Below are 57,671 nucleotides of genomic sequence, written 5' to 3'. Positions count from 1 at the left end.
AAATGCCTTCGTGCTTGTTCAACTCGAAAACGAGCTCGTCTTTTAACAGTTTTTGTTGTGTTGCTGAAAGTAGTTCTTCTGTATTCCGGTTAATAAAAACCACAAAATACCTTAGCTTCTTCCCTTTTCCACCCAGGCCGGTTGAAATAAAAAACTGTTGTTCGTCGAGCAACGAACTTTGCAGCAACATTCTACTTTCCTGCAAAGCCAGTATCGCCCATTGTTTTAACTCGCCCTCCGATTCTGCCACAAATTTCTCAAGTGTACGATAAGCTTTCACGTCATCGTAAACGGCAATCGAAGTAAGTATTTCCTTTTTCCGGTCCTCCCCTGTATTTTCTTCAAAAAGCTCCTCGCGCTGTTCAAAACATCCCTTGGCATCCATTTTCTCCCGGTTCGATTTTGCGTATTCAAAGTATTTCATCTGAACCTCAATATCGATGCGCTCCTCCAGAATACTGTAGTTCTCAGGCAAATCCTCGAGTGCTTTCTGAATGTTTTGATAAAATTTATCTTCCTCCATGTCCTGTCTCTCCTTGAACAAAAGTAACTACTTGAACTTACTATGTGAAGAACATTGTTATTTTATTTTAAATGATAACAAATTGAATATCTTTGTTCGCTTATTTTTATTTAATTTAAATCAAGAATAGGAAGGCGAGGGAAACGTGAAGCTGAGTGATGTAAAACATAACGAACCGGTAATAATCACCAAAATATTAGGCCATGGATCTTTCAGGAAACGAATCTCTGAAATGGGATTTATTCGCGGGAAAGAAGTCAGAGTGATTAAGGACTCACCCTTCAATGGCCCGATTGAATTTAAAATACTAAATTACAATGTATCGCTCCGGAAATCGGAAGCGGAACTGATCGAAGTTGTCCCCCTTCAGGAATTTAACCTGGAGGCAGAAGACAACTTTGAAGGTACGATTGATCGCAACATTGAGCTGATCAATCAATCGGAGCGTACCCGCACCATCAATATTGCGCTGGTTGGCAACCCCAACTGTGGCAAAACAACGCTTTTCAATTTTATTTCCGGATCAAAAGAAAAAGTAGGTAACTACAGCGGAGTTACCGTTGGTATCCACAAAGCAACGTTCAAAGCCAAAGGATACACCTTTAATTTTTATGATCTTCCGGGAACATACAGTTTAACTGCCTATTCGACCGAGGAAATTTTTGTTCGAAAGTTTATCTACGAACAAACACCCGATATTGTTATCAATGTACTGGACTCAACCAACCTCGAACGGAGTCTGTTCCTTACCACCCAATTGATCGACATGGACTTGCGTACCATTATTGCGCTAAACATGTTTGATGAAATGGAGAAAAATAAACTGGAGTTGGACCAGGAGCGCCTGGCTCGTTTGGTAGGAATCCCCATCATTCCAACGATCAGCTCGAAAGGAAAAGGAATTGATGCCATTGTAGACAAGGTAATCGATGTTTTTGAGGGCAAAGACAAAACTTCGCGTCACGTACACATCAATTACGGAAAAGAACTGGAGAAATCCATTCAGAAGATAAGGTTGAAGGTAAAGGAAACGAAACCGATTACCGACAAAATCTCTTCCCGCTTTATTGCCATTAAGCTAATCGAAAAAGACAAGCAAATTTTGGAATTGCTGTCGGACTATGCGAATTACAAGGAAATACGCGAGATTACCGACAAGGAAATAGCCAAAATAGAATTGCTCGAAAACGACGACAGTGAAACCGTTATTACCAATGCCAAGTACAGTTTTATTACCGGGGCACTAAAAGAAACCTACAGCAACCCGATTGAAGGAGAAAAAACACGCTCGGAAAAAATCGATGGTTTACTGACACATCGCTACCTGGGATTTCCGATTTTCACGGCCCTGTTGTTTCTGATGTTCTGGACAACTTTTACAGTGGGCGCTTACCCAATGGACTGGATTGATTTAGGAGTATCAAAACTGGGCACTTTTGCCTCCAATATTATCCCCGACGGAATGCTGAAAGATCTTTTGGTCGACGGCATTATTAGTGGAACCGGAAGCGTTTTGGTGTTCTTGCCCAATATTCTCATCCTGTTCTTCTTTATTTCACTGCTTGAAGGATCAGGATACATGTCCCGCGCCGCCTTTATTATGGACAATATTATGCACCGTTTCGGGCTGCACGGACGATCGTTTATCCCCATGATAATGGGATTTGGCTGCAATGTACCGGCTATTCTGGCCACCCGCTCGATGCGTAACCGGGGCGACCGCATTTTAACAATGCTGATCATTCCGTTTATGTCGTGCAGTGCGCGTTTACCCGTTTATATCTTAGTTATCTCTGCGTTCTTCTCGAAATACCAGGCTTTGATACTGATTGGAATTTATGCGGTGGGAATTGTGTTTGCTTTTTTGACAGCACAGATACTAAACAAAACGGTTTTCAAAAACAAAGAGACACCTTTTGTAATGGAACTCCCCACCTACCGGATGCCAACACTTCGGAATGTAATTTATCACATGTGGGACAAGACCCAGCATTACCTGCGAAAAATCGGAACAATTATCCTGCTGGGTGTAATCATTATCTGGGCGCTGGAATACTTCCCCCGTGAATCAAAGAATACAGCTCTTTTTGCAGAAAAAATCAGTCACATCGAACAAAACGACCAGCTAAGCGAATCGTCAAAAGAAGAACAAATTTTGCTCGTTGAACAAGAACAGGAAACCGACCGGCTGATCAATTCTTACCTGGGCAGAGTTGGGAAAGTTATTGAGCCGGTAATGAGTCCGCTGGGATTCGACTGGAAAATGAGTATATCTCTGCTCGCCGGACTTCCCGCCAAAGAAATCGTGGTAAGTACCATGGGTGTTTTGTACCAGACTTCAGGCGATGAAACCACCGTAAGCCTTCAGAAAAAACTTCAGGACGAAGTACACATGACCAGCAAACACAAAGGAGAAAAAACCTTTACGGGCCCTGTTGCGCTTGCTTTCCTCATATTTATCCTGATCTATTTCCCTTGCATCGGCGTGGTTGCCGCCATCAAAAATGAGTCCGGTTCCTGGAAATGGGCTGCATTTTCTGTTATATATACTACAACCCTTGCATGGGTTGCTGCGTTTATAGTGTATAATGTCGGAAACATGATTGTTTAAACCATGCTACAGGAAGTTATTACATACATGATTATTGGTTCGGCAGTTACCATTGCCACTCTGAAAATGGCTAAGAAACTGGGCATCAAAAAGAAAAAAGCCAAGGCTCAACCTCAAAAGGGCCCCGTTAATCCGACCAGCATTCACACCCACAACTGCGGAGAATGTTCGGCAGATTGCCAGTTACGCGATCTGCCCAAATACATTATTCAGAAAAACATTGATGAATGTGTTCAGGTGGAGCAAAAATCAAAGTTGCTTCAATCCTGAAATTATCTCTGCCGGATTTTCAGCACCAAAAACAAAGCTTCCGGCTACCAGAACATTGGCACCTGCTTCGAACAGCCTGGCTCCTGTTTCAAAATTAACTCCGCCATCCACTTCAATCAGGCAATCCGGGTTTACCGAATCAATCAGCTCTCTTAACTGTCTTACCTTTTTATAGGTATTTTCGATAAATTTTTGCCCTCCAAAGCCGGGATTTACCGACATCAGCAACACCATGTCCAGGTCCTGAATGATGTCTTCCAAAACAGCCACCGGAGTATGCGGATTTAAGCAAACACTGGCTCTTGCTCCAAACGACTTGATAAGCTGAACCGTGCGGTGCAAATGCTTGCAGGCTTCGTAATGAACGGTAACAATCGATGCTCCGGCCTTTACAAAAGGCTCGATAAAATGATCCGGATTAACGATCATCAAATGAACATCGAGAGGTTTTTCTGCAATACGGTTTACCTGTTCAATAACTGGAATTCCAAAAGAAATATTGGGAACAAAAACGCCGTCCATTACATCAAAGTGAATATAGTCAGCTTCACTTTGGTTAATCATTTCAATGTCTTTTCCCAAATGGTTAAAATCTGCGGATAGGATGGAGGGTGCGACCAGTCGCTTCATTAAATACGGTTTATTTGCCCAGATAAGATTTTAATAATCTGTTCCGGTATTGGTTTTTTAACTTCTTAATTGCTTTTTCCTTGATTTGCCTTACTCTTTCGCGCGTTAGTCCAAATTCGTCACCGATTTCTTCCAAGGTATGTTGCTGGTAGCCTTTCAATCCAAAATAATACCGAAGTATCTCGGCTTCGCGCTCCCCCAGCGTTGCCAGCGAGCGTTCAATTTCCTGACGTAACGACAGATCCATCAGCTTTTCATCCGGATCGGGAGAATCTTCGTTCATCATCACATCGTACATATTGTTGGCTTCCTCTTCGCGCAACGGAGCATCCATCGAAACATGAACATTGGAAAAATTCATGGAATCTTCCACCAGATCAGGCTTCATCTCCATTAACTCTGCCAGTTCTTCAACGGTGGGTTCCCGTTGAAATTCCTGCTCGAGTTTATTAAAGGCCTTGTTGATTTTATTGATTGACCCAATCTTATTCAAGGGCAACCTTACGATGCGTGCCTGTTCAGCCAAAGCCTGCAAGATCGACTGGCGAATCCACCACACGGCATAGGAAATAAATTTAAAGCCGCGGGTTTCGTCAAATCGTTCCGCTGCTTTTATTAACCCCAGGTTGCCTTCATTAATAAGGTCAGGTAGGCTTAAACCTTGATTTTGGTATTGTTTGGAGACCGAAACAACAAAGCGCAGGTTTGCTTTGATCAATATTTCCAAAGCTGCGCGATCTCCCTTTTTTATGCGTTTGGCCAGTTCAACTTCCTTTTCTGCAGACAACAACTCTACCTTCCCGATCTCATGCAAGTACTTATCGAGCGAGAGGGTATCGCGATTAGTGACCTGCTTGGTAATTTTAAGCTGCCTCATAATTTGATTTCGTTAACATTTACTAAAAGAAACATAGTCCTTTTGGTTCTTTCAACTACAAATGTAGTATTCTAATTCAATTAATGTACTGTAGGTTTAGCAATAACACTAATTTTAAACAGAGCTCACCTTAATTTGTTCACTTATCATTTCAGAAACACATACCTAATAAATATACTCTAAATTGCTCGTATTCAGCCGGTAAACTTTTCACCTCGCGAGTACCTCTCATAAATGCAGCCAATTTCTCGGGCAATTCTACTTTGCCGCTTCCAATTACCGCTTCTACCGTTTCTGTAAACTTCGCAGGATGAGCCGTTTCCAGAAAAACCCCCACCTGCTGGCCGGAGAGAAATTCTTTTAATGCCTGAAATCCGCAGGCACCGTGCGGATCGCACAAATATCCTGTTTCAGAGTAAACCCGGTCAATAACTTCCCTGATTTCACCGTCAGAATAGCGAAATCCTTTTATTTTTTCATTTATCAGTTTATGCGAATGCTGGTACAAATCCAGAATACGGGCAAAATTACTGGGTGCACCCACATCCATAGCGTTGGCAATGGTCTCAACCGATGGCCGCGGCTGATACTTTCCGGTTTTGAGGTATTCGAAAACCACATCGTTTTCATTATTCGCTGCAATAAACTGCTGAATGGGCAGCCCCATTTCAGCTGCAATCAAACCGGCGGTAAGATTTCCAAAATTACCGCTCGGAACAGCCACCACTAACTCCCTGTTTTCCAAAATACCAGCCTCTTTCAAACGGGCATATGCATTAAAATAGTAAAATGCCTGTGGCAGGAAACGCGCCACATTGATCGAATTTGCTGAGGTAAGAACCAGTTTCTCGTTCAATTCCTTGTCAAGAAACGCTGTTTTCACCAAATGCTGACAATCATCAAAAGTGCCATCGATTTCCAGCGCAGTAATATTTTGTCCCAGCGTTGTAAACTGGGCTTCCTGAATACGGCTTACCTTTCCCTTGGGATAAAGCACGTGCACGTGAATCCCTTCAACCCCCAGAAATCCGTTGGCAACAGCACTTCCGGTATCGCCCGAAGTGGCTACCAAAACGTTTACCTGCTTTTCTTTTTTCCCTAGAAAGTAGTTGAGTAAACGTGCCATAAATCTTGCCCCCACATCTTTAAAGGCAAGTGTTGGGCCGTGAAATAATTCAAGCGAATAAATATTTCCATCTACTTTTACAAGCGGACAATCAAACGAAAGCGTATCAAAAACAATTTCATGCAGTTTTTGCGCTTCAATGTCTTCTCCAAAAAACTTCAAAGCCACTTCGTAGGCAATTTCCTGAAAACTCAGGTTTTGAATGTTTTCAAAAAAAGAAGGATCGAACGCTTCAATTCTTTCGGGCATAAAAAGTCCGTTATCGGCAGCCAGGCCTTTTACAACTGCTTCTTTTAACGAAACTTCGGGTGTATTTTTATTGGTACTGTAATACTTCATAACTAAGTTCAAAAGTAAAATTTTAGCTGTACACAGCTACACGAACCGGCCATTAAATATGACTTATGTCATAAATTTAATAAACCGTTGATTCATTGTGTCAGTCCTAACGAGGCTACATATTTATGATTTACCAAGGAATGTCCGGATAAATTCATCCCCTTTCAACCACCCCAAAACTCCGTTGCGCGGATCAAATTCATCGTAAACCTCTACTGAATCCGGGGCCATTCCGGGTTTGTAAATGCTAAACGGTACCGAATCGCGCGTATGTGTTTTTAAAGCACAGGGAGTTGGATGATCGGGCAAAATTGCAATTGCTACTTCCTCCTCCATTTTTGCGGTTTCCTCCAGAATGTATTTCACCACACGCTGATCGAGGTATTCAATCGTTTTGGTTTTCAATTCCACATCTCCTTCATGGCCGGCTTCATCGCTTGCCTCAATGTGCAGGTAAACCAAATCATTTTCCTTTAGCGCATCCATGGCGGCTTTGGCTTTTCCTTCGTAATTGGTGTCATACAAACCAGTTGCACCTTCCACATGAATCACTTTCATACCGGCATACACCCCAATTCCATGAATCAGGTCAACCGCAGAGATCACCGCAGAACTTCCGATTCCAAACATTTCCTGCAGGGTTGGCATGGCCGGTTTGTAACCTGGCGACCACGGCCAAATACTGTTGGCTGCATCTTTCCCGGTGGCCTTTCTTTTCTGATTAACCGGATGATCGGCTAACAACGCCTGTGATTTCAGGATCAATTCGTTCAATAGTTCGGTAGTTCCTTCAGCCGCTTCTGTTTTGGCTACCGGCAAAACATCGCGAAAAGGTGTTCCGGGAACATCGTGCGGAGGCGTCGTTTTCACGTCTTTGATACCTCCTTTTATCACCAGCAAATGACGATAGGAAACACCGGCATAAAATTTCACCCGGTCGTTGCCCAGCTTTTCGTCCAGAAAATGAATCAGTTCCGCCGCTTCATCATTGGAAATATGTCCGGCAGAATGATTTTTAACCTGTTCATTTTCAATACAAATCAGGTTGCAACGCAAGCCAAGGTCGCCAGGTTTCAGTTCAACCCCCATGCTGGCAGCTTCGAGCACTCCCCTGCCCTCAAAAACCTTCTCCACATCGTAGCCCAGAACCGCCATATTGGCAATTTCACTTCCCGGATGCATCGAATCGGGAACCGTCTTCAGCATTCCCGATTGTCCGTTTTTCGCCAGCCAGTCGATGTGCGGTTTGTTGGCCATCTGCAAAGGAGTTTTGTTATCATAAGCTTGTAAAGGCTCGTCCGACATACCGTCGCCGAGTATAATCAGGTACTTCATTTTTCCAGATTTTTTGTTGTACAATATCCGGCTACCTTGTTTTATTGAACAAAAAACGAAGGTCTGCCGGGATAGTAACAATTAATTTTTGAAAATTCCGATCAATAAAAAAATTAAATATTCGATACCTTGATCAGATCGGCAAAAACACCAGCCGCAGTTACAGAGGCCCCGGCACCGTATCCTTTAATCAGCATCGGAAATTCGTGGTAGCGCTCGGTGGTATACATCACCAGGTTATTGCTTCCTTCCAGGTCGTAAAAAGGATGACTGGCATCCACCACTTCCAGGCCAGCTTCAGCTTTGCCATTTTCGAAACGGGCCACAAAACGCCATTTCTTATTTTCGGCAACCAGTTTTTTCCGTTCTGTTTCAAAAGCTGCATCCAGCCCGGGCACACCTTCCCAAAATTCATCCAGTGTTCCGTTAAACAGGCTGTCAGGCACAAAACGCTTGATGGAGATGTCCTCCATTTCAATCCGGTATCCCGACTCGCGCGCCAGGATCAGGATCTTGCGCGCTACGTCTACCCCGCTCAAATCAATACGCGGATCAGGTTCTGAATAGCCTTCTTCCTTGGCCATCAGAATGGTTTTGCTTAACGGAATATCTTCTGAAATGGTGTTAAAAATATAATTCAGCGTTCCCGACAAAACGGCTTCAATCTTTAAAATACGGTCGCCCGAATTTACCAGGTCATTCAACGTATTAATAATCGGCAATCCCGCGCCAACGTTGGTTTCGAAAAGAAATTTCACTCCTTTCCGTTTGGCTATTCTTTTGAGTTCGGCATAATTCTCATAATCCGAAGATGCCGCTACTTTATTTGCTGTAACAATGGCAATGTTGGCATTCAGAATCTCTTTGTACACAGACGCCACGTTATCGGAAGCCGTACAATCCACAAAAACAGAATTATAAATATTCATGTCTTTCATCTCGTCGACAAAACCTTGCAGCGACGATGTTTTCTCGGCCTGCGCCAGCTTATCACGAAATTCGGAAATATCAATCCCTTCGCGTTCAAAAAGCATTTTCTTCGAGTTGGCAACTCCCGTCAACTTTACGCGAAGATGTTTCTCTTTCAGCAATTTTTCCTGTTGTTGTTTTAGCTGCTGCAATAAATTTCCACCAACGGTTCCGATTCCCATCAAAAAGATGTTCAATTCTACAAACTCGGAAAGGAAGAACGATTCGTGCACCACATTCAGGGTTTTACGGAGATCTTCGTTTTTAACCACCCACGAAATGTTAAGCTCCGAAGCGCCCTGTGCAATGGCAATAATGTTTACCCCATTGCGGCCAATGGTTGAAAACAACTTTCCGGCAACGCCTGTTGTTTTTTTCATGTTCTCTCCGACAATGGCAACCACCGAAACTTCTTTCTCGATATCAATCTTATTTACCTGTCCACTGGCAATCTCTTTCTCAAATTCCTCGCAAATGGCTTGCTCCGCCTTGCTGAGCATTTTTTCTTCGATGGCCACACTGATGGAGTTCTCTGACGAAGCCTGCGAAATCAGGATCACATTTACGTTTACCCTTGCCAGGGCGGTAAACAATCGCATCGAAATTCCGGTAACTCCCACCATACCAATCCCCTGCATGGTAAGCAGTGTAATTCCGGAAATCGATGATATTCCTTTGATCGGACGGTCGAAGCCATTCCTCACATCTTTTACGATCCGTGTCCCGGGATTTTCGGGTTCAAAAGTATTTTTGATCAGGATCGGGATTCCTTTTTGATAAACCGGCAAAATGGTTGGTGGGTAAATCACTTTCGCGCCAAAATGCGACAATTCCATTGCTTCGGAATAGGTAAGTTCCGGAATGGTATAGGCTTTTCGGATCACACGCGGATCAGCAGTCATAAAACCATTCACATCAGTCCATATTTCCAGTACCTCCACATCAAGTGCTGCGGCAATAATAGCGGCGGTAAAATCTGAACCACCACGGCCCAGCGTAGTAAATTCGCCTTTGCTGTTTTTCGAAATAAAACCCGGAGCTACCGCAATTCCTCTAAAACCGGCAAATTCCTCCTTTATATTTTTAATGGTAACCTGAAAATCAACCGAAGCCTTTCCAAAGTTACTATCGGTTTGAATCAGCAACGAAGAGTCTTTTCGTTCGGCGCCTATAAAAGCGGCAATTATTTGCGACGACATCCGCTCGCCAATACCCGCAATGCGGTCGAGTGTTTTGGCGGTGAGTTCTCCCACCAGCGTAATACCGGTCAGAATTTGCTCCAGTTCATCCAGCAGTTTTTCCACCACCTCCCTGATCGGTTCATTTCCGTTAAAGAGTTCGTGCATTGTATCGTGGTGACGCTGCCGGATTTCCGTAAGTTCCGTATGAAAGTCGCTGGTACCCGTGGCAGCGTTGTTCGCTGCCGTCAGTATTTTATCGGTTATGCCGCCCAATGCGGACACTACAACAATTACATCATCGTTCTGCGAAAGAACGATCTCTTTTACTTTTTTGATGTTGGTGGCAGAACCTACGGATGTCCCGCCAAATTTTAAGACTTTCATACTTAATTTTAGCTTATAAAAAAAACCGGGTGAATCGACAGAAACAATTCACCCGGCAAATTCTGTCTATGTATACTATTATTATTCCATCGTAAGGGTTCCGGTTATCGCTTCAACTATTTTGGTTTCCAATTCCTGAGCTAATTCAGGATTGTCCATAACAAGGTTACGCACGGTTTCGCGCCCCTGACCCAATTTTGTTTCCCCGTAACTGAACCACGAACCACTTTTTTTGATCAAATTGTACTGAACACCCAAATCGATGATCTCGCCCGATTTGGAAATTCCTTCGCCGTACATAATATCAAATTCGGCTTTGCGGAATGGTGGTGCCACTTTGTTTTTCACCACTTTCACGCGCACATGGTTTCCGTTTACTTCTTCCCCGTCTTTGATCTGGCCAATACGGCGGATATCCAAACGTACCGAAGCATAGAATTTAAGCGCGTTACCACCGGTAGTTGTTTCGGGGTTACCGAACATTACACCAATTTTTTCACGCAGCTGGTTGATAAATACACAGCAGGTTTTGGTTTTGTTGATGTTGGCCGTGAGTTTACGCAGGGCCTGCGACATAAGACGAGCCTGCAAGCCCATTTTCGAGTCGCCCATCTCGCCTTCCAACTCTGCTTTTGGCGTTAACGCAGCCACCGAGTCGATCACCACAATATCCAATGCTCCAGAGCGGATTAAGTTGTCGGCAATTTCAAGTGCCTGTTCCCCGTTGTCGGGTTGTGAAATCAGTAACTCATCGATATCTACACCTAGTTTCTTGGCATAATACGGATCGAAAGCATGCTCTGCATCAATGAAGGCAGCAATACCTCCGGCCTTTTGAGCTTCGGCAATCGCATGAATGGCAAGTGTGGTTTTACCCGAAGATTCCGGGCCGTAGATTTCTACGATACGTCCTTTGGGGTAGCCTCCAACTCCCAGTGCCACATCCAGTGCAATGGAACCCGACGAGATGGCCGGGACATCCACATGCGGATTATCGCCCATTCGCATGATGGATCCTTTTCCGTAACTCTTTTCAATTTTATCCATGGTAAGCTGAAGTGCTTTCAGCTTTTCCTTATTCATCAGACTTTTTTCTTCGCTTGTCATGTTCTGGTCTATAAGTTAAGTGTGTTGATAATTTGGTTGGTGTGATCTTTTGTGTTTACTTTTTCGAAAATCTCCTGAATTACACCCTTTTCGTCGATAACAAAGGTTTTACGTAGAACCCCCATATATTTTTTACCATACATCGACTTTTCGCCCCAGGCATCGTAGGCCTCCAGTATTTCTTTTTCGGTATCGGCAATCAGGTTAAACCGAAAGCCAAATTTATCGGCGAACTTCTGGTGAGATTTTTCACTGTCAGGACTAACCCCCACCACTTCAAAACCTTTTGCCAGCCAGGCATCGTAATTATCGTTCAGGTTGCAAGATTCTGCTGTACAACCGGGTGTATTGTCTTTCGGATAGAAATACAGGATCAGCTTTTTCCCTTCAAAATCTTTCAAAGCAATCTTTTCACCGCTTTGATTCACCCCTTCAAATGCGGGAGCTTTATCTCCAACTTTCAAATTTGTCATGATTTTTGCTTCATTCTGTTTTACAAATATAACTGATTAAATGATAAAACTCAGGTATCCATTTCACTTCTTGCACATCAATTCAGACTAATTTAAATTCTCCAAAGAATTGATTTTTGTTAAATTTACCTGTCGAAAATTAAAAGCCATTTCTATTATGGAATTGAGAAAAATCAACATACTTCTAACAATACATTTTGTTTTATTGTTTGCCGGATTGCCTCTTTTCGTTGAAGCACAGAAAAATCCTTTGGTGGAAGCCATCCAACGATTTGATGAAGAAAAGTATACAGAGGCTGAAACTTTGTTAAGCCCCCTGATCTTGCAGAGTCCCGACAATCTGATGATCAACTATTATTACGGTGCCTGCCGGACCGAAAACGGACATTACGGCCCCAACGAGATCAATTATTTGTTAAAAGGAAGCACAGGTGAGTCGCCATTAAAAACAGATTATTACCTGGGAATTCAATACCAGGCGATGCAGCAATGGAACAATGCCCTGACTCATTATTTAAAGTACCAGAAAACAGCCGCACAGGAAGAGCAGGCAACACTTGGTTTATCCGAAAAAATTCAGCAATGCAGGGACCAATTCAGCCCGTATGAGTTAGAAACCGAAGATATTGCACCGGTGCCAATAGCCAAAGAAGAAGCTCTGCAAGCAGAGACCGATACAATAATATACACTCCAAATACAGATTCTATTCCGACTGACTCGTTTTTGGCAGAAGAAACGGAAATTGAGGCCCCGGCAACAGTTCCCGAAAAAAAGCAAAAACAGGCGCCCATCAATTTTGATGTAAACAGCGAAATGATGTATGTGGACACCTCCAATTTTCAAACAAAGGAAGGGTTGGAGGCCTACCTCAAATGGAAACAACTAAGCCTCCAACTGGATTCGCTGACCCGTAACCTGGACGAATGGCGCCGCAAATATGCAGAAGCCAATACCTCCTCGTTGAAAAATGCTTTGGGACAAAAAATTGTTGATGCTGAAGGCAGTTTATTTGGCCTTCAGCGCGATACCCGCGAAAGTCTTCAAACCGCACAACGGGCAGAAACCGACTACTGGAACTCACAGCCAGAGCTGCAAAGAATAGATTTTATTGCCTCTTTGAAAGAGCATGCCGCCTCGTACAATCAACCACAAGTTGAAATTGCTGAAGCCCTGGATACGGCCTTGATTATTTCTACAGAAATTCTACCCACCATTGTTCCGGCAAAACAGCAGCCAGCTGGCGACCAACAAGACGAGCTGGTTTATAAAATTCAGATTGGGGCCTATAGCCGGGGGTTGCCTTCATATGTAAAAAAACAGTTTGACAAGCTATCACTTATCCGAAAAATTGACCAATACACCGATGAAAAAGGAGTAGTAGTTTACACCACCGGAAATCTCACCAATTATGAAGACGCCCAAAAAATGCAAACCCAGGTGCGTAGAGAAGGTGTAGAAGATGCCTTTGTTGTACCGTATTTTAACGGAAAAAGAATAACTTTGAGTGAAGCAAAAAAATTGGAGGCCGAACAATGACATTAAAGGAACCTAAAAATATTCCTGTTGATAAATCGAATGAAGATACACTGGAAGAAAATTCGCTGATTCTTCACAACGACGACGTTCATACCTTTGATTATGTGATTGATGCGTTGATCGACATTTGTGAACACGAAATTGAACAGGCAACACAATGTACTTACCTGGTTCATTACAAGGGGAAATGTGATGTTAAGAAAGGCAGCTTCTCTGAACTAAAGCCAATGAAAGACGCACTAATTGGACGAGAACTAAATGCAACCATAGACTGATATGTCAATTTTTGCCATTATACTATTAATATTACTGGGACTGGTTTTATTACTGATCGAGTTCGCAGTAATTCCCGGAGTAACCATTGCCGGGATCGGAGGTTTTTTACTGTTGATCGCCAGCGTTTATATTGCCTTTACCGACCTGGGAACAGGAGCCGGATTTATTACGCTTGCCATTGTACTGCTACTTGCCCCGTCGATGGTTTACTACTTTTTTAAATCGAGAACAGGGAAAAAGATGATTCTCGAAAAAAATATCGACGGCAAAGTTGACCTGATCAATGCCGAGAAAATAAAAACCGGAGACACCGGCAAGACCATTGGGCGGCTGGCCCCTTCCGGAAAAGTAAGGGTAAACGGTGAAGTGGTGGAGGCACAATCCACCGGATCATTCATCGATCATAACATTCCGGTTAAAGTATTAAAGATCGTTTCCAATAAAATTATTGTTGAACCTATAAATAAAAAATAAAATGATTGAAGAAGCAGCAGGCACGTGGGGACTGATTGTTGGAGTAATAGTATTACTGTTCATCGTCCTTTATTTTATACCAATCGGACTTTGGTTTTCGGCACTGGTATCGGGAGTACGAATTTCGCTCATCCAGCTTTTTCTGATGCGTTTTCGGAAAGTACCTCCCGGAGTTATTGTTCGGGCACTTATTGAGGGCACAAAAGCCGACGTAACACTGAGTCGTGACGCGCTGGAGGCGCATTACCTGGCAGGTGGACACGTGGCCAGAGTTGTTCATGCTCTTGTTTCAGCTGCAAAAGCAAATATTGAACTTTCTTTTAACATGGCTACCGCTATCGACCTTGCGGGTCGTGATGTTTTTGAGGCGGTTCAAATGTCGGTAAATCCGAAAGTGATTAACACGCCTCCGGTTACGGCCGTTTCTAAAGATGGTATACAGTTAATAGCAAAAGCGCGTGTAACAGTCCGCGCCAACATCCGGCAACTGGTGGGTGGTGCTGGAGAAGAAACTGTTCTGGCCCGTGTTGGAGAAGGAATTGTTTCATCCATCGGCTCTTCGCACTCTCACAAAGCTGTGCTTGAAAATCCTGATTTTATTTCGAGAGTAGTATTGGAAAAAGGCCTTGACGCCGGAACAGCCTTTGAGATTCTCTCAATTGACATTGCCGACATTGATATTGGTAAAAATATCGGAGCAGTTCTCCAAATGGATCAGGCAGAAGCAGACAAAAACATTGCACAGGCCAAAGCCGAAGAACGTCGTGCAATGGCCATTGCCCTGGAACAGGAAATGATTGCCAAAGCACAGGAAGCGCGTGCGAAGGTTATTGAGGCTGAAGTACAGGTGCCACTGGCAATCGCAGAAGCATTCAGAACCGGAAACCTCGGCGTGATGGATTACATGAAGTACAAAAACATCATGGCTGATACTTCCATGCGCGATTCAATAGCCGGAGAAGGCGGCAAAAGCAAAGAATAGAAAAACTATTGTACAAAATACCAAAAGCCTTGTATACTATATACAGGGCTTTTTTATGCCTTACATCTTCAATGTTAATTTACTGATATAAAAACATTCAATTTGACACTTTTTAACACGCCTGACATCAGGACTAATGTTATGCAACATATCTTTGCACCATAAGTTTTAGTTCATAGGTTTAGGTTTGATTAGTTTTATTGGTTTAGTTAGTGAAAAGGATGGGTATTGACCCGTCCTTTTTTAATGACCTCACCAATCATTCAATCCGCTACAGAATTTTCACCATCAACATCAATATTTTCCCCTAATTTCCGAAATAGACTACCTCAAAAGGTCATAGATAAACTATATGTTATAAAACATGTTTTTTAACATTCGCTTAACCTCCTTCTGCAATTTTCGCTTTACATTTGCCTCAGTTTTAGTTCATAAGTTTAGGTTTGATTAGTTTTATTGGTTTAGTTAGATGAAAGGATGGGTGTTGACTCATCCTTTTTTAATTTCTTCACCAATCATTCATTCCGCATCCGAATTTCCCCCGGCATCATATCTCATTTACTCCTAATTTCAGAAATAGAGTTCGTCAAAGGGCCATAGATAAACTATATGTTATAAAACATGTTTTTTAACATTGGCTTAACCTCCATCTGCAATTTTCGCTTTACATTTGCTTCAGTTTTAGTTCATAAGTTTAGGTTTGATTAGTTTTATTGGTTTAGTTAGATGAAAGGATGGGTGTTGACCCGTCCTTTTTTTGTTTTACAAAGCTTCGCACCTTCAGCTAATTCATTTCCCGGCAACCAACTCCTCTTTCATTGTCAAAGACAAAATCCACACAATAGACGGAACTTAATGCCCATAGATAAATCATATGTTATAGAGCATGTTTTTTAACATTGGGGTAACCTTACTTTCCAAAACTCGCCTTACCTTTGTGTCATAGTTTTAGTTCATAAGTTTAGGTTTGATTAGTTTTATTGGTTTAGTTAGATGAAAGGATGGGTGTTGACCCGTCCTTTTTTATTTTCAAAACATTCTAGAGCTCTAACTTCCTCAACACCTGCTCCCTGTAGCTTCTGCTAATGGGCAATTGCCTCTTCCCTATTTCGATGTATTCGGTAGTAAACGACTCAATATTTTTTATGCCAACAATGTACGACCGGTGAATACGCAGAAAATCATTTTGTGGCAGTTTTGATTCGATATTGGAAATGGTTTCGCGGGTAAGCACATTTCTCTCTTGTAAGTGAATTTTTATATAATCGGCAATGCTTTCGATAAAACGAATATCCGAAAAATTAATCCGAACCATCTTCCGCTCTGACCGCACAAAGAAGAATTCGGTATCTTCCGTTTCCGGCGCAATTGCGTCACTGCTTTTTACCGGCACATTTTCCTGCATATATTTTTGCACTCCCTTCAAAAAGCGCTCAAAAGAAATGGGCTTTAGCAAATAATCTACTGCCTGCAAATCAAACCCGTCAACCGCATACTCACGATAAGCGGTGGTAAAAATCACTTTTACATTGCTGTTAATCGATCGTGCAAGCGACAGCCCCGACATTTCGGGCATATTAATATCCAGGAAAATTAAATCGACAGGTTGACTGCTTATTATCTGAAAAGCACCGATGGCACTTTTACACGAGCCCACCAACTCAAAGCTTTCGAGTTTAGCCAGATGGTTTTCCAGAATTTCGCGAGCTACCGGCTCATCGTCCACCACCAAACATTTAATTCGCTTTTCCATTTTTTGTCATTTCCAGGTTCTCAATGGATAACTCGACCCAATACCAGTTGTTTTCCATCTTGTTATTCAGCTTATATCGATTATGATAATTGAGCTCCAGCCTTTTTCGGATATTTTCCAAGCCGATTCCTGATTTTTCCTTCCCGTTTTTTTCACCGAGCCAGGTATTTCCTATCTTGAAATGCAACGTGTTTTGATCCAACCAGATATCCACGTCAATGTTTAAAAATCCATCAACCAGGTTACCGTGCTTGAACGCATTTTCAACAAAAGGCATCAGCAACATAGGTGCAACCTGTATTTTATCGCTGATTTCGCCGCTGCTAAATTCCACCTTCAATGTATCCTTAAACCGTATCTTCTCCAGCTCAATATATTCTTTAATATGCTGAACCTCTTGACTTAGCTCCACCAACGGCTTGTTAACCTGGTACAAAATGTAGTCGAGAAGATTGGAAAGCTTTAGGATAATTTCAGGCGTCTGCACCGACTGCTTTAACGCAAAACCATAAATGGTATTTAGAGTATTAAATAAAAAGTGCGGGTGAATCTGCATTTTCAGGTATTGCAATTCCTGGTCTTTCATTTGCAGCTGCGTTTCCAGTATTTTATTCTGAAGTTCGCGGTTTTGAGCGGCAGTTTTAAAATTGTAATTCAGCAAAGTAAAAAAGCCAACCGCTCCCGAAACCATGTAAACCAGTATAAGAATAAACAGGAAATTCTTACTCATGGGCGGCATCACGGTAGTATTAAAACTCAGTAAAAAAATAAGACAGCCGTACAATACAAGCACAATGATATACGAGGAAACCACAACGGTATAAAAGCTGTAAAGTGCAAACAATACGTACTTCTTTACCAGCAGATATTTTGGAATCAGGTAATTCACCACAAAGTAGGTAACCGCGATTGTTACGGGCAGCAAGCAACTTGAAAACCAGATGATGTAGCGCTGATCGTTCGAATTATAACTAAAAAAGTAATAAAAGAAGAACCACACTCCGATCCAGAAAAGCAGGTGCAAAAAAATGGTCTTAATCTTCGGTTTTTTGAGCGCGATCATAAAACAATATTACTGAAAATCTGCTGATTCCCTTTCATTTATCGATGGAATGCCGATTTACCCCTATTTTTGACATAATCTCAGTACAAAATTCCGTTTATACCTTTAAATTTGTTAGAAAGCGTATGGTTCGGGGTATCTATCGCAATAAAAATAACGGCATGCAGGCATTTCTTAGATTTGAATCAGTATCAATCAAAAACTAAAAACAATGAAAAGTATTATTGGAAAATTTATTGATGGAGGCCCTGTATTTACCGTGACCATTTTCGCATGTCTAATCATTATTCTTGCCTTGTTCACCGTAGCCCTCCTCAAAAAAGAAAGCCGCCCAAAGCTCATGGATTTGATGAAACACATTGGCTGGTTTGCCGTAGCCTGGGGATTTATGGGAAGAACTTTTGGACTGATCCATGCCTTTGACGCCGTTGAAGCACATGGTGAACTGACACCAAGCCTGCTTGCCCACGGTCTGAAAATGGCATTGGTCGATCCGCTGATGGGAATATTCGTATTTATAGTTGCCCGGCTGGCCATTATTGCGTTAGTGGCGGTACGAAAGAACTAAAATGCACCTACTCTCCGGGACTAATGATCGGTCAACACTTTGGGGACTAAACTGTTTATCTGTAAAATAACTTTTCAAACATGAACAGAAAGCCCGTTAACTCGATCGACGACGTAATTGAAATTCTTGATTCGATCATTCAGGAATCCATAAAAGATGAAGACACACTGGGGTATTTTGCTGCGCTTTACCAAAGGGTTACAATTGAAGTAAAGGAAGGCATTAAAGCCAATCGTTTTGACGATGGCCCCAGAATGGAAAAACTTGATGTGATTTTTGCTAAACGCTACATAGATGCCTACTACGACTGGCACAAAGGCCGGCCCGTATCGTTATCGTGGGAAAAAGCTTTTCAGCAGGCAGAAAATAAACAGTTACTGGTTATTCAGCATCTTTTGCTTGGAATGAATGCACATATCAACCTCGACCTGGGAGTTGCGGCTGTCGAAGTTTCGGACGCCGGTTCGATCGGTTCACTTGAAAATGATTTTAAGCAGATCAATGAAATACTATCGTCGCTGGTCAATGAGGTCCAGGAAAACCTTTCTTCCATCTGGCCTTTTCTGCGAAAAATACTTTCGCTTTCAGGCAAGGTCGACAATTACGTAGTGGATTTTAGTATGAAAGTAGCCCGCGACGGAGCCTGGAAATTTGCGACCGAATTGGTAAAGTACAAACAATCTGACCGGCCGGAGCAGTTATCGATTCGTGATCAGAAAGTTGCCAGGATCGAACAAATCGTGACCAGGCCCGGAAAATGGATTCAGTTTATAATCTGGATCATTCGACTGACCGAAAAAGGAACAGTGGCTGAGAAAACAGAAAAACTAACGCGGTAACCCGACATTCCGGGCCACCGCGTTTTTCTTATTTCAACTATATCTCTACTAAGATTCTATTTTTTCATAAACCACCGCGAGAATTTCTGACTCTTTTTGCTTGGCCGACTGCAACAAACCATTAGCAAAGGCAAGTTTTTCATCCAAAAACGCCTTATCACCAAATCCAGCCGCATTGATCTTTACATTCAGGTAAGCTCCTTCAACAGCGGTTCGCGCACACAACGCACCAACACCTGCATCCGACACCGAGTTTGGATTCCCAAAATCAGCCATGGCTTTCATTACTTCCAATGAATCGTGCGCCAGTTGCATAACCTTTAGCGGAACTTCAATGGCATTTTTTGTCGCATTCTGAATGGCCTGTTTTCTTTCAGCCTTCTCCTGTTCTGTCGATTTGGTCAAGCCAAAAGCCGCCATTATTTGGTTGAAAGCATCGGTATCCTCGTCCACACAACGGAGCAAGGCCGAATGGTACAGCTTTCCTTTTTCTGCCCACTCCGAAAATTCTTCCCAACGATCGTCCCAACCACGTTTGTGCGCCGAAAGGTTGGCCACCATTGCACCAAGTGCAGCTCCCAAAGCACCCACATAAGCCGAAATAGAACCACCTCCGGGCGCCGGAGATTCTGAAGCCGTTTCGTCTTTGAACTGCGTCAGTGTCAAATCGATCAGTTTACGAGCTGCTTTGTCTTCGATAACGTATTCTATTATTTTCTTTTTAGGATCAAAAGGACCTAGCTCGTCCAGCCCCAGCGACTTCACGGCAATCTTTATGATCTCCTCATCGGAGATGCCGGTGGAGCGCTGTTGTTTACGCAGAAAATATTTCCCGGCATCGAGCATTGCCTGCAATGGAATCAATCCCACCAATTCGGAACCGGTTGCCCTGAGTCCACGCTCGCGCGCCCTTTCTGATACCTCATCAAAAGCAACATGCACCGGCGTCACCGAAATATCGGTAAGATTTATCGAGATTTGAGCGATGCCGTATTCTTCAATATACCATCCAATTGCGCGTGTCTTCTTCAAACTTCCGGGGATTCTTACTGGTTCCCCGCTTTCGTCGGTTACAATTTTTCCTGTCACCGGGTCGCCTTCACGCATTACGCGCCCCGCTTCGCGAATATCAAAAGCGATCGCATTGGCTCTTCGGGTAGATGTGGTGTTTAAATTAACATTGTAAGCCACCAGGAAATTACGCGCTCCAATGGCCGTTGCCCCACTTCCCTTTACCCCCTCATTCCATGCATCGGGGCCAAAATCGGGTTTCCACTCGACCGTGGAAATTCGGTCTTTCAAACCTTCGTACTCGCCCGACCGGCAGTTGGCCAAACTTCTGCGTTTCTCTTTATAGGCAGCAAACTCGTAACAAAAAACAGGAATACCGAGCTCAGTTCCTACTCTTTCAGCCAATTGGCGGGCATAAACCACGGTTTCTTCCATGGTAACATTTGCCACCGGAACCAGCGGGCAAACATCAGTGGCACCAAAGCGCGGATGCTCTCCCTTGTGTTTGCTCATATCAATTACTTCAGCGGCCTTTTTAATTCCTCTGAAAGCTGCTTCAATCACGTCTTCCGGCTCACCCACAAAAGTCACCACTGTACGATTGGTAGCTTTTCCCGGGTCAACATCCAGCAAACTAATGCCGGCAACACTTTCAATGGCATTGGTAATTTCTTTGATTATGCTCATATCGCGGCCTTCCGAAAAGTTAGGCACGCACTCAATAATTTTCTTCATACTACAGGTTTTTCAATCGTGAAATTATGTCACACAGGTTTTCAATTTCATCCTTTTGAAAGGCGAATTTAGAACAAGGGGATGGCAAAGGGAATGATTTTTAACAGCGTTCGAAAGTCTGAACTTCACCATTCAAAATAACTGTTTCCACCAAACTGGAGCCATAATAATACGGAATGTACTCAATACCCGGAATCTCGGAAGTAATAAACAGGTTGGCTACCTTTCCGCGGGCAATGCTGCCGTACGAATCGCTAATACCCATTGCGTAGGCTGTATTGAGCGTAGTTGCGTTGATCACTTCCTCCGGAAGCATTTTGTAGTTGATACATCCCATGGCGGCAATGAGGCTCATGTTACCACTGGGCGAAGAGCCCGGGTTAAAATCCGAAGCCAGCGCAATGGGCAAACCGGCTTCTATCATTTCGCGTACCGGAGAAAGCTTCATACCCAGAAAAAAAGCAGCTCCGGGTAATACAGTTGGCATGGTTTCGCTGTTTTGCAGTGCTGCAATCTCGTTTTCTTCAATAAATTCAAGATGATCGACCGACAATGCTCCGTATTTAACCCCTACCTGAACGCCACCGGTTAAGCCGAGTTCGTTGGCATGAATTTTTGGTTTCAATCCATATTTTAACCCGGCCATCAGTATCCGTTCGGTATCTTCTACCGTAAAAAAGCCTTTATCACAAAACACATCTATAAAATCAGCCAGTTCTTCGGCTGCCACCTGCGGAATCATTTCGTTAATGATCACATCAACATATTTCGAAGGATTGCTTTTATACTCGGCGGGAATGGCGTGGGCTCCCAAAAACGTAGCCCGCACACAAATTGGCGCAGTTTCTTTTATCCAGCGAATAACCCGCAGCATCTTCAGTTCATCTTCCGTATTTAAACCGTATCCGCTTTTGATCTCCACTGCCCCGGTTCCCATTTTCATGATTTCGATGATCCGGTGCATAGCGTCGTTGAACAACTCTTCTTCCGATGCTTCGTGCAAGCGTTTGGCCGAATTAAGAATTCCACCGCCGCGACGTGCAATCTCTTCATACGAAAGTCCTTTAATCCGATCCACAAATTCCTTTTCGCGTGCCGACGGATAAACCAGATGCGTGTGCGAATCGCAATAAGCGGGATATACCAGACGGTTGGAGCAATCGATCTCAATCAGCAAGTCATCATCGCAATAAACATCCTTCAATTGATCCATCCGCCCAAACTCTTCAATAATCTCATCACGGATAATTACAAAAGCATTTTTGATGGTGTTAACCTTGCTCATTTCTTTACCGGCCCGGTACGACACCGGATCCTCTTCCACCTGAACAAGTTCTTTTATATTTTCCAGTAATAACTTCATACACTCAAATGTTTATTTTTCAATTCATTGTTTCAAGCCGGAGAGTTTCTCGTTTCTCTTTCTTCTGCAACTCTCCGCTCACCTTTTCAATAATTAGTCCCGAACAACACAATCCATCCGTCAGTTTATAGATACCCGACTTTTGGCTTTTGCAAGATCAAGATCACATTTCCTCTCTAATTCGAATTAAATTTGTGACTTATTTTAATAATAAGGTACAAAAATGCTCCGATAAATCAAGCTTTAAGCCGGATAAATTCAAATGACGATTGTCATTCTACTTAACGTAATAATTAATACTATTGACGAAACTCCGGAGCGATTCCAATCAGTCAGTCGGTGGAATGAAATAACAAACTTTCTGGGAATGTTGGCTATTGAAAAGAATGTGTCGAAATGATTCCGCTAAGAATTGCTATTTTCGGAACCAAAACTTGCAGCTATGCTTAGAAAAGTACCTCATACTTATGTTATCATTTTTGTTTTGATTGTTTTCAGCGCCCTGTTAACCTGGATGATTCCGGGGGGTGAATTTGTTCGGGAAACCGTGACTGTAAATGGCGTAGAAAGAAGTGTTATCAATCCCGACTCGTTTCATTACATTGAAAGCAACCGGCAAAGCTGGCAGATTTTTTCGGCTTTTTTTGATGGCTTTGTGAATACGGCCCCTATCATCGCTTTTATCCTGATGATTGGTGGAGCTTTTTGGATCCTGAACGAAAGTAAATCGATTGATATTGGTATTTACAGTTTTCTGCAATTTTCCAAAAAATGGGAAAGATCGCGTGTACTGCGCAAACTGGGGGTTAACAACATTATCCTGACCGGAATTATGCTGATGTTCAGCCTGTTTGGAGCAGTGTTTGGCATGAGCGAAGAAACCATCGCCTTTACCATTATTTTTGTGCCATTGGCCATTACCATGGGGTACGATTCCATTGTGGGTGTTTCGCTCTGTTTTGTGGCGGCCGCCCTTGGTTTTGCGGGTGCTTTTCTAAATCCATTCACGGTGGGAATTGCACAGGGATTGTCTGATCTTCCGCTTTTTTCCGGAATTGAATACCGGATTGTGATGTGGGTATTGATCAATGCTGCCGGATTTGCCTATATTTTATGGTATGCAGCGCGTATCAAAAAACACCCTGAAAAATCGCTGGTGCATGACGACGACCAACACTGGCGCCACCGAAACAGCGAAAACAATATCCGGATCGATTACAATGTTCCGCGAACTGCCTGGTATTCTTTTCTCTTTCTGACAGTAGTTTTACTGGCCTTTTCCTACTCGCAACCCATCACCGATCTGAACATCGGAAACCATGTATTTCGTTTTCCGGCAGTCCCCGTTGCCACTGCCCTGTTTATTCTGTTCGGAATATTATCACTTCGAAAGTCGGTTCATTTCTATATTCTCAACCTGCTTCTGTTTACGGTTGTTTTCCTGATAATCGGCGTGATGGGCTATCAGTGGTACGTAATGGAAATAGCCACTCTTTTTCTTGCCCTGGGAGTTTTTTCGGGAATTGCGGCAGGCAACACTGCCAACCAAATTACCCAATCGTTTATTGCAGGGGCGAAAGACATTTTATCTGCCGCAATGGTAGTGGGGCTGGCCGGAGGAATTATTGTGGTTCTGGAAGATGGAAAAATCATTGACACCATTCTTTACGGAGTTTCCAAAACCATGCAGGACATGGGTAAAGTTGGCTCGGTTACGGCCATGTACCTGATTCAAACCTTTTTGAACATATTCATACCCAGTGGATCAGGGAAAGCTGCACTTACCATGCCTATGATGTCGCAATTTTCCGATTTAATAGGGATTTCACGACAGGCAACAGTGGTTGCATTTCAACTCGGCGACGGTTTTACCAACATGATTACACCTACTTCGGGCGTGTTAATCGGGGTGCTCGGAATTGCCCGGATACCCTATGAAAAATGGGTACGATGGGTGGCACCGCTGATTGTCATTCTTTCGGTACTGGGCTTTCTGCTTTTGTTACCTACTGTTCTTCTTCCACTAAACGGCTTCTGAAGAAATTTCTGCCAGATTTGGTGAAAGAAGTCCACAAAAAAAGCCCGTCAGTCTTATGACTAACGAGCTTTTTGAATTTCTTTATGTTGTCCGGCTTATTCGTCGATTGAAATTGCTTCTACCGGGCAAACTTCTGCGCATGAACCACAATCAGTGCAAAGTTCCGCATCAATGGTGTAGATATCACCTTCTGAGATCGCGTCAACCGGGCACTCATCAATACAAGTTCCGCATGCAATACATTCATCTGAAATTTTGTATGCCATAACAATGAAGTTTTTAATTAAACATTAACGTTGCAGCAAATGTACAAAGTTTGCCAAAAAAACAAACCACATCCCTCATTTTATTCCCCTGATTTATCAAAATACGCCACAAAATACTGTATACCAACCAGTAACACTTAGAACACCTATTAAGATTCAATTAATTTTTATAACAATATAATTTATTATGGAATAGCTGTAACGACCGAAACCAGTGCAAAAACGTTCAATGAAAACAATGATTGGTCAAACACCAGAAGTATCCCCTCTTTAATCCGGAAACGATAACTTATTTTACCTAAAGTTGCCGCAGATTTAACCGTCACATTTTTTTAGGATTTGCGAAAAGGCTCATTAAAAGGAATGATTATTGCTACATCCGGAATCCGTATTCAAACAAACTTATGTAAGAAACAGAAACAAACGCATGAAAAAGATCACCGCCATATTACTGGCTTTCACATTGTTTACACTAAGCTGTAAAAGCCCCAAAACAATCATTGAGGTTGCCCCCACAAAGCCACCTGTTGTAAGCCCGGCCATTACATACAGCTATTCTGCCGACCAAATCAGATACGGGAAAAACAATTTCAGGAGAGGATGGGCCAATAAAAACGACGTACAGCTTCTATATATTAGTGTAATGAACAACTCGGAAGAACCTGTTCACGGGAGCCAGCTGGGCTTTTACTCTGAAGGGAACAAACTGGAAATAGTCAATAATAAACTTGCAGCCGAAAAATTAAAAACCCGGCGATTCCCCAAAGCAGCCTATATAATTCCGGTGTTTATTGTTTTTTATGTGGCTTACGAAGGCCTTCTTTCAGCCCTTGATGTAGACGATGATCTGGACGGTGACGGATTCAGCGACTATCCGGAATTTCAACAGAAAGAAAAACAAAAGGACCCAACTGAAAAGATGAACTTTTTACAAAAGAAATTGTACGTTTTTAACATTGCCGCAGAGATTATCTATCCTCAGGAAAAAATTGAAGGATTTGTCGCATTTAAGTCAAAATCACCCATTAACGAGTTAACAATTAAACTGGAAAACACCGACTACAAGGTGGTTCAATGACCAAACAGGCGGTTCAACTTTGCGCATTGTTCTTCCAAACCAGCTTTGGAATAAAAGGCGGCATGAACAAAATTCAGGTATTTCAGGATTCTGAACGCGTTAAACTTCTGAAAGAAACGTTTTTTAAACACACCGGCAGAAGCACAATTGGCGTTCAACTCGGCTATGTCTTTAAAAAAATCATCCTGGACAAGAAATGCAGCCACCGGCTCCGACAATTCGTCGGCTATCTTCTCAAAACCCGCTTTATTTGCCAGATAGAAATCGGCTGTGCGATCGAAGAAGGCTTTTAAATCAACAAAAGCATCGAAATTATACGTTTGGGTGAGGTCTTCTTCTCCGGCCATCCACTTTTGCAAAACAGGCCCGGTCCCAAAAGGAACCCGGTCTGACAAACGCGCCGAAGGATGCACCGTAGTTGTAGGTATCTCCCCTACTTCTCCAATCTGAACCAGGTTTTGCAAAAAGTAAAAATCCTCGCCAGCCTGCCGTCGGTTCATCCCGCCCCTTTTTACATAAGCTTGTGCAGTAACGGCAAACGCCGACCCGACTGTAAACATCGAATGCGGATACCCTGCAAAATCGAGGGCCCGTTTGTAATAAGCGAGGTACTGTTCGTAAAGCTCTATCCCGCGCCGGTGTTCTTGTTCAAGCTTCCCGGTTTGATGGCGAAATGCAATGGTAGCCCCAACATGGCTCTTGTTGATCTTGAAATGCGCAGCAACTTCAACCAGGTAATTGGGCTCCACCAAAGTGTCGGCATCCAGCGAAACAATGATACCTTCTTTCCGCGCAATGGTATTAAACCTAAGAACGGCTTCATCCATTCCCTTTTTCCGCGCCAGTCCGGCACCGGCCCATTTTTTTCGAAGCTCTACCGGCCCAACGGCAAAAAAGCTTATGCCTTTCTGCTCTTTTCTGCTGATCCAGTCATCCAGTTCCTCTTTGGTTTTCAGGTTAAATGATTTGGTTTCCTCCTCAGCTGTTTCTGAATGATTGATCAAAACAATGACCTCAACCGCACACCCGGGCAAAGTGCATTTGGAAAGCGACTCAAGCGTTTCCTGAATGGCCGGTTCGCGCAAACACGGAATTACAACGATAATTCCGGTGCTTTCATCCGGCGCCTGCGAAAGCAGCGCTTTCACTTGGTTTTTGATTATGTATTGATCAGCAAACACAGTGTTACAAAACTAAAATAAAAGGCAAAAAAAATCCGGGCATTACCCGGATTTAATTTATCAGTTTGTTTCTTTTTATTGCTCTTTTGTAGCCTTGTATTCTTCGTTCATTGCTGCCAGCACTTCTGAGGTCAGGTTATGCGCCTCAGGCCCGATCAACACTTCTGCCGAGTTGAAAATGAAATCATACTTCGCAGTTTCGTTGTAGCGCTTCAGGTAATCCATCAGGTTATCCAGAATTTTTTGGTTATTGCCTTGCTGAATTTCCATTAACTTGGCAGATAATTCCTGATCAAGTTTTACAATTTCCTGCTCTTTTCCCACTAAACGATCGCGTTCCTGCACCGCACGCTGCTCGGTAAGAAAACCACCACGCTGCAGTTTTTCCTGGAATGCCGCGGCTTCTTTTTCAAAAGTCTGACGTTTGGTTCCGTATTCGCTGGTATAAGCTTCTTGTTTTTTAGTAAACTCATCGTGCATATCCTGCGCCATTTCATAATTCAAAATAATTGAATCGGCTTTAACATAGGCAATTTTCAATCCGCCAACAGAATCTCCCCCCTGACTTCTGACAGGACTGGTTTTTCCATCAGTATTACCACCGGTAAAATGCAGAACATACAAAACGGCAACTGCCACAAATAATACTACACTGACAACAATTGATGATCCTTTCATTACAATATTACTTTAAATTCAAACAAGTAGGTTTTATCATTTTATATAGACCGGACAAAGATAATTTTTTAGTTGAAATGCAATGTCCCTATCCTATTTTTTTAATGCCATTCCAATTATCCTTTCTCCAAAACCTGCATTAAATCATAATTCCCGAATGATAAACATCATTGAATTAAAGTTGGTCCCAATCGTATTTTTAGCATGGCAAAAAAAGTTATCATTCTAAAAACCGAAATGTTGAACAAGATAATCTCAAATATTTTACCGTACATGCCTAAAAAACTGGTGTGGGTATTTTCGAAACGGTATATTGCGGGCGAAACGCTGGAAGATGGATTATTGGCATCCAAATTACTCAATGCAAAGAACATAGAAGTCACCATTGACATTTTGGGCGAGTTCATTAGTACGCTCGAAGAGGCCGAACAAAACCGCAACGAATATATGGAAGTAATTGAGCGGTTTACTGCCGATAAAATACGGGGCAACTTTTCGGTAAAACCCACCATGTTTGGCTTGCTGATCGATAAAGAGGCTTGCTATAACTACATGCGTGACATTGTAAAAATGGCGGCTTCAAAAAATTCCTTTGTCAGGATCGACATGGAAGACTCGCAGTGTGTCGACATGGAAATCGACATTTTCAGAAGGCTGCGCACCGAATTCCCCGCCAATGTGGGGCTGGTTGTTCAGGCCTACCTGAGACGCACCAAAAGCGATCTGGAAGCACTGAATGATCTGAACACAGCGGCACATCCGATCAGTTTCCGTCTTTGCAAGGGAATTTACATTGAACCGGAAAGTGTTGCGTACAAAGGATATCAGGAGATTCGCGACCACTACCTGGACGATCTCAGGTACATGTTTGAAAACAAGATGTACGCAGGAATTGCCACCCACGACAAATACCTGGTGGAAGAAGCTCAGAAAATGATCCGGGAAATGAATATCCCGAAGAATATGTATGAATTCCAGATGTTGTACGGTGTAACACCCGAGCTCCGTCAAAGCATTGTCGACGAAGGTCACCTTATGCGGGTTTATGTTCCGTACGGCCAAAAATGGTTTAATTATTCCACCCGCCGGCTAAAGGAAAATCCAAAAATGGCACAACACATCATCAAAGCCCTTTTTGTAAGGGGATAATATTTTTAAAAGTTAAACTCTTAAAAGGATGGTTCAAAGCCATCCTTTTTTGTTGCTATTTCTTTAGAATGAGCACTTCGTTTAGCGGCCTTTTCGGGACATGATGAATGTCTTTTTCATCGCGCCAGTATTTAATATCATCCTGCGCGGTATCAATCACCACCTCTTCGGCAGGCTTCCCAAGCGCCAGCACCCACAGCAATTCAAGATGTGCCGGTAATTCCAGCAACCGAGATACCTTGCTTTTATTAACCGATCCCACAATACAGCCACCAAAACCGTCTTCTACCGCGGCCAAAAGAATGCTTTGCATCGCAATGCCATCGTCGCAATAATGATTTTCGGAGATCAACCGGTCTTTCAAAACCACTACATAAGCTACCGGACGTTCGGGTTCAGCAGGCCCTTTCCAGTCGCTCAAATAACCGGCCCATCCCAAAAACGGGAAAATCTTTCCACATAGCTTTTCATCGGTAACAATGGCATATTTCAAAGGCTGCATATTTCGCCCGCTGGCGGTTAAACGGGCCAGATCGATCCAGCTTTCAATTTGTTCGGGGCGTAATTTTATTTCGGATTTGAACCTGCGGTAGCTGCGGTTCTTTTCAATGAGGTCGCGAAGCATGGTTTTATTTTTGAGAATCAAATTTAGAAGAAAAAAGGATAAAAGTGAAGCGTAAAAAGAATTGCTGACCAAACTTAACCACTAAGAAAAAAACACTACACCCTATCCTTTTCAAAATAAACGCCCCACGCATTTGCTTATTATCGGCACATCATTAATAAATGTTAAAACTTGGTCCGTATTTAAATCTACTCCGCCACAATTACAGTACATTTATTCCTCTTTTACGCAACAGAACAGAACAACACTGACTTGACAAGCCTGAGTTTGCACTATGAACAAATTTAAGATCTCAATCGAGGAAAATTCCAACGTACTCAAGTTCCAGCAATTGGTGGATTCCATCATCGACGCCATCAGCCAAAACCAGTTAAAAGAAGGAGAAATGCTTCCTTCGGTCAACCAGCTTATAAAGGAGTCGCAACTATCACGCGATACAGTGTTTAAAGCCTATGCCGAACTAAAAAGACGCGGCGTTGTAGAGTCGGTGCCCAACCGCGGGTATTTTGTTACCCGGAAAATCACCAAAGTCTTTCTTTTTCTCGACACTTTCAAAGCTTACAAAGAGGTGTTGTATCACTCGTTTCTGAAACACCTGAACAAAAATGTAAGTGTCGACTTGCAGTTCCATCATTACAACATTGGTTTGTTCGAGAAAATTATTGATGAAAGTTTGGGCAAATACAGCAAGTACATCATCATGAATTTTGACCACCCGAAAGTAAACGAGATCATTCGAAAAATTCCGGCTGAACAGCTCTTGATTATCGACTGGAACATACAATCCGCAGAGAACAGCAACACCGTGCGACAGGATTTTGGACAAGCTGTTTACGATTGCTTTGCTGATAACCTGGAGTCCATCAGAAAGTACAAGAAATTTATTTTTTACTATCCTCCATTTACCTATCACCCGAAAGATGCAATCGAGTATTTCAATAAGTTCTGCACCGATTTCAAGATCAAACACGAAGTTATCTATCAGCCCGAAGATTTCGTAATTAAAAAGGACTGCCTGTACTTTTTGGTCAGTGACCGGACTTTGGCTAACCTACTCGACCAATGCTCCGAGAAAGGTTTTGAACCCGGCAACCAGGTGGGTGTAATTTCATACAACGAAACCCCCATGAAGAAGTATGTAAAAAACGGCATTACCGTTATTTCCACCGGTTTTGAGTTAATGGGACAAAAAGCAGCCGAATTTGTAAGCTCCAATAAGCCGATGAATTTCACGGTTCCAACTACACTGAAAATCCGCTCTTCACTTTAAAGTGTTTTAAAACACTTCTTCCCCGCTTTGAAAGCCAGATAATAGAACTTATTTTTACACACATAACAGAACAGAACAGATTGAACTAAATATAACGACAAAACAACCAAGACCATGTACTTATTAGGATTCGATATCGGGAGTTCATCCGTAAAGGTTTCACTCATCGAAGGAGAAAAAGGCAACCTGGCTGCCAGCGCTTTTTACCCAAAAGAAGAAATGAAGATTACCGCCCTAAAAGCAGGCTGGGCAGAACAGGATCCCGAACTTTGGTGGGAAAATCTGAAACTGGCTTTAGCCGAAGTATTGTCTGTTTCGAGGGTATCTCCTGCCGATATTGAGTCCATTGGCATTTCGTACCAGATGCACGGACTGGTAATGGTGGATAAAAACCGGGAGGTGATCCGTCCGTCCATTATTTGGTGCGACAGCCGGGCGGCGGCGTACGGCGACAAAGCATTTTCTGAAATCGGGGAACAATGCTGCCTCACTCACTTGCTGAATTCACCCGGAAATTTTACTGCTTCGAAACTAAAATGGGTAAAGGAAAACGAGCCACACTTGTTTGAGAGAGTTCATAAAATAATGTTGCCGGGCGATTACATTGCCATGAAATTAAGCGGGCAGGTTCAAACCACCGTAAGCGGCCTTTCCGAGGGAATTATGTGGGATTTTTCAGAAAATTCACTCGCTGAATTACTGTTAAACAATTATGGCTTTTCGTCCGATATCATCCCCGAAATTGTTCCCACATTTGCCGTTTCGGGTCAGCTTTCTGAAAAAGCAGCAAAAGAACTGGGCCTCTCCCCCACTACAAAAATAAGTTACCGGGCCGGTGATCAGCCCAACAATGCGCTTTCGCTCAACGTGCTCAACCCCGGCGAAATTGCCGCAACGGCAGGAACTTCGGGGGTAGTTTACGGAGTAAGCAGCGAAATAAAATACGACCCCTTGTCGAGAGTAAATACCTTTGCGCACGTTAACCACCAAGCCAGCCATCCCCGCCTGGGGGTTTTACTATGCATTAACGGCACCGGCATCCTGAATGCCTGGCTAAAAAGAATGACAGGCGAAAACCTATCTTATGAACAAATGAATGGAATGGCTGCCGCAATTCCGGCCGGAGCTGAAGGCCTAAGCATTTTACCCTTTGGAAACGGTGCAGAACGTGTGTTGAGCAATAAAGACATTGGCTCGGTGTTTTCTGGCCTGAATTTCAATATTCACCACAAAGGACATCTTTTAAGAGCCGCCCAGGAAGGGATCGTTTTCTCGTTTAAATACGGAATGGAAATTATGGAGAACATCGGAATCCGCGCATCTGTTATCCGTGCCGGAAAAGCCAATATGTTTTTGAGCCCGCTTTTCAGGGACACACTGGCCGGGGTTTCGGAAGCCACCATCGAGTTGTACAACACCGACGGATCGGTTGGCGCTGCGCGCGGAGCAGGCGTTGGCTCGGGCTATTACCGGTCGTTCGAAGAAGCATTTGCCAACCTGAAACGCCTGGAAGTTATTGAACCTGATCCTTCGAAAACGGCTCAATACAATGAAGCTTATGAAAACTGGAAAGCAGTTCTGACCAGGGAAATCAATTGATCATTCACAATAAAAAAATACAAAATGGAAGTCTTAAAAGGAAACAAAGAGTATTTCAAGGGCATTGGCCAGATTAAATACGAAGGCCCCGATTCAAAAAATCCACTGGCTTTTAAATGGTACGATGAAAACAAAATGGTAGCCGGAAAAACGATGAAAGACCACCTGCGTTTTGCGGTGGCTTACTGGCACACTTTCTGCGCCACCGGCGAGGATCCTTTTGGACCGGGTACACAAATTTTCCCCTGGAAAGGGGCCGGCGATCCCATGGATGCCGCCAAAGAAAAAATGGATGCTGCTTTTGAGTTCATTACCAAAATGAACATTCCGCATTACTGCTTTCACGATGTGGATGTAGTGGGTGGCGGAACAGTTTTTGAAATTGAAAAACGGCTCGAAAAGATGGTGGAATACGCTAAACAAAAACAGGCTGCTTCGGGTGTGAAACTGCTTTGGGGCACGGCCAATGTTTTCTCCGATCCACGCTACATGAACGGTGCTTCAACCAACCCCGATTTCAGTGTGCTGGCCAATGCTGCCGTTCAGGTAAAAAATGCCATCGATGCCACCATCGAACTAGGTGGAACCGGTTATGTCTTCTGGGGCGGACGCGAAGGTTACATGAGTCTGCACAACACCGATACCAAACGAGAGCTCGCGCATCTTGGAAAATTCCTGACCATTGCCCGCGATTATGGACGCAAAGCAGGATTTAAGGGGACTTTCTTCATCGAGCCCAAACCGATGGAACCAACCAAACATCAGTACGATTACGATGCGCAAACCGTCATTGGCTTTCTGAAAGAACACGGCCTGGAGAAAGATTTTAAACTGAATATTGAAGTAAACCACGCCACGTTGGCCGGCCACACTTTTGCTCACGACCTGAGAATGTCAGCCGATGCGGGTTTACTGGGATCCATTGATGCCAACAAGGGAGACTACCAGAATGGCTGGGATACCGACGAATTTCCGACCAACATTTACGAGGTTACCGAAGCCATGCTCGAAATTCTGCAGGCCGGTGGTTTTACACACGGCGGTATTAACTTCGATGCCAAAACCCGTCGGAACTCTACCGATCTGGAAGATATCTTTATTGCGCACATTGGTGGCATGGACGTATTCGCCCGCTCACTGCTTATTGCCGATAACATCCTGAGCAACTCCGATTACCTCGCTCGCAGAAAGGCACGTTACGCCTCGTTCGACAGTGGAAAAGGTGCTGAGTACGAAGCCGGCAAACTTAGCCTGGAAGATCTTTACGCCATTGCAGGGGAAGTGGGAGAACCAAAACAAATCAGCGGGAAACAGGAACTGATTGAGCAACTGATCAACTGGTATATTTAATGAAAGAGAGAAATACATTTTATATTACAGTTATAACCTTAGTGGCCACCTTGGGTGGCCTTTTATTTGGTTACGATACCGCTGTAATTTCGGGAGCCGATAAATCGATACAGGCCTACCTGATCAACAGCCTTGGATTAAATTCTCTGGCACACGGTGCAACCATTTCAAGCGCACTTATCGGATGTATTATTGGTGGAAGTATTTCGGGGCTGCTGGCTTCTCGCTTAGGAAGAAAAAGAACCTTGTTTCTGGCGGCAGTTTTGTTTTTTGCATCAGCCCTTGGTTCCGGAAGTCCTGAATTCCTGTTTTTCGAAAAAGGTGAGCCTTCGCTGGGGCTTTTATACATGTTTAATTTTTACCGGATTATTGGCGGTATTGGCGTTGGACTGGCCTCTGCGGTCAGCCCGATGTACATTGGAGAAATTGCCCCGGCCGACATACGGGGAAGGTTGGTATCGCTAAATCAGTTCGCCATTATTTTCGGAATGCTTGTGGTTTACTTTGTGAACTGGGGAATTGCCAACGGTCAATCGCTCGAGTGGATTAACTCAACCGGGTGGAGATATATGTTCATGTCTGAAGCCATTCCGGCCGCACTTTTTGGCATATTACTATTTTTTGTACCTGAAACACCTCGTTACCTGGCTCTGAAAAATAAAGACGACAAGGCCCTGATGATTCTTACAAAAATTAACGGGGCAAGCCGGGCCAAAGAAATTTTTGTTGAAATCAAGAACAGTGTTGAACACTCTTCGGCGAAACTCTTTTCTTACGGGAAAATCGTGATCATTATCGGAATCCTTCTTTCCGTTTTTCAGCAATTCGTCGGAATCAATGTGGCACTTTACTACGCACCCCGCATTTTTGAAAGTATGGGGGCAGCAAAAGATGCTTCAATGCTGCAAACCGTTGTTATGGGAATCGTGAATGTAATTTTTACGGTGGTTGCTATTGTTACGGTCGACAAATGGGGACGCAAGCCACTCCTGATGGTTGGCTCGGTTGGTATGGCCATCGGCATGTTTGCCATCGGAGCACTGGCTTTCCTAAAAATAATCGGCATCAGCACCCTGGTATTTATCATTATTTACACCGCTTCGTTTATGATGTCGTGGGGACCAATCTGCTGGGTGTTAATATCGGAACTTTTCCCCAACAAAATTCGCGGGAAAGCAGTAGCCGTTGCAGTAGCAGCACAATGGGCAGCCAATTATTTCATCTCATCCACCTACCCTGCCATGATGGAATTCAGCAGCGGTGGCACCTACTGGTTCTACGGAGCTATGAGTGTATTGTCGCTGATTTTTGTATGGAAAATGGTTCCTGAAACAAAAAATAAAACGCTTGAAGAGATGGAAAGTCTCTGGACAAAATAAACATCAGAGGATTTAGTAGTTAAAGATTTCGCCATTTCACAGTTCCAACTGCAGGAGTGGCGATTTTCTTTTTGAAGAAATAAAAAACGAACTCAAAATAATATATTCACTCAGAAATCAATCGTTATAAAAACAAGAACAACGTTCCCCTGCAATGCCAATTATGTTTCCTTTTCTACCGGAATATAAACGTTAAGACTTCCTGTAAATCGGTCTTTTCTGCTCTGTACCTTACTCCTTCGTTCTGGATTAAACAATGCCTGCAACTTCCGGCTTAAGAGGTAGTAATCCTACTATTCAATCTGTCATTATACCATCTAAAAACATGACTTTTATCACAAAACTAATTCAGATCATCACAGGAACACTTACCGTCAGCATCGCTCAAAAAACAAAGGTATTATACAACATGTTGTTTTTTTTATAGCACTTAAAAATCAATAAATTAAGAGATAAACCCATTGAACTTTTAACAAATGTTAATTAATTTTTAAAAATGATTAAGGTTTAAATCATTTTTATACTATCTTAGCGAAGCCTTAATAAAATATGAATTAGAAACTTATAACACTACCTTTTCTCTATTAGACCAATAAGTTTTCTGATCTAACTAAACTAGACTATGAACAATCGGGTTATCGGCCAAAAGGGTAACCCGTTTTTTTTTGTAGTTATCCGAGATTAAGTTTCCGGAGATTGTTTTTGAACCGCAGATAGAACAATATGCCGGCCGTTGTTAAGCCTACCAAATAACCAAACCAGATCCCCTGCGGACCAAAATCAAGCAGAAAAGCAAAGCCGTAACTGGTCGGGATTCCTACCAGTAAATAAGCAACAAAGGCAATAAGCATGGGTTTTGTTACGTCAGCCATTCCCCGCAACGTACTTTGCATTATTACCTGTAATCCATCAAACAATTGAAACACTGCTGCAATAATCAGCAACTCGGCTGCTATTTGAATTACGGCAACATCGCTTGTAAACAAATAAGGCAGAATGTTTCGCCCCACAATAAATAACAGGGCGGTAAGCGACATAAAGGCCAGTACCAGGTGAGTAGAGGCAAATGCAGCTGTTTTCATCGCGGCATAATCCTTTACGCCCATTTGATGGCTTACCCGTATGGTATTGGCCTGCGACACTCCTAAGGCAATCATATAAGCGGTAGAAGCCAACCCAATGGCCACCTGGTGTGCAGCCAAAGCGGTTTCGCCCAACCATCCCATCATTACGGCACCAATCGCAAAGGCTGTCACTTCAACAATTAACTGAAATCCAATTGGAATACCAATCTTCAATACTCCCAACACTTTCTGTTTTGAAATTTGCTGAAGTCTGGCCTCGGCAAAATAAGAACTTAGCTGAGTGTTGCGCGCCACATAGAACGCGTACAAAACAGGCATAATCATCCGCGACACCAGGGTACCGATTCCGGCCCCGAGTAAGCCCAACTCAGGCATCCCAAACTTGCCGAATATAAAAAGGTAGTTAACAACAATGTTTACCACATTGGACGTAAGGGTGATATGCATGGCCATTTTTGTGTTCCCGATTCCTTCAAAAAACTGTTTTTGAGAGAAGAACAACATAAATGGAAAGTAAGACGCACACAACAACAGGTAATACGGTTTGGCCAGTTCCAACACATCCTGCGGCTGCCCCATCATCGGAAGGAAAAAATACACACTAAACATTACGAAGGTAAGTGCCACAGATGCTAGTAAATGTGAAAAACTTCCGTTTTTGAGCCAAACCACGATGGTGTTCCGGTCGTTTTTTCCAAATGCGGCCCCCACCAAAGGAGTTAGGCCATAGGTAACTCCCATTCCAAACACCATCCCGATCATAAAAACACTGTTGGCAAAAGCAGCTGCTGCCAGCTCGGTAGTCCCCACGTGCCCCACCATCATGTTATCCACAAGGGCCACCATCACCTGCCCTATTTGCGACATGACAATCGGAAGAGCCAGGTGCAAATTTCGCTTATAAAAAGGTATGTAATGTTGAATTTTCACGCCGCAAATAAACAACATCCTGCCCTATAGAAAAAATTTTACCCTCTAATTCTGATTATTGAAGCGGTAAGATAGCTTAAACGTAAAGTAAGGTTTGCGAACAAAATCGGATTCTACATACAAACCATCGCCCCTGGTAATTGTGCTGTATCTGATTGAATTAAATACGTTTGCCCACGAGAACTCCACTTCCCATTTTCGTTTCATAAAAGATTTCCGGAGGGCAAGATCGGAATAGGTATAAGCATCTCGCTTAACCTGAGCATTCAAAAAAGGACTTAAATAGGCAAACAGGTAGCGTACCGAAAAAGTCTTTCCTATTTTAAACGTATTGTTAAAGCGAACATCTCCCCGCATTTGTTCCTGTTCATTCTGATGATTATCAAGATCGACCGTCAAACGGTAGAGATACAAACTGGTTGAAAGATTGCTATTCCACCATTTAAAAATATCATATCCGGCCATCAGCTCAGTTCCTGCACTTAAGGATTTCCCAACGTTTTCCTTTGTCCAAATCACCGTATTGTTCTCTCCCCTCCGGTAATAGCTTTGAATTAAATCGTCGGTGGTTCGGGCAAAAATCTCTGCCGACACAAAATTATCGCCCCACGAACGTATGTACCCCAATTCGTAAGCGTTGGAATAAGAGGGCATCAGGTTTCCGTTTCCGGTATAATATATATAGGGAGTTTCATAACGCTTCAACGGAATCAACTCGTAATAATCGGCCCGGCCAATTCGCCGGCTGTAGTTCATTGACAGTTGGTTGTCGTCAGAAAAATTATAAACCAGGTGCGCCGAAGGGAAAAAATCGGTGAACTCTTTCTCGGCCGGTATTTCTATCTCTGAATCATCTTCTGCCTGATAGCTGTAGTTCGATTTTCTCCGGGTATGTTCCATCCTAATTCCCAACTTGTAATCCAACTTGCCAAAGCTGCTCTCGAATGTGGCATAACCCGAAAATATATTTTGCTCGAACCTTACTTTTTGCGCTTGTTTCTCATCCTCAAAAAGCCGAAGTCTGTTTCGTTCATCAAAAGTTCCGCTCTGCGTGGTTACTTTCGGAATATGATCGAGGTTGATCTCTGCTCCGATCTCCAGTGTTGACTTGTCTGAAAACTTGTTCTTGTAGGCCACATTGGTTTCCACAATCATTTCGTTGTACTCTTTGGCAAGATACCCAAGCTTTTCAAAACCGTCGATGAATGTTTTGGTATCGATTTTACTCTCCTTTAACGGATGCAGATAAGTTGAATAATCGGCGTAAACCGTTAACAAATGCGAACGGTCTTTTGTAAATGCATGTTCGTAAGTGGTAACCGCCCGCAAATAACGGTAATACATTTTGAAGCGGCTTTCGTAGTCGTACGATTCAGCTCCCAGCAATTCGCCCGAAAGATATTCCGATTCTTTATAAAAACCCAGATCGGTGTATTTACTGGAGCGTCGGACAGGATCGGCACTCAGCATAAAATCAATATAGTCTTTATCCGAAAGGTCGTAGTTCAACCCAAACTCCAAATAACTGTTATTTACCCGCTCTTTTTTTACTAAGTCCGAAAAAGTCCGGTATTCCTGCTCACCGTTGGTAATAATCTGATCGGAGGTGGTAGTAAATTTCCGTTGCACAAAATCATCCAGCTGCCCCTGAATGTACCAGCCTCCCTTTTTCCCTTTCTGATCAATGGAGAAAATCCATTCGTACGATCCCAATGTAGAAAACCGGGCACTGGTATTTATGGCATACCCTTCCAAGCGGCTCCGCTTTAAAATCACCTGTATAATTCCGGCGGTGCCTTCTGCATCGTATTTCGCGGTTGGATTGGTAATGATCTCAATGTATTGAATCTGATCGGCTGGTATCTGGCGCAGTTTTTCTTCTCCGTTTAACTCGGGCCGTCCGTTAATATAAACCAGGAAAGTCCCATCCCCGCGATACGTAAGCCGTCCGTCCACATCGAGCTGTAGCGACGGCATATTTTCAAGCAGATCGATGGCTTTGTCGGCTCCCGGGAAACTTTTTGCGTTGATTATTTTGCGATCGACCTGGTATGAAATACCTCGTTTCTCGGAATTAACGGTTACTTCTTCCAGATTTTTGGATGAGACAGACAAAGCAGTAGTTCCCATATCGTACTGCGATTGGTTGATCACAAACGGGTTCACCACCGCTGCATCGTAACCAATAAAACTTATTTTCAATCGGTAGTTTCCGTAAGCAACATCCCTGATCGTAAAAACACCTTCGGCATTGGTAATCGCTCCAACAATTCGAAGTGAATCCTGATCAAGTTTCAAGCTTATATTTGCATACGAAATCGGATTGCCTGTATGCTTGTCGATCACCTTTCCCCACAACTTTGAAGTTTGGGCAAAAGACATTGAACCATACAACGCAATAAGTAAGAACAACGTTATTTTCACAATATACAAAACCGTTTTTCTCATTCAATCAGTTAGGCTTTGATTACGAACGAATTACAACGCTTCCGGGTTATCGTATCCGGGTGTATTTCTACTACCATTTGAGATTACACAGGCTTCATTGTCTGCTGTTTATTTAAGGGCCCGAAGTAATTTCCGAATAATGGTCGGTTAGTTTTCTATCACAAATTTAATTTTGTTTTCTAATTAACAAAACATCCGACCCGGAAAATTTCACTTTTTGACCCGATCTGCATTTTTTTCAAATTCAGGAACTTAAAAAATATTGGGATGGCTGCAAATTGACATTTATTAACACAAATCCATTTGAGGTTATAATGTCTTCAAATATTTTACGTCGGCAAAATTCGGCGCATTAAACAATTTTAGGTCCGCTGAGTTATTTATAGCAGAATTTTAGACAGCTTAATTTTATTTGAAACTTCTTATGAATAAAATCAAAAAGATTCTGATCGCAAACCGGGGGGAAATTGCAATTCGTGTTATGCGCACCTGCCGTGAGTTGGATATTGAAACTGTGGCCATTTACTCGGAAGCAGACAGAACATCCCTTCACGTTCGTTACGCACACGAAGCCTATTATGTAGGGAAAGCTCCTTCTTCGGAAAGTTATCTTAACATTGAAAAGATCATTGAGGTCGCCAAAAAAAGTAAAGCCGATGCCATACATCCGGGCTACGGGTTCCTGTCGGAAAACGCAGCTTTTGCACGCAGATGTGCGGTGGAGGGCATTATTTTTATTGGGCCTTCGCCTGAAGTAATTGTACAGATGGGCGATAAAATACAGGCACGCGATGCCATGATAAAAGCCGGGATACCCGTTGTTCCCGGAACAAAAGGTGAGATCAAATCGGAACAGGAAGCCTTGGAGGTCATCAAGGAAATAGGACTTCCGGTAATGATAAAAGCATCCGCCGGAGGCGGTGGAAAAGGGATGCGACTCGTAAAAAGCGAAGCCGACGTGGTTTCGTCGGTTCGTGCGGCCCGCTCCGAAGCAAAAGCTGCTTTTGGCGACGATGCCGTTTACATCGAGAAATACATTACCTCGCCGCACCACATCGAATTCCAGATTCTTGCCGACCGGCACGGAAACACCGTTCATTTATTTGAAAGGGAATGTTCGGTGCAAAGGCGTCATCAGAAAATGATCGAAGAAACACCCTCGCCGTTAATGACTCCCGAATTGAGGGACGAAATGGGGAAAGCCGCCGTTGAGGCAGCGCAGGCAGTAAATTATGTAGGTGCAGGAACCATCGAGTTTTTGGTGGACAACAACCTGAACTACTATTTTCTTGAAATGAACACACGCCTGCAGGTAGAACACCCGATAACCGAACGCGTTACCGGAATCGACCTGGTAAAACAACAAATATTTGTGGCTGAAGGGCAAAAACTTGATTTTGCGCAGGAAGACCTGAAACAGCTTGGACATGCCATCGAATGCCGTGTTTATGCCGAAGATCCCGACAATAATTTTATGCCAAGCGCCGGAAAAGTGTACAAAATTTCCGACCCGCTGGGGCTGGGAGTCCGCACCGATGGCTATGTTTACGAAGGTTACGAAATTCCGATCTACTACGACCCGATGATCTCGAAACTGATTGTTTGGGGCAAAACCCGTGACGAAGCCATTGGCAGAATGCGCCGGGCCTTGTACGAATACAAAATCACCGGGGTAAAAACTTCGATAAAAATGCTGGAACGCGTGATGAAAAATGAAAATTTCATCCGCGGAAATTACGATACCCATTTCATCGAAAAAAACCAGGAACAGTTGATGGGCAAAGACCAGACCGAAGATCCGGTTGACATGGTTATTATTGCCGCTTTTATCGACTACCTTGATAAATTATCGTCAGTCTCTACCAATCAAAAAGAATTTACTCCGGCTCAGAGTCGCTGGAAAAAAATTCCTTACGTAAATCATTTTTAAGTTCTGAATATGGCAGTAGAAATAAGAATAGGCGACAGAGTTGCCTGGGTTAATTTACTCAAACAAGATGGCAACATCCTGGAAGTGGAAGTGGATGGGAAAAAATACGAAGTTGACCTGATGCACACTGCTGACGGGACTTTTTCCATTCTCGAAAGCGGCCACTCTTACGACATTGAACTGGTTCCGTCAGGAGCTCCCAAAAAATACACAGCCTACACGCTTTACGAAACTTACGACGTGGAAGTAATTGATGCCGAAGCCCGTTACCTGCAAAACCGAAATGCAAACGGAACCGCAGCTGCTGAAAGTAAAATTACCTCACCCATGCCGGGCAAGGTGGTTAAAGTGCTCGTATCAGAAGGCGACCCGGTACAAAAGGGAGAAACCGTATTGATTATTTCGGCCATGAAAATGGAAAGTGAATACAAGGCTCCCAAAGACGGCATCGTAAAAAAAGTTTTTGTAAAAGCCGACGACACTGTGGACAGCAACCAGGTTTTAATTGAATTGGAGTAAAATCAAAATTTGAGAGTAGCGTTAACAAACAGCAACAAACAATGCTAAAAAATTACGCTGCCTAACCAAAAGACAAATTACAAGAGATGAATTTAAAGGAAAAATACGAACAGCTCGAAACGTTTAACCAGCAGGCCGAATTAGGTGGTGGCCAGGACCGCATTGAAAAACAACATGCATCCGGCAAGAAAACCGCCCGCGAAAGAATTCAGCAATTGCTCGACCCCGGGACTTTTAATGAAATCGACAAATTAATGACCCACCGAAACTACGATTTCGGGATGGAAACCAAAAAGATACTGGGTGACGGTCTGATCTCGGGTTATGGAAAAGTTAACGGCCGCCTGGTGTATGTATTTGCACAGGATTTTACCGTTTTCGGAGGTTCGCTTAGTCGCGCCAACGCCGACAAAATTGTAAAAATTCAGGAACTCGCCCTGAAAATGGGAGCGCCCATCATTGGCCTGAACGATTCAGGCGGCGCCCGCATCCAGGAAGGTGTTGAGAGCCTGGCCGGTTATGCCGATATTTTTTACAACAACGTAATCGCATCGGGTGTCATTCCGCAAATTTCAGCCATTTTAGGTCCTTGTGCCGGAGGTGCCGTGTACTCACCTGCACTTACCGATTTCATTTTTATGGTGAATGAAAAAAGCCACATGTTTGTGACCGGTCCCGAGGTGATAAAAACCGTTACACACGAAGACGTAACAAAAGAAGAACTGGGCGGAGCGCATACGCACAACACCAAAAGCGGCGTGGCACATTTTAACGGGAACGACGAAGATCAGACCTTAATGATGATCCGCGAACTGCTGAGCTTCCTGCCCTCCAACAACCTCGAAGACCCGCCGGTAAAACCTACGATGGATCCGTCAGACCGGGTAGATGAGCATCTTCAGGAAATAGTTCCGGCCGACCCGAACAAGCCTTACGATATGCACGAAATTATCCAGACGGTGATCGACAACAAACACTTTCTGGAAGTACAACCGCAATACGCACAAAACATTATTGTCGGATTTGCACGCTTTGGCGGAAAACCCGTTGGAGTGGTTGCCAATCAACCCGGACATTTGGCGGGTGTTCTCGACATCAACTCGTCGGTAAAAGCCGCGCGCTTTGTTCGTTTTTGCGATGCATTCAATCTTCCGCTGGTAACCTTTGTTGATGTTCCCGGTTTCTTGCCCGGAACCAGCCAGGAATTTGGCGGCATTATCAAGCACGGAGCAAAGTTATTGTATGCTTTTTCAGAAGCTACGGTTCCGAAAATCACCATCATCACCCGGAAAGCCTATGGCGGTGCGTACGATGTAATGTCGAGCAAACACATTGGCGCCGATGTAAACCTGGCATACCCCACCGCCGAAATTGCGGTAATGGGTCCCGAAGGCGCCATCAACATCATTCACCGGAATGTGATGAACGAAGAAGAAAAAGCACAGGCAGTTCAGGAATACCGCGACAAATTCGCCAATCCTTACAAAGCCGCATCACTCGGTTATATCGATGAAATCATTCACCCAAAAGATACCCGGAGAAAAATCATCGATGCACTGGATATGACACAGAACAAGCGAAAATCGAACCCGCCCAAAAAACACGGCAATATTCCGTTGTAACAGGTATAAGGTTTGAACAAATTTGCTTCAAACAAGTAAAATGGATAGCAATGGTGGATGTCTTTCAATAAGATGTTCACCATTTTTATTTTATTAATCCCAAATAAAAGAACTTTGTCAAATCGGCTAAAAAAGATACTTTAGTGGCTCTGAAAAAAGCAAAACTGAAACCACTACCATGAAGTTACCGAAGATCAAGCTCCATTGGCAAATCCTTATCGCACTGTTATTATCCGTCCTTTTTGGCTACTACGTGCCCGAAGGCATCAAATATACCGCCTGGATGGGAGATATATTTCTGACGGCACTAAAAATGGTCATTGTCCCATTAATCCTTAGCTCCATTATCTCCGGAGTTACCAGTATGGGAAATGGGAAAAACCTGGGAAGGCTTGGCGGAAAAACCATACTGTACTACGTTTCAACAAGTACACTGGCCATTTTTACCGGTTTGATACTGGTGAATGTAATCAGGCCGGGAGTAGGCATTGAAATGGGTTTTAGCCAGACCGTGGAGGATTTGAGCGAAAAAGCCGGTTCGGTAAACGATATTTTAATGCGCATTGTTCCGGCCAATATTTTTGAATCGATGGCCAAGGGAGACATTCTTCCCATAATTTTCTTTGCCATTATTTTCGGTGTTTTCATCACAAAGGTAAACGACAAATACAAAGAAAGCCTGACCACATTTTTTGAAGCCGTATTTGAAGTGATGATGAAAATGACCATGTTCATCATTCAATTCACCCCGCTGGGTATTTTTGGAATTGTTTCGCGTGAAGTGGCACGCAATGCTGAAAACCTGGCAGACATTGCCGGCGGCATGGCCGTTTACATGTTAACAGTGGTTTTGGCACTGGCTATTCACGCCTTCGTAACGCTTCCGCTAATTGTGCGTTTTATTGCCAAGGCCAAACCTTTCCTGCACCTGAAAAACATGGCCACTCCCCTTCTGACAGCCTTTTCAACCGCCTCCTCCAGTGCCACACTGCCGCTAAGCATGGAAGCCGTTGAACACAAAAGCGGAGTATCCAATAAAATTACCAGCTTCACTTTACCGCTTGGGGCCACCGTAAATATGGACGGTACCGCTTTGTATGAATGCGTGGCTGCCATGTTTATTGCCCAGGTTTACGGGATAGACCTTTCGTTCGTAGAACAGCTTCTGATTGTAGTAACCGCTTTGTTGGCATCAATCGGGGCAGCCGGGATACCGATGGCAGGGCTTGTTATGCTTACTGTAATTCTTACGGCTGCCGGCTTACCGCTCGAAGGAATCGGACTGATACTGGCTGTAGACCTCCCGCTCGATATGATGCGCACCACCATTAACGTTTGGAGCGACAGTTGCGGTGCAGTTACCGTGGCCCGGTCGGAGAACGAAGAAACCAATGTAGCGCTGACCAGCCAAAAACAGTGATTTTTCTACAAAACAAGTGATTTCATCTGTGAACGGCTTATTTTTATCGGTCAAACACAACTTTTATCTACCAACGGCTTTTGGGCGAAATTTATTCCTTGTTGGCAGATACTCAGCATTTTATTCAAATAATTAACGTACAATTGCATAAAAGAGTGGAAACAAAGCCGCGGGTTTACAATACAGCTGACCTGAACTGGCTCCATTTCCACCAAACGAAAAACGGCAATGAAGATCTTTAAGTACAGAGTACTGAATCATATCCTGTTTTGGATAGCGATATTTACGTTTTACACCATCCCCTACCTGCTTTCGTACGGGTTTGTAATGGAGGCCTTTATCAATCTCATTTACATTCCGGTAGACATTATCGGGGTTTATTTTGTGATTGAATTCCTGATTCCCAGGTACGTATTCAAAAAAAGAAAACTCTTCATTTATTTCCTTGGAACCGTAGCCGTTATTGTTCTCAACATACTGATTTCGCAATACATAAAATACAACATACAACCGGCATTGGGTTTTTGGGTGATGCGACGCCCGCTACAAACCGAATTGTTTTACGCGCTGCTCAATAATTTCATGATTATCGGAACAGCCACTGCCTTAAAGCTTTTTAGTTATTCATACAATATTCAGTTAACAAAGTCAGAACTCGAACGAAAAACAGTTCAATCGGAACTGGGGATTTTACGCTCGCAGGTAAATCCTCATTTCCTGTTTAATGTTTTGAACAACATCGATTCGCTTATTTTTGAAGACAGGGAGAAAGCCTCCAATGCCATTGTGCTGCTTTCCAAAATTATGCGCTACATGCTGCAGGAATCGACCCGCGAAGAGGTGAACCTCGAAAAGGAGATGGAATACATTCATGACTACCTTGAGCTGGCACAACTCAGTTTTAGCTCCACCGATTTTGTGCGTTTCGAGCTTCAGGGAACCACTGTTGGAAAAGAAGTGCCTCCCCTGCTTTTTATCCCGATTATCGAAAATGCAGTAAAGCACTGCAACAAACAATCACCCGTGCCCGGTATCGAAATTGAGTTTAAAATTAATGATGAATACATTGAATTGCATACCAGCAATTACCTAAAAAGAAACGACTTTAAACTTCCGGACAGTGGCTCGGGCACTGGTTTGAAAAACGTTGAAAAACGTCTGAAACTACTGCACGGCAACAATTACACTTTTGATATCAACCGGAATATGGATAAATTTGACGTATATATCAAGGTTCCGATAAAACGTATGCTGAAATGAAGATGAACTGCATTGCCGTTGACGACGAGCAGCTGGCGCTAAAAAAAATACAACGATTTGCTGAAAAGATCGATTACCTGAATCTTCTGGGAACGTTCGACAATGCACTTTCCACCTTTTCTTTTTTACGGGAAAACAAAATCGATCTGATTTTCCTGGACATCCAGATGGACGAATTCACCGGCATTCAACTGCTCGAAACCATCAAAGATCCGCCCTACGTTATCCTGACAACCGCCTACAACGAATATGCACTAAAAGCATATGAACTTGATGTGGTGGATTACCTCTTAAAACCCATCCCTTTTGATCGTTTTGTAAAGGCAGTGGAAAAAGTGTATGCACGTTTTCTGAAAGACCAGAACTTACGGCAGGTTACGCAGACAGCCCCTGCTCAAAACCTTAGCTCAAACGACCAGTCGGACTATACTTTTATCAAATCGGGCAATAAAACGGTAAAGGTGTATTTTAACAAAATCCTGTACATTGAAGGGCAACGCGATTATTTGCAAATCCACACAGAAGACAGCAAAATTATGACCTTGCTGAATTTCAAAAAAATGCAGGAACTTCTCGATCCGCAAAAATTTGTACGGGTTCATAAATCCTACATCATCGCGCTTGATAAAATCGACTACATCGAAAACAACGCCATTAAAATTCGCAACAAGCTAATACCCGTAAGCAGCACTTACAAGGTAGCTTTCTTTAACCTGCTCAATAAAAACAATTTCATTTAAATAACTGGAAACTAAACTCCTATCGACAAGGCTAATGTTTTTGTACCAAAATATTTTCAACTGGGTTTAGCTTAATTGGTTTGACAATATTCAACCAACCTACATCAATCTTTTTTCAATCTATTATCAATCTTGTCTGGCATACTTTCGGGAAATCTGCTTTTTGGGAGCCCTCCGAAAAAACTGAAACGGCAGGGATTTGATTCCTTCAAAAATTTGCCTGACCCCCGCTATTCTTTTACGCTAAGCGCTTCCGCTTTTTTTCATAATTCTTTATTTTTGCGCCTGTTTGTCAAATCTAAAACTAAAGATATGAAGCAAAGTCTGCAAGTAGCACTGCTAATTTTGATCATGTTAGGCCTTACCAACTGCCAAAAGGCCAAAACCGACATTTACTACCAAAAGAAATATGTAAAAGAGATAAAAGAAGCGCGAAAAGAGGCTGCTTTTTTTATGGGCAGGAATTTTATCCCCGGGGGAAGCGTAGCCATTTGCCTCAACGGGGAGTTAATTTATTCAGAAGGAGTGGGTTATGCCTCAACCGACCTGGAAGTGCCTGCCACTCGTAAAACCAAATTCAGAATTGGTGATCTTTCGGAATTGTACACCAATGCTGTCTATCAAAAACTTTTGGAAGATGGAGTTTTGAACGAAGATTCGGCCATTCAAAAATACTACCCGCAATTTCCGGAAAAGGAAGGCGTTATTACCCCCAAATTGCTGGCCTATGAGGTAGCCGGAATCAAAACGCCCGAAGCCGACGACCGGCACAGGCATGGCACAAACATCGGGCTTGAAAAAGCGATTGAACGCTTCAAAGACGACCCGCTGGTGATAAAACCAGGGACCTACCAGCTACCCAGTATTTATAATTACAACCTGCTGGGCCTGGTAATGGAAAAGGCTTCGAACAAAAACTTCCCAAAGCTTTTAAGCGAATATCTAACCGATACGCTGAAACTTGAAAATACAGTGGTGGATAATCCCATGACTACGATCAAAAACAGAAGCGACTTTTTTGAGCTAAACCTCATCTCGCAAGTGGTAAACAGCGTGTTCTACGATCTGCGTCAAAATGCCTCTTCCGAAGGAATCCTTTCAAATGCGGAAGACCTTGCCAAGTTTGGCAATGCAATGCTGCACTCGGAATATTTCAGCAAAGTGCGCGAAAAAACCTTTCAAAAAATAACCATTGCCGACAATGTGGAAGCTACGATGGCAAATGGCTGGGTGATTTTTAACGACCGCGACGGCCGCGTGGTTTACGGCCGGCAGGGAACCGTTCCCGGAGGCGGTGGTTCATTGATTATGTACCCGGAATACGACCTCGTGATTGCCTTTACCTGCAATGTTACGGCATCGGTTAATGATACGCCCGTGTTTACAATGGCTGCTCCTTTTTTACCAAAGCCCGCGCAGGAAACGGAAGAAACCGAACAAAAGAAATAGAAATAACACGTATCAGCCCCAAACTGATTTCGCGGGGTTGATTTTACCGGGTTTCTGTAAAAAATCTTACTTTTAGTGAGGAAACAAAACTTTTTATGGAGACCCTTATTTTATTAGGATTGATCATCGGGCTGGCAGGAGGCATTGCTGTCACCAACCTTTTTTACCGCAAACGCACCGAAAAGCAGCTTCACAGCCAGTCGGTTCTCTTACTCGAAAAAATCAAACAGGTATGTAAACTGATCACCGTAGAAGGTGAATTTTCTGAAATATTTACACACCGCGACGAGAAGATTCTGTTCTTCAAACTCTTTCAGGCCGAGAAAAAAGCCTTGCTGATTGTTAAAGCCAAGGTAATGATCGGCTTTGACCTTACCCGCATCAACATCGAAATTAATTCGCATAACAAGCAGGTGATTTTATCCCATTTCCCGGATCCGGAGATATTAAGCATCGACAGCGACCTGGAATATTACGACATACAGAAAGGCCTGATTAACAAATTCTCGGAAAGCGACCTTAATAACATGCACAAAAAATCAAAGGAGTTTATCCGCGAAAAAGTGGAAAACAGTCATTTAATTTTAATTGCCCGGCAGCAAGCCCACGACACAGTTTCGGTAATCCGGGAACTAATCGAATCGGTGGGATGGAAACTAAGCACCGAAAACATAGCGCTAAAAGAACCGCCCAAACAAGAGTCGTTAAACAGCTAAATACACCCTTACGTTAACAAAAAACAACAAGCCAAACGAAAAGAAACCGTCAAAAAGCAGAAACAAAAAATTAGTTATAACTTGCTTTGTAAAATTCATACATCACTTTATTGGCTCAAGGGGGCAGAAATCTTTAAAGCTGAAAAAATGAACCACTTCGGATATATACAGGCTCTGTGCCTGATCGTAGTTGCCGGGCTGTTTCAGTCATGCGAAAAAAACAAACAAAACTGGGAAATAAAAGGAACAAGTGAAACGGGCACTGTGGTTTACCTTTACAGGCTCATACCCGAAACTACCTTGGTCGACTCGGCTTATGTTGATCACCGAAAATTCTCCTTCTCGGGTGAAAATGCAGACGAAAGGCTGGAGCCTTTTTACCTGGTTGTTGACGATGGCGCAAAGCCGGGAGTGGAATGCATGCTCGGCAATGGCGACCAGCTGAAACTTCAGCTCCGCAGCCAAACCTTACCCAATTTTTCGGGCACCAAAGTTGCGGACGATCTTAATAAATACTACGCAATCAAGCAACAGGAGCAAAAGCAGAACCTGGATCTTTCGCAGGAGCTGACCCAAAAACGGCTTTCGGACCAGGACCGCGACCTGACAATGATTTCGTACCGGGAGAAGGTGCAGGATCTGGAAAACGAAAAAATACAATTCCTTAAATCGATTGTTCATCCCGACCTGAATGCTTACTTGGTTTTAAAAGAACTACAGAGCTCGGGAGTAATTGAAAAAGAGGTGGTTGACAAATACAGAAACGCACTATCAGCCGAAGGTGCTTTAACCAACGACGGTATTAAAGTTCACCGCATTTCTGATTTTTTTGAGGCTTACGCTTTAAGCCGCGAAATAGAGATACTCGACACAGCCACCATTCGCGAACGCTACAACAAGCTCGACGATGAAAATAAAACCTCGGTATTTGCAAAAATTGTAGAGCAGCATCTGCAAAATTGCCAACCTGAATAGCCCAATACAGAACCGGCAAAGCCTTATACCCGTTAGTTTTCAACTCTTAGGTAAGAAACAATTCAGATTTTTTTAAATTGCAACACAAAATGGGAAATAGAATTCCACCATTAAAGGGAAATAGGGACCTCTTAAATAGCAGGTTCTGATTTCACAGGACGCAAAAACCAATTTAATAACCGGAAAATGTTCAAAATTCTCATCCAGAATGCTGCTCTATTGATCGCATTGTCTTTTCTGAATGGAACGATTAAGTTTTATCGTCCCAAAAAGGAAATCCATTTTCAACTGCTGAGCGGAACCTGGTTTGGACTGGTAGCAGTTGCAGCAATGATGATGCCCTATCAATACGACGCGGGAACCATATACGATGGCCGTTCTGTAGTGTTAACACTTGCCGGCCTTTGGGGGGGAGGCATTCCAACGCTTATTTCAATTATAATCGCCGGATCATACCGTGCGTTTTTGGGAGGAGCAGGAATCTACGTTGGAGTGGCAACCATTGTTTTTTGCGGCTTAACCGGCATGATTTTTCGCCATTATTTACGCGACAAACTGTACCAGGTAAACTTCTTCGTTTTCCTGGGAATCGGGTTTATTACGCAGCTCGTTATGCTAAGCTGCCAACTAATGCTGCCGGGAGACCCTATTCTGATATTAAAAAGAATAGGAGGCCCCATCCTGCTGATATTTCCACCGGTTTTTGCGTTTATCGCCCAGCTGTTCCAGGTAATCGACCGCTATATTTTCGGAGAACAAAGAATCAGGGCTGCTGAAGAACTATACCGGACCACCTTGATGAGTATCGGCGATGCAGTAATATGTACCGATTCTGCCGGAAAAATAACGCAAATGAACCCGATTGCCGAGAACCTGACCGGATGGAAATTTTCGGAAGCAAGAAATAAAAACCTGGAGGAAGTTTTCCATATCATCAATGAACTGAGCCGCGAAAAAGCCGAGAATCCTGTAAAAAAAGTTCTGGAAGAAGGCACCATTGTTGGCCTGGCCAATCACACACTGCTGATCTCCAAAAATGGCAGCGAAATCCCGATTGCTGACAGCGGCGCTCCGATCAAGAACAAAGACAATCACACCATTGGGGTGGTGATGGTTTTTAGAGACCAAACCACGGAAAGAGAACAACAGCTCATCCTGGAAAAAAGCGAGGCCAAATACCGTGAACGCGAATTTTGGCTGAGAGAATCGCAGCGTGTGGGAAAAATTGGCTCGTACAACATGGATATTGTCAATGGCCAGTGGAAATCCTCCACCGTTCTCGACAATATATTTGGCATAACACAGGAAGATGATCATTCGCTTGCCAGCTGGAACAAGCTTGTACACCCGGACCAGCAGGAAGAAATGATGGATTATTTTCTTCAGCATGTACTGGCAAAAAAGCAGGCTTTTGAGAAAGAATACAAGATTACAAGAGCCAATGATGGCGCCGAACGTTGGGTATTCGGACGCGGAGAACTTCGGTTTAACGAAGCCGGGGAACCAATTCGAATGGTCGGAACCATTCAGGATATTACTGCCCAAAAGCTCTTTGAACAGAAACTCCAGGAAAGCGAAGAACGTTTTCGAAATTCGATTCTGCTGGCGCCCATCCCCATTATGGTTCACGACGACAGCGGAAAAATTCTGAACATGAGTGAAGGATGGTCACACTTTTCCGGCTATACCATCGACGAAGTCCCCGACCTGAAAACCTGGACACAAAAAGCATTTGGTCCCAAAGCAGAAGAAGTGGAAAAATACGTCAATGGTTTGTTCCATAAAAATGAAACCATTTTTAGCGGCGAATTCGAGATCACGGCCAAAAACGGAACCAAGCGAATCTGGAACTTTTACCATACCCCGCTGGGGGTAAGTGGCGGCAGGAATATTATGCTGAATATTGCCCCGGATATTACGCAGCGGATACGCACCAAAAAAGAGTTGGAGGAAAGCGAGCTGGCCTACCGCATGTTGTTCGAAAACCACATTGCAGTAAAACTGCTGATCGACCCCGAAGACGGCACTATTATTACCGCCAACCACGCCGCAGCAGAGTTCTACGGATGGAGCATTGAACAGCTCCGGAATATGAAGATCAGCGACATCAACTGCTTGCCCGGTCACGAAGTAAAGGAACACATGAATACCACACTGGCCAATCAACGGCTTAACATCGATTTTAAACATCGTCTGGCAAACGGGGAAATCAGGGACGTGGAAGTTTTCAGCAGCCGCGTTGATTACAAAGGGAAACAGGTATTGCATAGCATCATTCACGATGTTACGGATAAAAAACAGCTTTTGCACGAGCTTATCTCGGCCAAGGAAAAAGCGGTGGAAAGCGAACGGCTCAAATCGGCTTTCCTGGCCAACGTGAGCCACGAAATCAGAACACCGCTTAACGGAATTGTTGGTTTCAGCAACATCCTTTCGCAGGATGACAACTTGACGAAAGCCGAAAAAACCGAGTTCTCCCAAATTATTCATAAAAGCTCGGAAGGCCTGCTGAAGATCATTAACGACATACTCGATATTTCGCGCCTGGAAACAGCCAAAACAAGCATTGACGAAAAACCCTTTGATGTAGGCAATATGCTGGAGAATATTTACTCGCTTTTTCAAAAGCGACTCACCAGCACCGATACCACAGGGTTTCAGCTGCTGTTAAAAAGGCCGGAAAAGACCTTGATTATCAACGGAGATGAAGACCGGATTACCCAGATCTTTTCCAACCTGATTGACAATGCCATACGTTTTACGCACAGCGGGAACATCACTTTTGGCGTAGCTTCTGTAGGCGAAAAAAGTGCCGAGTTATTTGTTTCGGATACCGGTATCGGCATTCCCAAAGAAAAGCAGGAACATATTTTTGAACGTTTTACCCAGGCCGATGCCGGCACCTCAAGAAGCTATGGTGGTACGGGCTTGGGCCTTGCGATTGTAAAAAAACTGCTGGAGATGATGAACAGCGAAATTCATCTGCATTCGGAACCGGGGGAAGGTACCCGTTTCTGGTTTCAGTTGAACTATTTGTCGTACGACGAACAGGTACACAAACAACCTGTGAACAACATCCCCCGCGAGAGCCAGGATTCGGTAGAAAAAGACCGAACTACAAAAATCCTGGTTGTGGAAGACGACATGGCCAGTATTTACTTTTTTCGCCAGGTACTGGGGAAAATCTATTCCAACCTGCTGTTTGCAGAAACCGGCACCCAAGCACTGGAGCTTTACCAATCCAACGCTCCCGATATTATTTTGATCGACATTGGACTGCCGGATATGAGCGGCCTGGAAGTGATCCGAAAAATACGAAAAACCGATAAGCAGGTGAGAATCATTGTTCAAACTGCTTATGCCATGGCCGAAGACGAACGCACCGCCCGCGAAGCCGGCTGCAACGAGTTTTTCACCAAACCAGTAAAAACACAGGTGCTTTTGGAAAAATTATTACGGATGAGCGAGGTGGAATAATACCACCTGCTCTCCGCCCACTTTTTAAAGTTGAATCGTTCGTTCCACATTCACCTGTTCCAGAAAACTCTCGTCGTGAGACACCACGACCAGCGTTCCCCGGTATTCGTTGATGGAAGCCGTCAGTATTTCAATGTTCTGAATATCCAGGTTGTTGGTAGGTTCGTCCAGCACAATAATATCGGGCGCCTGCTTATTGATTGTCAGACAACAAATCATTAAACGCATTCTTTCGCCACCACTTAATGCTCTGCACGGTTTATCCCAATCCTCCCGCCAAAACAGGAAGCGGCTAAGCCTGATTTTTATATCGTGCTCCTGCAATGCCGACACATTAAATTGCTGCGCCTGTTCATAAACACTCAGCTCGTTATCAATTAAAGAATAATCCTGGTCGATGTAAACCGTTTTGTTGGCTGCCCGTTTCATCGTACCGGTTTGAGGCTCCGCATCGCCCAGTATCAGCCTGATCAGGGTTGTTTTCCCCGAGCCGTTCAGCCCGCGTAAAACAATCCGCTCGCCGCTTCTGATCAAAAAAGTAAGGTTTTCAGTCCACAGAAACGTTGAGCCGTACGCATAGTTGATACCTGATGCCTCCACCAGTATCTTGCCTTTGTGTAAGGACGAATTATCAAAGCCAAATCTCATTTTATCGATGTCGGGCAGTGCAGAACGCAACTCATGCAGTTCCCGGGAAATACCGCTGATTTTTTCGTCGTGAACACCCTTCAGCCTCGAAGAATTGTTCTCCGAATCGTTTTTCATTTTGCCCATCATGATTTTGGGCATGCCGGTCTGCACCTGCTTCTTTTTACCGCGGGCATTCAGTTTCTGCTGCCGTTCGGCAGTTTCGCGTTCCTTTTCCCTGGCTTTCCGCAGGGCTTTCTCCTTGCTCTGTATATCCTGTATCAGGGCATTGGCTTCGATCTGCTTTTGCTGAACGTAAAAGTCGAAATTGCCGCCATAAATTGCGACTCCTTTCTTCGTCAGCTCATAAATCGCCTCCAGAAGATTCAGCAATTTACGGTCGTGACTAACCACGAGCAGCGTACATTTGGCCGATTCAATAAAGTCGTAGAGCAGTTGCCTGCCCGCCGTGTCGAGGTGATTGCTGGGCTCGTCAAGCAAAACCAAGGCAGGCTGATGAATGGAAACTCCGGCTAAAAATACCTTGGTCTTTTGGCCTCCGCTCAGCGTTTCCATTTTTTGCTCCAGGTCCAGATCACTCAACTGCCAGTACTCCAGAGCCTGGGTACAGCGTTCTTCAATGCTCCAGTCGTCGTTTAGCAAAGCATAGTTTTCCAGGGTAACTTCGCCTTTTAGTATCGCTTTTAAGGCATACAGCTTTTTTTCTATGTTTAAGGCCTGCGCAATGCTTAAATGATTGTACTGTCCAAATACCTGCGGAACATAGTAAGCCTGCGCTTCTGCTTCCAAACGCCCGGCAGAAGCGTGTAACTCGCTGGCAATAATGCGCAGCAAAACCGACTTGCCAACCCCGTTGTTACCAATCAGCGCAATTTTTCCCAGATGATTTACGGTAAATGAAATCTGTTCAAATAGTAAATCTTTGTTCGGATGTATGTATGAAATGTTTTGAAGATGCAACATAATTTCTTTCGTTAATGGTGAAACACTTCAGCAAACCCGGAAACGAGCCTGCTGACACTACTTAGCCGAAAAGAAATTATAACTTCATTTTAAAATTCTGTTTTATTTGTTGCGCCGGCAAATGTAAAAATTAATTCTGACAATTCCCTTCTTATTCCATGATTATCAAACCCGTGCATTTTCAGAGGGAGCAAAATGTGCGGTATTATTTCCATTTGGGAGTAAAGGGCACTCTTTCCCCGTCCTTGGTGGTATATTCTTCCAGCGAACTTTCTTTGGCCTGTATGCAGATATACACCATCTCTTCGTCCGAAGTATTGCACAAGCTTCGCACACCCGCCGGGGCAACCCTTATAACACTTCCGGCCTGTATCGGAAAACAATCGTCATCAACCTGGTAAAAGCCCGAGCCTTTGAGAATTATATACGTTTCTTCGTCTTTGTAATGGATATGAAAATACCCCAGTTCCGATTTGGGAGGCAGGCTTGTAAAAGAGATTTCGGTTCCGCTGGCCCTGGTGGGGTCTTTTACAAATACTTTTCCTTTTATCTCGGTACCCAGCTTCGCGTGAATAAGCGAATGGTCTTTTATGTCTTCCCAACTTCCGACATTTACGGCCGTGTAGTTTTGGTTCTCCGCTATCTTCTCTACTTTTTTCATTTGCGTAATTTTTTAACTGTTGTGATTAAACAGAACCATGCAAGTGTTTTTTTGTTTTACGCCCCCGCCATATTGTACATATTTCGGTTGAAAGGAGTTTTAAATGTTACTCGTTTTAAGTTTCCATCAACCGTAATTCACGGGTTTGTGCCAACAATTGGGGAAAAGACCAAGGCAGCAGCGTGACCGGGACACAGCCCCGCAATACAATTAACACACGTTTTTATGGTTTTGAGGTTTTATTTACATGGGCTTTTAATTTCTTTATTGCCCAGTCGTAATGGCTTGAGGTAGCCGACACGCAATAACTTCCGAGGGTAGTTGTTCCGGTCCAGTCAAACACCTTTTTACAGAACAGTTCATCGTCAGAAAACAGCTCAATCATCTCCAAAACCGATGCATGACTCTTTTGGAGCATTTCTTTCGCGTCTCCAGGTTGGGTGCCCTGGTGTTTCTCCCACAGTCTCACATTCATCTCTCCATATGTTTTCCAGTTGTAGGGTTCCGGAAGAAAATTCGCTTTATTCCCCTTCCTGTTGCTTTCCACCCAGTTTAAAAGCAGTTGGTGCCATTCGTACAGGTGAATCAAAACGTCCCTGAGGTTTTTATCCCGTTTCCAATGGGCTTCTTTTCTCTTTGTGTCGCCCGAAAAATCAAATTCCAGGCTCAATCCTTTTTCCGGCAACGAATCAATCGCCTGCCATAGCTTTTCGAAATTTATGTTGGCTGCTTCCAGTAAATCTTTCTTTGTGGTAGGTCGTGCCATTTTATTGTTTGTTTAAATATGTAAGAAACGGTTAGTACATGTTGACGGGGCGTCCCGATAGCTATCGGGATCGGAGAGCGTTACTGTCCGAAGGACACGGAACAGCGAAACGAGAATCCAGCGAACGACACACCACAAACCCCGCAATGCAATTTACAAATTGTTGTGTGCTGTATTTTTACTTTTCAATCTCATTTTTATCACAGTCGTATTAGATAATCTGTCATGGAGTCCATTTGATGTGAAAAAATATGATAACCAATCAAATGGAATAAGTCTACAAAAAGTCCTAGCTAAAATGTCGCTAAATCTTGCCTTTCTGCCATCCTTTGTCAACACTTTTGTTTTTGTTATAAATTTTCCTAGTGTCTTTTGATATTTATGCTCCATAAAAATATAGTAACCTAAATAAATAATGATTAACAGGGCATAAGTGACTCCATGGTTTATTAGTATATTGTCTATATTATAAAATAGTCCAACAATAAATATGAGAATAATGAAAAGGATAAACGATGCAATAAAATCAATTATGTAATTTGCTAATCTTAACCATGAACTAACTTTTTTTAAATTAAATTCTTTTTGTCCTTTAATTTTTTCTTTGAGGTCAGCTTCAATGTCATTGATTTGTGTCGAGTCAATACCACGTTTTATGATTTCGTCTTCGGCTACTTCAATTGCAATTGGTTGATATTCATTCCGTAGAATGGTCACAATTTTTATTAATTCTTCATCAGTTCGTTGAGACATTACGTTTTTGAAATCTGTAGTCATAGTTTTTTTGTCTGATAGCAATGAATATAGTAGTCAGTTAATATAGCACACAACGGTAAGTATATGGCAAGTAGGCGATTGCGGGCTTCAAACCTATCAAACCGTTACAAAGTTGAAGCGGGCTACAACCGTTGAATTTACTACTGTCACGCCTATTTGCTATATACATTGTGCCTGTTGCACAACTCACCAGGTTTTGTTAACAAATTTAGCATAATCCCGGAGAGTAAGCAGTTATCTTTCATT

The 57,671-nt window shown here is 43.3% G+C and carries 47 protein-coding genes (1 of these 47 running past the window's edge); 25 read left to right on the top strand and 22 right to left on the bottom strand.

From position 1 onward, the window contains the following. Window positions 1-544 carry the 5' portion of a hypothetical protein gene (locus D1614_RS18730; protein ID WP_147384319.1) on the bottom strand. It extends 230 nt beyond the left edge of the window, so only the first 544 of its 774 coding nucleotides appear in the window; it begins with the start codon at window positions 542-544; its stop codon lies off the left edge, out of view. Window positions 545-668: 124 nt separating this feature from the next. Here D1614_RS18730 and feoB point away from each other — a divergent pair, with 124 nt between their 5' ends. Both feoB and D1614_RS18720 read left to right on the top strand, forming a co-directional pair. Next, on the top strand, window positions 669-3,134 hold the full coding sequence (feoB, locus tag D1614_RS18725) for a ferrous iron transport protein B (protein ID WP_119439512.1): 2,466 nt from the start codon (window positions 669-671) through the stop codon (window positions 3,132-3,134). A 3-nt stretch (window positions 3,135-3,137) separates the two neighbouring features. Beyond that, entirely contained in the window at window positions 3,138-3,404 is a 267-nt protein-coding gene (locus tag D1614_RS18720; protein ID WP_119439511.1) for a hypothetical protein, read from the top strand. Here D1614_RS18720 and rpe read toward each other — a convergent pair. From rpe to bcp, 7 genes are all read right to left on the bottom strand, one after another. Continuing rightward, window positions 3,384-4,034: a ribulose-phosphate 3-epimerase gene (gene rpe / locus D1614_RS18715; RefSeq protein ID WP_119439510.1), complete on the bottom strand. Its 651-nt coding sequence runs from the start codon at window positions 4,032-4,034 to the stop codon at window positions 3,384-3,386. The two genes, D1614_RS18720 and rpe, sit on opposite strands and share 21 nt — an antisense overlap. A gap of 10 nt (window positions 4,035-4,044) precedes the next feature. Further along, the gene (locus tag D1614_RS18710; protein WP_119439509.1) at window positions 4,045-4,911 is read right to left on the bottom strand and encodes a sigma-70 family RNA polymerase sigma factor; all 867 of its coding nucleotides are present in this window, start codon (window positions 4,909-4,911) and stop codon (window positions 4,045-4,047) included. A gap of 151 nt (window positions 4,912-5,062) precedes the next feature. Then, a complete protein-coding gene (thrC, locus tag D1614_RS18705; RefSeq protein ID WP_241558134.1) occupies window positions 5,063-6,388 on the bottom strand; it encodes a threonine synthase in 1,326 nt (441 codons plus the stop codon). A gap of 111 nt (window positions 6,389-6,499) precedes the next feature. Beyond that, window positions 6,500-7,711: a cofactor-independent phosphoglycerate mutase gene (locus tag D1614_RS18700; protein ID WP_119439567.1), complete on the bottom strand. Its 1,212-nt coding sequence runs from the start codon at window positions 7,709-7,711 to the stop codon at window positions 6,500-6,502. A 113-nt stretch (window positions 7,712-7,824) separates the two neighbouring features. Next, a complete protein-coding gene (gene thrA / locus D1614_RS18695) occupies window positions 7,825-10,245 on the bottom strand; it encodes a bifunctional aspartate kinase/homoserine dehydrogenase I (RefSeq protein ID WP_119439507.1) in 2,421 nt (806 codons plus the stop codon). Between the two features lie 81 nt (window positions 10,246-10,326). Continuing rightward, window positions 10,327-11,328, bottom strand: coding sequence for a recombinase RecA (gene recA / locus D1614_RS18690; RefSeq protein WP_206610075.1), 1,002 nt, complete (start codon window positions 11,326-11,328; stop codon window positions 10,327-10,329). A 32-nt stretch (window positions 11,329-11,360) separates the two neighbouring features. Continuing rightward, entirely contained in the window at window positions 11,361-11,825 is a 465-nt protein-coding gene (gene bcp / locus D1614_RS18685) for a thioredoxin-dependent thiol peroxidase (RefSeq protein WP_119439505.1), read from the bottom strand. A 157-nt stretch (window positions 11,826-11,982) separates the two neighbouring features. Here bcp and D1614_RS18680 point away from each other — a divergent pair, with 157 nt between their 5' ends. The 4 genes from D1614_RS18680 to floA are packed head-to-tail and all read left to right on the top strand — an operon-like array spanning window position 11,983 to window position 15,094. Further along, window positions 11,983-13,362 carry a hypothetical protein gene (locus tag D1614_RS18680; protein WP_147384318.1) on the top strand — a complete coding sequence of 460 codons (1,380 nt, stop codon included), beginning with the start codon at window positions 11,983-11,985 and terminating at the stop codon, window positions 13,360-13,362. Next, window positions 13,359-13,637: an ATP-dependent Clp protease adaptor ClpS gene (locus D1614_RS18675; RefSeq protein ID WP_119439503.1), complete on the top strand. Its 279-nt coding sequence runs from the start codon at window positions 13,359-13,361 to the stop codon at window positions 13,635-13,637. Before D1614_RS18680 ends, D1614_RS18675 begins: the two co-directional genes overlap by 4 nt. A gap of 1 nt (window position 13,638) precedes the next feature. Further along, on the top strand, window positions 13,639-14,112 hold the full coding sequence (locus tag D1614_RS18670) for an NfeD family protein (RefSeq protein ID WP_119439502.1): 474 nt from the start codon (window positions 13,639-13,641) through the stop codon (window positions 14,110-14,112). A 1-nt stretch (window position 14,113) separates the two neighbouring features. Beyond that, the gene (gene floA, locus D1614_RS18665) at window positions 14,114-15,094 is read left to right on the top strand and encodes a flotillin-like protein FloA (RefSeq protein ID WP_119439501.1); all 981 of its coding nucleotides are present in this window, start codon (window positions 14,114-14,116) and stop codon (window positions 15,092-15,094) included. A gap of 1,039 nt (window positions 15,095-16,133) precedes the next feature. Here the strand turns inward: floA and D1614_RS18660 are convergent. Further along, on the bottom strand, window positions 16,134-16,847 hold the full coding sequence (locus D1614_RS18660) for a LytR/AlgR family response regulator transcription factor (protein ID WP_119439500.1): 714 nt from the start codon (window positions 16,845-16,847) through the stop codon (window positions 16,134-16,136). Beyond that, window positions 16,831-17,910 (bottom strand): sensor histidine kinase, encoded by a 1,080-nt coding sequence (locus D1614_RS18655; protein ID WP_119439499.1) that lies wholly within the window; start codon window positions 17,908-17,910, stop codon window positions 16,831-16,833. The genes D1614_RS18660 and D1614_RS18655 overlap by 17 nt, the downstream gene beginning before the upstream one ends. A gap of 211 nt (window positions 17,911-18,121) precedes the next feature. On the opposite strand from D1614_RS18655, the gene D1614_RS18650 reads away from it, so the two are divergent. Both D1614_RS18650 and D1614_RS18645 read left to right on the top strand, forming a co-directional pair. Continuing rightward, entirely contained in the window at window positions 18,122-18,478 is a 357-nt protein-coding gene (locus D1614_RS18650) for a MotA/TolQ/ExbB proton channel family protein (RefSeq protein WP_119439498.1), read from the top strand. An 80-nt stretch (window positions 18,479-18,558) separates the two neighbouring features. After that, window positions 18,559-19,317 carry a DUF5995 family protein gene (locus D1614_RS18645; protein ID WP_119439497.1) on the top strand — a complete coding sequence of 253 codons (759 nt, stop codon included), beginning with the start codon at window positions 18,559-18,561 and terminating at the stop codon, window positions 19,315-19,317. 48 nt (window positions 19,318-19,365) lie between these two features. Here the strand turns inward: D1614_RS18645 and ftcD are convergent, their stop codons facing one another. Together ftcD and hutI are read right to left on the bottom strand one after the other, a co-directional pair. Next, a complete protein-coding gene (ftcD, locus tag D1614_RS18640; protein ID WP_119439496.1) occupies window positions 19,366-21,063 on the bottom strand; it encodes a glutamate formimidoyltransferase in 1,698 nt (565 codons plus the stop codon). A gap of 100 nt (window positions 21,064-21,163) precedes the next feature. Further along, complete coding sequence (gene hutI, locus D1614_RS18635) at window positions 21,164-22,426, bottom strand: imidazolonepropionase (protein ID WP_119439495.1); 1,263 nt, start codon at window positions 22,424-22,426, stop codon at window positions 21,164-21,166. Window positions 22,427-22,868: 442 nt separating this feature from the next. Here hutI and D1614_RS18630 point away from each other — a divergent pair, with 442 nt between their 5' ends. Beyond that, the gene (locus D1614_RS18630) at window positions 22,869-24,464 is read left to right on the top strand and encodes a YfcC family protein (protein ID WP_119439494.1); all 1,596 of its coding nucleotides are present in this window, start codon (window positions 22,869-22,871) and stop codon (window positions 24,462-24,464) included. Window positions 24,465-24,559: 95 nt separating this feature from the next. Here the strand turns inward: D1614_RS18630 and fdxA are convergent, their stop codons facing one another. Continuing rightward, a complete protein-coding gene (fdxA, locus tag D1614_RS18625) occupies window positions 24,560-24,730 on the bottom strand; it encodes a 4Fe-4S ferredoxin (RefSeq protein WP_119439493.1) in 171 nt (56 codons plus the stop codon). Window positions 24,731-25,157: 427 nt separating this feature from the next. Between fdxA and D1614_RS18620 the strand changes: the two genes are divergently transcribed. Next, window positions 25,158-25,808 carry a hypothetical protein gene (locus D1614_RS18620; RefSeq protein ID WP_147384317.1) on the top strand — a complete coding sequence of 217 codons (651 nt, stop codon included), beginning with the start codon at window positions 25,158-25,160 and terminating at the stop codon, window positions 25,806-25,808. Here the strand turns inward: D1614_RS18620 and D1614_RS18615 are convergent. After that, the gene (locus tag D1614_RS18615; protein WP_162304562.1) at window positions 25,802-26,956 is read right to left on the bottom strand and encodes a glycosyltransferase family 2 protein; all 1,155 of its coding nucleotides are present in this window, start codon (window positions 26,954-26,956) and stop codon (window positions 25,802-25,804) included. The two genes, D1614_RS18620 and D1614_RS18615, sit on opposite strands and share 7 nt — an antisense overlap. 108 nt (window positions 26,957-27,064) lie before the next feature. After that, entirely contained in the window at window positions 27,065-27,667 is a 603-nt protein-coding gene (locus tag D1614_RS18610) for an OmpH/Skp family outer membrane protein (RefSeq protein ID WP_119439490.1), read from the bottom strand. 237 nt (window positions 27,668-27,904) lie between these two features. Here D1614_RS18610 and D1614_RS18605 point away from each other — a divergent pair, with 237 nt between their 5' ends. After that, window positions 27,905-28,816 carry a proline dehydrogenase family protein gene (locus D1614_RS18605; RefSeq protein WP_119439566.1) on the top strand — a complete coding sequence of 304 codons (912 nt, stop codon included), beginning with the start codon at window positions 27,905-27,907 and terminating at the stop codon, window positions 28,814-28,816. 55 nt (window positions 28,817-28,871) lie between these two features. Here D1614_RS18605 and D1614_RS18600 read toward each other — a convergent pair whose 3' ends face one another. Continuing rightward, window positions 28,872-29,441 (bottom strand): nitroreductase family protein, encoded by a 570-nt coding sequence (locus D1614_RS18600; RefSeq protein WP_119439565.1) that lies wholly within the window; start codon window positions 29,439-29,441, stop codon window positions 28,872-28,874. A 274-nt stretch (window positions 29,442-29,715) separates the two neighbouring features. Between D1614_RS18600 and D1614_RS18595 the strand changes: the two genes are divergently transcribed. The 4 genes from D1614_RS18595 to xylE all read left to right on the top strand — a co-directional run bounded on the left by D1614_RS18595 (window position 29,716) and on the right by xylE (window position 35,039). Beyond that, the gene (locus D1614_RS18595; protein ID WP_119439489.1) at window positions 29,716-30,711 is read left to right on the top strand and encodes a winged helix-turn-helix domain-containing protein; all 996 of its coding nucleotides are present in this window, start codon (window positions 29,716-29,718) and stop codon (window positions 30,709-30,711) included. A 114-nt stretch (window positions 30,712-30,825) separates the two neighbouring features. Then, window positions 30,826-32,310 carry a xylulokinase gene (locus D1614_RS18590; protein ID WP_119439488.1) on the top strand — a complete coding sequence of 495 codons (1,485 nt, stop codon included), beginning with the start codon at window positions 30,826-30,828 and terminating at the stop codon, window positions 32,308-32,310. 24 nt (window positions 32,311-32,334) lie between these two features. Further along, window positions 32,335-33,660 (top strand): xylose isomerase, encoded by a 1,326-nt coding sequence (gene xylA / locus D1614_RS18585; protein ID WP_119439487.1) that lies wholly within the window; start codon window positions 32,335-32,337, stop codon window positions 33,658-33,660. Then, window positions 33,660-35,039: a D-xylose transporter XylE gene (gene xylE, locus D1614_RS18580; protein ID WP_119439486.1), complete on the top strand. Its 1,380-nt coding sequence runs from the start codon at window positions 33,660-33,662 to the stop codon at window positions 35,037-35,039. The genes xylA and xylE overlap by 1 nt, the downstream gene beginning before the upstream one ends. Before the next feature lie 671 nt (window positions 35,040-35,710). Here the strand turns inward: xylE and D1614_RS18575 are convergent. Next, window positions 35,711-36,991, bottom strand: coding sequence for an MATE family efflux transporter (locus D1614_RS18575; protein WP_162304561.1), 1,281 nt, complete (start codon window positions 36,989-36,991; stop codon window positions 35,711-35,713). Window positions 36,992-37,099: 108 nt separating this feature from the next. Next, window positions 37,100-39,502 (bottom strand): TonB-dependent receptor, encoded by a 2,403-nt coding sequence (locus D1614_RS18570; RefSeq protein WP_119439484.1) that lies wholly within the window; start codon window positions 39,500-39,502, stop codon window positions 37,100-37,102. 424 nt (window positions 39,503-39,926) lie between these two features. On the opposite strand from D1614_RS18570, the gene accC reads away from it, so the two are divergent. The 10 genes from accC (at window position 39,927) to D1614_RS18520 (ending at window position 53,610) form a co-directional block, all read left to right on the top strand. After that, window positions 39,927-41,432 carry an acetyl-CoA carboxylase biotin carboxylase subunit gene (accC, locus tag D1614_RS18565; RefSeq protein WP_119439483.1) on the top strand — a complete coding sequence of 502 codons (1,506 nt, stop codon included), beginning with the start codon at window positions 39,927-39,929 and terminating at the stop codon, window positions 41,430-41,432. 9 nt (window positions 41,433-41,441) lie between these two features. Next, window positions 41,442-41,951 carry a biotin/lipoyl-containing protein gene (locus tag D1614_RS26430; RefSeq protein WP_119439482.1) on the top strand — a complete coding sequence of 170 codons (510 nt, stop codon included), beginning with the start codon at window positions 41,442-41,444 and terminating at the stop codon, window positions 41,949-41,951. Between the two features lie 86 nt (window positions 41,952-42,037). Beyond that, window positions 42,038-43,573 carry an acyl-CoA carboxylase subunit beta gene (locus D1614_RS18555; protein ID WP_119439481.1) on the top strand — a complete coding sequence of 512 codons (1,536 nt, stop codon included), beginning with the start codon at window positions 42,038-42,040 and terminating at the stop codon, window positions 43,571-43,573. Window positions 43,574-43,751: 178 nt separating this feature from the next. Continuing rightward, window positions 43,752-44,993: a dicarboxylate/amino acid:cation symporter gene (locus tag D1614_RS18550; protein ID WP_175579293.1), complete on the top strand. Its 1,242-nt coding sequence runs from the start codon at window positions 43,752-43,754 to the stop codon at window positions 44,991-44,993. Between the two features lie 228 nt (window positions 44,994-45,221). After that, window positions 45,222-46,253, top strand: coding sequence for a sensor histidine kinase (locus D1614_RS18545; protein WP_119439480.1), 1,032 nt, complete (start codon window positions 45,222-45,224; stop codon window positions 46,251-46,253). Further along, window positions 46,250-46,993 carry a LytR/AlgR family response regulator transcription factor gene (locus tag D1614_RS18540; RefSeq protein WP_119439479.1) on the top strand — a complete coding sequence of 248 codons (744 nt, stop codon included), beginning with the start codon at window positions 46,250-46,252 and terminating at the stop codon, window positions 46,991-46,993. Before D1614_RS18545 ends, D1614_RS18540 begins: the two co-directional genes overlap by 4 nt. 312 nt (window positions 46,994-47,305) lie before the next feature. Continuing rightward, window positions 47,306-48,442, top strand: coding sequence for a serine hydrolase domain-containing protein (locus D1614_RS18535; RefSeq protein ID WP_147384316.1), 1,137 nt, complete (start codon window positions 47,306-47,308; stop codon window positions 48,440-48,442). 95 nt (window positions 48,443-48,537) lie between these two features. Beyond that, window positions 48,538-49,158 carry a DUF4230 domain-containing protein gene (locus tag D1614_RS18530; protein ID WP_119439477.1) on the top strand — a complete coding sequence of 207 codons (621 nt, stop codon included), beginning with the start codon at window positions 48,538-48,540 and terminating at the stop codon, window positions 49,156-49,158. 147 nt (window positions 49,159-49,305) lie between these two features. Continuing rightward, window positions 49,306-50,133 (top strand): DUF4369 domain-containing protein, encoded by an 828-nt coding sequence (locus tag D1614_RS18525; protein ID WP_119439476.1) that lies wholly within the window; start codon window positions 49,306-49,308, stop codon window positions 50,131-50,133. 186 nt (window positions 50,134-50,319) lie between these two features. Further along, window positions 50,320-53,610 carry a PAS domain S-box protein gene (locus tag D1614_RS18520; protein ID WP_119439475.1) on the top strand — a complete coding sequence of 1,097 codons (3,291 nt, stop codon included), beginning with the start codon at window positions 50,320-50,322 and terminating at the stop codon, window positions 53,608-53,610. Between the two features lie 24 nt (window positions 53,611-53,634). Here the strand turns inward: D1614_RS18520 and D1614_RS18515 are convergent, their stop codons facing one another. The 4 genes from D1614_RS18515 to D1614_RS18495 all read right to left on the bottom strand — a co-directional run bounded on the left by D1614_RS18515 (window position 53,635) and on the right by D1614_RS18495 (window position 57,425). Then, complete coding sequence (locus D1614_RS18515) at window positions 53,635-55,221, bottom strand: ABC-F family ATP-binding cassette domain-containing protein (protein ID WP_119439474.1); 1,587 nt, start codon at window positions 55,219-55,221, stop codon at window positions 53,635-53,637. A 205-nt stretch (window positions 55,222-55,426) separates the two neighbouring features. Beyond that, window positions 55,427-55,882 (bottom strand): cupin domain-containing protein, encoded by a 456-nt coding sequence (locus tag D1614_RS18510; RefSeq protein ID WP_119439473.1) that lies wholly within the window; start codon window positions 55,880-55,882, stop codon window positions 55,427-55,429. Window positions 55,883-56,105: 223 nt separating this feature from the next. Further along, window positions 56,106-56,648, bottom strand: coding sequence for a ClbS/DfsB family four-helix bundle protein (locus D1614_RS18500; RefSeq protein WP_119439471.1), 543 nt, complete (start codon window positions 56,646-56,648; stop codon window positions 56,106-56,108). A gap of 153 nt (window positions 56,649-56,801) precedes the next feature. Beyond that, entirely contained in the window at window positions 56,802-57,425 is a 624-nt protein-coding gene (locus tag D1614_RS18495; protein WP_119439470.1) for an RDD family protein, read from the bottom strand. Between the last annotated feature and the right edge of the window lie 246 nt (window positions 57,426-57,671).

This window comes from Maribellus luteus (assembly GCF_003576475.1).
Lineage (GTDB): Bacteria > Bacteroidota > Bacteroidia > Bacteroidales > Prolixibacteraceae > Draconibacterium > Draconibacterium luteum.
This window is presented reverse-complemented; position numbering and strand designations above follow the sequence as displayed.

Coding starts and splice junctions, on each gene's coding strand:
- D1614_RS18720 (WP_119439511.1), top strand. CDS start 3,138: ATGCTACAGGAAGTTATTACATACATGATTATTGGTTCGGCAGTTACC.
- rpe (WP_119439510.1), bottom strand. CDS start 4,034: ATGAAGCGACTGGTCGCACCCTCCATCCTATCCGCAGATTTTAACCAT.
- D1614_RS18710 (WP_119439509.1), bottom strand. CDS start 4,911: ATGAGGCAGCTTAAAATTACCAAGCAGGTCACTAATCGCGATACCCTC.
- D1614_RS18700 (WP_119439567.1), bottom strand. CDS start 7,711: ATGAAGTACCTGATTATACTCGGCGACGGTATGTCGGACGAGCCTTTA.
- thrA (WP_119439507.1), bottom strand. CDS start 10,245: ATGAAAGTCTTAAAATTTGGCGGGACATCCGTAGGTTCTGCCACCAAC.
- recA (WP_206610075.1), bottom strand. CDS start 11,328: ATGAATAAGGAAAAGCTGAAAGCACTTCAGCTTACCATGGATAAAATT.
- bcp (WP_119439505.1), bottom strand. CDS start 11,825: ATGACAAATTTGAAAGTTGGAGATAAAGCTCCCGCATTTGAAGGGGTG.
- D1614_RS18680 (WP_147384318.1), top strand. CDS start 11,983: ATGGAATTGAGAAAAATCAACATACTTCTAACAATACATTTTGTTTTA.
- D1614_RS18675 (WP_119439503.1), top strand. CDS start 13,359: ATGACATTAAAGGAACCTAAAAATATTCCTGTTGATAAATCGAATGAA.
- D1614_RS18670 (WP_119439502.1), top strand. CDS start 13,639: ATGTCAATTTTTGCCATTATACTATTAATATTACTGGGACTGGTTTTA.
- floA (WP_119439501.1), top strand. CDS start 14,114: ATGATTGAAGAAGCAGCAGGCACGTGGGGACTGATTGTTGGAGTAATA.
- D1614_RS18660 (WP_119439500.1), bottom strand. CDS start 16,847: ATGGAAAAGCGAATTAAATGTTTGGTGGTGGACGATGAGCCGGTAGCT.
- D1614_RS18655 (WP_119439499.1), bottom strand. CDS start 17,910: ATGATCGCGCTCAAAAAACCGAAGATTAAGACCATTTTTTTGCACCTG.
- D1614_RS18650 (WP_119439498.1), top strand. CDS start 18,122: ATGAAAAGTATTATTGGAAAATTTATTGATGGAGGCCCTGTATTTACC.
- D1614_RS18645 (WP_119439497.1), top strand. CDS start 18,559: ATGAACAGAAAGCCCGTTAACTCGATCGACGACGTAATTGAAATTCTT.
- ftcD (WP_119439496.1), bottom strand. CDS start 21,063: ATGAAGAAAATTATTGAGTGCGTGCCTAACTTTTCGGAAGGCCGCGAT.
- hutI (WP_119439495.1), bottom strand. CDS start 22,426: ATGAAGTTATTACTGGAAAATATAAAAGAACTTGTTCAGGTGGAAGAG.
- D1614_RS18630 (WP_119439494.1), top strand. CDS start 22,869: ATGCTTAGAAAAGTACCTCATACTTATGTTATCATTTTTGTTTTGATT.
- fdxA (WP_119439493.1), bottom strand. CDS start 24,730: ATGGCATACAAAATTTCAGATGAATGTATTGCATGCGGAACTTGTATT.
- D1614_RS18620 (WP_147384317.1), top strand. CDS start 25,158: ATGAAAAAGATCACCGCCATATTACTGGCTTTCACATTGTTTACACTA.
- D1614_RS18610 (WP_119439490.1), bottom strand. CDS start 27,667: ATGAAAGGATCATCAATTGTTGTCAGTGTAGTATTATTTGTGGCAGTT.
- D1614_RS18605 (WP_119439566.1), top strand. CDS start 27,905: ATGTTGAACAAGATAATCTCAAATATTTTACCGTACATGCCTAAAAAA.
- D1614_RS18600 (WP_119439565.1), bottom strand. CDS start 29,441: ATGCTTCGCGACCTCATTGAAAAGAACCGCAGCTACCGCAGGTTCAAA.
- D1614_RS18595 (WP_119439489.1), top strand. CDS start 29,716: ATGAACAAATTTAAGATCTCAATCGAGGAAAATTCCAACGTACTCAAG.
- D1614_RS18590 (WP_119439488.1), top strand. CDS start 30,826: ATGTACTTATTAGGATTCGATATCGGGAGTTCATCCGTAAAGGTTTCA.
- xylA (WP_119439487.1), top strand. CDS start 32,335: ATGGAAGTCTTAAAAGGAAACAAAGAGTATTTCAAGGGCATTGGCCAG.
- xylE (WP_119439486.1), top strand. CDS start 33,660: ATGAAAGAGAGAAATACATTTTATATTACAGTTATAACCTTAGTGGCC.
- D1614_RS18575 (WP_162304561.1), bottom strand. CDS start 36,991: ATGTCGCAAATAGGGCAGGTGATGGTGGCCCTTGTGGATAACATGATG.
- D1614_RS18570 (WP_119439484.1), bottom strand. CDS start 39,502: ATGAGAAAAACGGTTTTGTATATTGTGAAAATAACGTTGTTCTTACTT.
- accC (WP_119439483.1), top strand. CDS start 39,927: ATGAATAAAATCAAAAAGATTCTGATCGCAAACCGGGGGGAAATTGCA.
- D1614_RS26430 (WP_119439482.1), top strand. CDS start 41,442: ATGGCAGTAGAAATAAGAATAGGCGACAGAGTTGCCTGGGTTAATTTA.
- D1614_RS18555 (WP_119439481.1), top strand. CDS start 42,038: ATGAATTTAAAGGAAAAATACGAACAGCTCGAAACGTTTAACCAGCAG.
- D1614_RS18550 (WP_175579293.1), top strand. CDS start 43,752: ATGAAGTTACCGAAGATCAAGCTCCATTGGCAAATCCTTATCGCACTG.
- D1614_RS18545 (WP_119439480.1), top strand. CDS start 45,222: ATGAAGATCTTTAAGTACAGAGTACTGAATCATATCCTGTTTTGGATA.
- D1614_RS18540 (WP_119439479.1), top strand. CDS start 46,250: ATGAAGATGAACTGCATTGCCGTTGACGACGAGCAGCTGGCGCTAAAA.
- D1614_RS18535 (WP_147384316.1), top strand. CDS start 47,306: ATGAAGCAAAGTCTGCAAGTAGCACTGCTAATTTTGATCATGTTAGGC.
- D1614_RS18530 (WP_119439477.1), top strand. CDS start 48,538: ATGGAGACCCTTATTTTATTAGGATTGATCATCGGGCTGGCAGGAGGC.
- D1614_RS18525 (WP_119439476.1), top strand. CDS start 49,306: ATGAACCACTTCGGATATATACAGGCTCTGTGCCTGATCGTAGTTGCC.
- D1614_RS18520 (WP_119439475.1), top strand. CDS start 50,320: ATGTTCAAAATTCTCATCCAGAATGCTGCTCTATTGATCGCATTGTCT.
- D1614_RS18515 (WP_119439474.1), bottom strand. CDS start 55,221: ATGTTGCATCTTCAAAACATTTCATACATACATCCGAACAAAGATTTA.
- D1614_RS18510 (WP_119439473.1), bottom strand. CDS start 55,882: ATGAAAAAAGTAGAGAAGATAGCGGAGAACCAAAACTACACGGCCGTA.
- D1614_RS18500 (WP_119439471.1), bottom strand. CDS start 56,648: ATGGCACGACCTACCACAAAGAAAGATTTACTGGAAGCAGCCAACATA.
- D1614_RS18495 (WP_119439470.1), bottom strand. CDS start 57,425: ATGACTACAGATTTCAAAAACGTAATGTCTCAACGAACTGATGAAGAA.